At 68.1% G+C, this 57,671-nt stretch carries 48 protein-coding genes, 2 tRNA genes and 1 pseudogene (1 of these 51 running past the window's edge); 32 read left to right on the forward strand and 19 right to left on the reverse strand.

Annotated elements, in window-relative coordinates; translation table 11 throughout:
• From hemE to hemL, 8 genes are all read left to right on the forward strand, one after another.
• Positions 1-962 (forward strand): uroporphyrinogen decarboxylase (gene hemE, locus ACT3S2_RS07325; RefSeq protein WP_444561460.1); only part of this gene is annotated, 962 nt, incomplete at its 5' end.
• Positions 963-1,046: 84 nt separating this feature from the next.
• Positions 1,047-2,525, forward strand: a complete 1,479-nt coding sequence (hemG, locus tag ACT3S2_RS07330) for a protoporphyrinogen oxidase (protein WP_444555722.1) — start codon at positions 1,047-1,049, stop codon at positions 2,523-2,525.
• Between the two features lie 64 nt (positions 2,526-2,589).
• Positions 2,590-3,294 carry a hydrogen peroxide-dependent heme synthase gene (gene hemQ, locus ACT3S2_RS07335; protein WP_444555723.1) on the forward strand — a complete coding sequence of 235 codons (705 nt, stop codon included), beginning with the start codon at positions 2,590-2,592 and terminating at the stop codon, positions 3,292-3,294.
• On the forward strand, positions 3,291-4,508 hold the full coding sequence (locus ACT3S2_RS07340; protein ID WP_444555724.1) for a ferrochelatase: 1,218 nt from the start codon (positions 3,291-3,293) through the stop codon (positions 4,506-4,508). Before hemQ ends, ACT3S2_RS07340 begins: the two co-directional genes overlap by 4 nt.
• The gene (hemC, locus tag ACT3S2_RS07345; protein WP_444561461.1) at positions 4,505-5,509 is read left to right on the forward strand and encodes a hydroxymethylbilane synthase; all 1,005 of its coding nucleotides are present in this window, start codon (positions 4,505-4,507) and stop codon (positions 5,507-5,509) included. The genes ACT3S2_RS07340 and hemC overlap by 4 nt, the downstream gene beginning before the upstream one ends.
• The gene (locus ACT3S2_RS07350; protein ID WP_444555726.1) at positions 5,510-6,406 is read left to right on the forward strand and encodes a uroporphyrinogen-III synthase; all 897 of its coding nucleotides are present in this window, start codon (positions 5,510-5,512) and stop codon (positions 6,404-6,406) included.
• Positions 6,407-6,476: 70 nt separating this feature from the next.
• Positions 6,477-7,466, forward strand: coding sequence for a porphobilinogen synthase (gene hemB, locus ACT3S2_RS07355; protein ID WP_444555727.1), 990 nt, complete (start codon positions 6,477-6,479; stop codon positions 7,464-7,466).
• Complete coding sequence (gene hemL / locus ACT3S2_RS07360) at positions 7,463-8,776, forward strand: glutamate-1-semialdehyde 2,1-aminomutase (protein ID WP_444555728.1); 1,314 nt, start codon at positions 7,463-7,465, stop codon at positions 8,774-8,776. Before hemB ends, hemL begins: the two co-directional genes overlap by 4 nt.
• 99 nt (positions 8,777-8,875) lie before the next feature.
• Here the strand turns inward: hemL and ACT3S2_RS07365 are convergent, their stop codons facing one another.
• From ACT3S2_RS07365 to ACT3S2_RS07380, 4 genes and pseudogenes are all read right to left on the reverse strand, one after another.
• Entirely contained in the window at positions 8,876-9,535 is a 660-nt protein-coding gene (locus ACT3S2_RS07365; protein WP_444561462.1) for a methionine ABC transporter permease, read from the reverse strand.
• On the reverse strand, positions 9,532-10,626 hold the full coding sequence (locus tag ACT3S2_RS07370; protein ID WP_444561463.1) for a methionine ABC transporter ATP-binding protein: 1,095 nt from the start codon (positions 10,624-10,626) through the stop codon (positions 9,532-9,534). The genes ACT3S2_RS07365 and ACT3S2_RS07370 overlap by 4 nt, the downstream gene beginning before the upstream one ends.
• Before the next feature lie 115 nt (positions 10,627-10,741).
• Positions 10,742-11,650, reverse strand: coding sequence for a MetQ/NlpA family ABC transporter substrate-binding protein (locus ACT3S2_RS07375; protein WP_444554337.1), 909 nt, complete (start codon positions 11,648-11,650; stop codon positions 10,742-10,744).
• A 306-nt stretch (positions 11,651-11,956) separates the two neighbouring features.
• Positions 11,957-12,637: pseudogene (locus ACT3S2_RS07380) on the reverse strand (3'-5' exonuclease).
• 58 nt (positions 12,638-12,695) lie between these two features.
• On the opposite strand from ACT3S2_RS07380, the gene ACT3S2_RS07385 reads away from it, so the two are divergent.
• Genes ACT3S2_RS07385 through ACT3S2_RS07395 form a run of 3 tightly spaced genes read left to right on the forward strand, consistent with a single transcriptional unit; the run spans position 12,696 to position 19,752 of the window.
• Entirely contained in the window at positions 12,696-13,082 is a 387-nt protein-coding gene (locus tag ACT3S2_RS07385; RefSeq protein WP_444554339.1) for an MGMT family protein, read from the forward strand.
• 8 nt (positions 13,083-13,090) lie between these two features.
• A complete protein-coding gene (locus tag ACT3S2_RS07390; protein WP_444561464.1) occupies positions 13,091-16,324 on the forward strand; it encodes an ATP-dependent helicase in 3,234 nt (1,077 codons plus the stop codon).
• Complete coding sequence (locus tag ACT3S2_RS07395; RefSeq protein WP_444561465.1) at positions 16,321-19,752, forward strand: UvrD-helicase domain-containing protein; 3,432 nt, start codon at positions 16,321-16,323, stop codon at positions 19,750-19,752. The genes ACT3S2_RS07390 and ACT3S2_RS07395 overlap by 4 nt, the downstream gene beginning before the upstream one ends.
• 3 nt (positions 19,753-19,755) lie before the next feature.
• Here ACT3S2_RS07395 and ACT3S2_RS07400 read toward each other — a convergent pair whose 3' ends face one another.
• Complete coding sequence (locus tag ACT3S2_RS07400) at positions 19,756-21,222, reverse strand: phosphotransferase (protein ID WP_444561466.1); 1,467 nt, start codon at positions 21,220-21,222, stop codon at positions 19,756-19,758.
• Positions 21,223-21,431: 209 nt separating this feature from the next.
• On the opposite strand from ACT3S2_RS07400, the gene nudC reads away from it, so the two are divergent.
• Together nudC and ACT3S2_RS07410 are read left to right on the forward strand one after the other, a co-directional pair.
• Complete coding sequence (nudC, locus tag ACT3S2_RS07405) at positions 21,432-22,382, forward strand: NAD(+) diphosphatase (RefSeq protein WP_444561467.1); 951 nt, start codon at positions 21,432-21,434, stop codon at positions 22,380-22,382.
• Positions 22,383-22,386: 4 nt separating this feature from the next.
• Positions 22,387-24,507: an ATP-dependent DNA helicase UvrD2 gene (locus ACT3S2_RS07410; protein ID WP_444561468.1), complete on the forward strand. Its 2,121-nt coding sequence runs from the start codon at positions 22,387-22,389 to the stop codon at positions 24,505-24,507.
• A 9-nt stretch (positions 24,508-24,516) separates the two neighbouring features.
• Here ACT3S2_RS07410 and ACT3S2_RS07415 read toward each other — a convergent pair whose 3' ends face one another.
• Positions 24,517-25,452, reverse strand: a complete 936-nt coding sequence (locus ACT3S2_RS07415; RefSeq protein WP_444561469.1) for a hypothetical protein — start codon at positions 25,450-25,452, stop codon at positions 24,517-24,519.
• Between the two features lie 178 nt (positions 25,453-25,630).
• Between ACT3S2_RS07415 and ACT3S2_RS07420 the strand changes: the two genes are divergently transcribed.
• Positions 25,631-26,347 carry a M48 metallopeptidase family protein gene (locus ACT3S2_RS07420; protein ID WP_444561470.1) on the forward strand — a complete coding sequence of 239 codons (717 nt, stop codon included), beginning with the start codon at positions 25,631-25,633 and terminating at the stop codon, positions 26,345-26,347.
• Between the two features lie 91 nt (positions 26,348-26,438).
• Here the strand turns inward: ACT3S2_RS07420 and ACT3S2_RS07425 are convergent, their stop codons facing one another.
• A complete protein-coding gene (locus ACT3S2_RS07425; protein ID WP_444554347.1) occupies positions 26,439-27,926 on the reverse strand; it encodes a zinc-dependent metalloprotease in 1,488 nt (495 codons plus the stop codon).
• A 158-nt stretch (positions 27,927-28,084) separates the two neighbouring features.
• On the opposite strand from ACT3S2_RS07425, the gene ACT3S2_RS07430 reads away from it, so the two are divergent.
• From ACT3S2_RS07430 to ACT3S2_RS07455, 6 genes are all read left to right on the forward strand, one after another.
• Positions 28,085-29,203, forward strand: a complete 1,119-nt coding sequence (locus tag ACT3S2_RS07430) for a YlbL family protein (protein WP_444554348.1) — start codon at positions 28,085-28,087, stop codon at positions 29,201-29,203.
• A gap of 134 nt (positions 29,204-29,337) precedes the next feature.
• A complete protein-coding gene (locus tag ACT3S2_RS07435) occupies positions 29,338-32,397 on the forward strand; it encodes a UPF0182 family membrane protein (protein WP_444554349.1) in 3,060 nt (1,019 codons plus the stop codon).
• 147 nt (positions 32,398-32,544) lie between these two features.
• A tRNA-Met gene (locus ACT3S2_RS07440) sits at positions 32,545-32,618 on the forward strand.
• Between the two features lie 143 nt (positions 32,619-32,761).
• Positions 32,762-33,697, forward strand: a complete 936-nt coding sequence (locus tag ACT3S2_RS07445; RefSeq protein ID WP_444554350.1) for a cytochrome b/b6 domain-containing protein — start codon at positions 32,762-32,764, stop codon at positions 33,695-33,697.
• A 61-nt stretch (positions 33,698-33,758) separates the two neighbouring features.
• Positions 33,759-34,895, forward strand: a complete 1,137-nt coding sequence (locus ACT3S2_RS07450; RefSeq protein WP_444554351.1) for an acyl-CoA dehydrogenase family protein — start codon at positions 33,759-33,761, stop codon at positions 34,893-34,895.
• A gap of 59 nt (positions 34,896-34,954) precedes the next feature.
• Positions 34,955-35,028, forward strand: a tRNA-Met gene (locus ACT3S2_RS07455).
• Between the two features lie 122 nt (positions 35,029-35,150).
• Here the strand turns inward: ACT3S2_RS07455 and ACT3S2_RS07460 are convergent.
• Together ACT3S2_RS07460 and ACT3S2_RS07465 are read right to left on the reverse strand one after the other, a co-directional pair.
• Positions 35,151-35,885: a PspA/IM30 family protein gene (locus ACT3S2_RS07460; RefSeq protein ID WP_444554352.1), complete on the reverse strand. Its 735-nt coding sequence runs from the start codon at positions 35,883-35,885 to the stop codon at positions 35,151-35,153.
• A gap of 87 nt (positions 35,886-35,972) precedes the next feature.
• A complete protein-coding gene (locus ACT3S2_RS07465) occupies positions 35,973-38,036 on the reverse strand; it encodes a TPM domain-containing protein (protein ID WP_444561471.1) in 2,064 nt (687 codons plus the stop codon).
• Positions 38,037-38,301: 265 nt separating this feature from the next.
• Here ACT3S2_RS07465 and ACT3S2_RS07470 point away from each other — a divergent pair, with 265 nt between their 5' ends.
• The 4 genes from ACT3S2_RS07470 (at position 38,302) to ACT3S2_RS07485 (ending at position 42,546) form a co-directional block, all read left to right on the forward strand.
• The gene (locus tag ACT3S2_RS07470; protein ID WP_444561472.1) at positions 38,302-39,780 is read left to right on the forward strand and encodes a trypsin-like peptidase domain-containing protein; all 1,479 of its coding nucleotides are present in this window, start codon (positions 38,302-38,304) and stop codon (positions 39,778-39,780) included.
• Positions 39,781-40,012: 232 nt separating this feature from the next.
• A complete protein-coding gene (locus ACT3S2_RS07475; RefSeq protein WP_444561473.1) occupies positions 40,013-40,831 on the forward strand; it encodes an electron transfer flavoprotein subunit beta/FixA family protein in 819 nt (272 codons plus the stop codon).
• A 16-nt stretch (positions 40,832-40,847) separates the two neighbouring features.
• Complete coding sequence (locus ACT3S2_RS07480; protein ID WP_444561474.1) at positions 40,848-41,789, forward strand: electron transfer flavoprotein subunit alpha/FixB family protein; 942 nt, start codon at positions 40,848-40,850, stop codon at positions 41,787-41,789.
• Positions 41,790-41,796: 7 nt separating this feature from the next.
• Entirely contained in the window at positions 41,797-42,546 is a 750-nt protein-coding gene (locus tag ACT3S2_RS07485) for a PIG-L deacetylase family protein (RefSeq protein ID WP_444561475.1), read from the forward strand.
• Between the two features lie 38 nt (positions 42,547-42,584).
• Here the strand turns inward: ACT3S2_RS07485 and ACT3S2_RS07490 are convergent, their stop codons facing one another.
• The 5 genes from ACT3S2_RS07490 to folP all read right to left on the reverse strand — a co-directional run bounded on the left by ACT3S2_RS07490 (position 42,585) and on the right by folP (position 46,440).
• A complete protein-coding gene (locus ACT3S2_RS07490; RefSeq protein WP_444554358.1) occupies positions 42,585-43,136 on the reverse strand; it encodes an anti-sigma factor in 552 nt (183 codons plus the stop codon).
• A 92-nt stretch (positions 43,137-43,228) separates the two neighbouring features.
• Positions 43,229-43,690 carry a tRNA (cytidine(34)-2'-O)-methyltransferase gene (locus ACT3S2_RS07495; protein WP_444554359.1) on the reverse strand — a complete coding sequence of 154 codons (462 nt, stop codon included), beginning with the start codon at positions 43,688-43,690 and terminating at the stop codon, positions 43,229-43,231.
• Positions 43,691-43,730: 40 nt separating this feature from the next.
• Positions 43,731-44,654 carry a J domain-containing protein gene (locus ACT3S2_RS07500; protein WP_444561476.1) on the reverse strand — a complete coding sequence of 308 codons (924 nt, stop codon included), beginning with the start codon at positions 44,652-44,654 and terminating at the stop codon, positions 43,731-43,733.
• Positions 44,655-44,751: 97 nt separating this feature from the next.
• Positions 44,752-45,513 carry a dihydrofolate reductase family protein gene (locus tag ACT3S2_RS07505; RefSeq protein ID WP_444561477.1) on the reverse strand — a complete coding sequence of 254 codons (762 nt, stop codon included), beginning with the start codon at positions 45,511-45,513 and terminating at the stop codon, positions 44,752-44,754.
• A 9-nt stretch (positions 45,514-45,522) separates the two neighbouring features.
• On the reverse strand, positions 45,523-46,440 hold the full coding sequence (folP, locus tag ACT3S2_RS07510; RefSeq protein ID WP_444554426.1) for a dihydropteroate synthase: 918 nt from the start codon (positions 46,438-46,440) through the stop codon (positions 45,523-45,525).
• A gap of 73 nt (positions 46,441-46,513) precedes the next feature.
• On the opposite strand from folP, the gene ACT3S2_RS07515 reads away from it, so the two are divergent.
• From ACT3S2_RS07515 to mnmA, 3 genes are read left to right on the forward strand one after another with little or no spacing between them, the layout of a single operon-like run.
• Positions 46,514-47,368: a hypothetical protein gene (locus ACT3S2_RS07515; RefSeq protein WP_444561478.1), complete on the forward strand. Its 855-nt coding sequence runs from the start codon at positions 46,514-46,516 to the stop codon at positions 47,366-47,368.
• 30 nt (positions 47,369-47,398) lie between these two features.
• Positions 47,399-48,637: a cysteine desulfurase family protein gene (locus tag ACT3S2_RS07520; RefSeq protein WP_444561479.1), complete on the forward strand. Its 1,239-nt coding sequence runs from the start codon at positions 47,399-47,401 to the stop codon at positions 48,635-48,637.
• The gene (gene mnmA, locus ACT3S2_RS07525) at positions 48,634-49,785 is read left to right on the forward strand and encodes a tRNA 2-thiouridine(34) synthase MnmA (protein ID WP_444561480.1); all 1,152 of its coding nucleotides are present in this window, start codon (positions 48,634-48,636) and stop codon (positions 49,783-49,785) included. The genes ACT3S2_RS07520 and mnmA overlap by 4 nt, the downstream gene beginning before the upstream one ends.
• Positions 49,786-49,810: 25 nt before the next feature.
• Here mnmA and ACT3S2_RS07530 read toward each other — a convergent pair whose 3' ends face one another.
• Positions 49,811-50,176, reverse strand: coding sequence for a hypothetical protein (locus ACT3S2_RS07530; protein WP_444561481.1), 366 nt, complete (start codon positions 50,174-50,176; stop codon positions 49,811-49,813).
• 93 nt (positions 50,177-50,269) lie between these two features.
• Between ACT3S2_RS07530 and ACT3S2_RS07535 the strand changes: the two genes are divergently transcribed.
• From ACT3S2_RS07535 to ACT3S2_RS07550, 4 genes are read left to right on the forward strand one after another with little or no spacing between them, the layout of a single operon-like run.
• Complete coding sequence (locus ACT3S2_RS07535; RefSeq protein ID WP_444561482.1) at positions 50,270-51,193, forward strand: lysostaphin resistance A-like protein; 924 nt, start codon at positions 50,270-50,272, stop codon at positions 51,191-51,193.
• A gap of 41 nt (positions 51,194-51,234) precedes the next feature.
• The gene (locus ACT3S2_RS07540) at positions 51,235-51,627 is read left to right on the forward strand and encodes a chorismate mutase (protein WP_444554368.1); all 393 of its coding nucleotides are present in this window, start codon (positions 51,235-51,237) and stop codon (positions 51,625-51,627) included.
• Between the two features lie 29 nt (positions 51,628-51,656).
• On the forward strand, positions 51,657-52,658 hold the full coding sequence (locus ACT3S2_RS07545; protein ID WP_444561483.1) for a hypothetical protein: 1,002 nt from the start codon (positions 51,657-51,659) through the stop codon (positions 52,656-52,658).
• 33 nt (positions 52,659-52,691) lie between these two features.
• Positions 52,692-53,201: a GNAT family N-acetyltransferase gene (locus ACT3S2_RS07550; RefSeq protein ID WP_444561484.1), complete on the forward strand. Its 510-nt coding sequence runs from the start codon at positions 52,692-52,694 to the stop codon at positions 53,199-53,201.
• Here ACT3S2_RS07550 and ACT3S2_RS07555 read toward each other — a convergent pair.
• Positions 53,198-54,241 carry a hypothetical protein gene (locus ACT3S2_RS07555; protein ID WP_444561485.1) on the reverse strand — a complete coding sequence of 348 codons (1,044 nt, stop codon included), beginning with the start codon at positions 54,239-54,241 and terminating at the stop codon, positions 53,198-53,200. The two genes, ACT3S2_RS07550 and ACT3S2_RS07555, sit on opposite strands and share 4 nt — an antisense overlap.
• A gap of 70 nt (positions 54,242-54,311) precedes the next feature.
• Here ACT3S2_RS07555 and ACT3S2_RS07560 point away from each other — a divergent pair, with 70 nt between their 5' ends.
• Complete coding sequence (locus ACT3S2_RS07560; RefSeq protein WP_444554372.1) at positions 54,312-54,887, forward strand: dienelactone hydrolase family protein; 576 nt, start codon at positions 54,312-54,314, stop codon at positions 54,885-54,887.
• Between the two features lie 33 nt (positions 54,888-54,920).
• Here the strand turns inward: ACT3S2_RS07560 and ACT3S2_RS07565 are convergent, their stop codons facing one another.
• The 3 genes in view from ACT3S2_RS07565 to ACT3S2_RS07575 are tightly spaced (at most 8 nt apart) and all read right to left on the reverse strand, a layout consistent with a single transcriptional unit that may run on beyond the window.
• Positions 54,921-56,213: a DUF58 domain-containing protein gene (locus ACT3S2_RS07565; RefSeq protein WP_444554373.1), complete on the reverse strand. Its 1,293-nt coding sequence runs from the start codon at positions 56,211-56,213 to the stop codon at positions 54,921-54,923.
• An 8-nt stretch (positions 56,214-56,221) separates the two neighbouring features.
• Positions 56,222-57,238 carry an AAA family ATPase gene (locus ACT3S2_RS07570; RefSeq protein WP_444554374.1) on the reverse strand — a complete coding sequence of 339 codons (1,017 nt, stop codon included), beginning with the start codon at positions 57,236-57,238 and terminating at the stop codon, positions 56,222-56,224.
• Positions 57,190-57,671: the final stretch of a DUF4350 domain-containing protein gene (locus tag ACT3S2_RS07575; RefSeq protein ID WP_444561486.1), read on the reverse strand. It continues 709 nt past the right edge of the window; the window shows 482 of its 1,191 coding nt (coding positions 710-1,191); the start codon falls outside the window, past its right edge; its stop codon occupies positions 57,190-57,192. The genes ACT3S2_RS07570 and ACT3S2_RS07575 overlap by 49 nt, the downstream gene beginning before the upstream one ends.

The following is a 57,671-nucleotide window of genomic DNA, read 5'->3' on the forward strand; positions in this document are numbered from 1 at the left end:
GCCAGGCGGGACGCTCGCTTCCCGAGTACCGCAAGCTGCGCGAAGGCGGGAACATGCTCGACTCCTGCCTGGACCCCGCGATGGCTTCGGAAATCACCCTGCAGCCGGTGCGCCGCCACGGGGTGGACGCGGGGATCTTCTTCTCCGATATCGTCATCCCGCTCAAGCTCGCAGGAGTCGGCGTGGACATCGTCCCCGGGGTCGGCCCGGTCCTGGACGAACCGGTGCGCACCGCGGCCGACGTGGCCCGGTTGCCCCAACTGACCGATGCCTCGCTGGATCCCATCCGGGAGGCCGTGGCCCTGACCGTCGCCGAGCTGGGCAGCACCCCGCTGGTCGGCTTCGCCGGGGCCCCGTTCACCGTCGCCGCCTACATGGTCGAAGGCAAGCCCTCCCGCGACCACCTGGGCCCGCGCCGGATGATGCACAACGATCCGCAGACCTGGAACGCCCTGGCCGAATGGGCCGCGGAAGCCTCCGGCGCGTTCCTGCGCGCCCAGCTGGAGGCAGGTGCCAGTGCCGGGCAGCTCTTCGACTCCTGGGCCGGAAGCCTGTCGCTGGCCGACTACGAGAAGTTCGCGGCGCCGTCCTCCACGCTGGCCTTCTCCCGGGTCAAGGACCTGGGCGTGCCGCTGGTGCATTTCGGCACCGGGACCGGTGAACTCCTGACGGCCATGCGTGACTGTGGTGCCGACGTCGTCGGGGTGGATTACCGGCTGAGCCTGGCCGAAGCCAACCGCCGTCTCTCCGGGGGGAACGTGCTGCAGGGCAATATAGACCCGGCCCTGCTGACCGCCCCCTGGGAAGTGCTCGAAGCCCATGTCCGGGACGTCCTGGCCTCCGGCGAGGAGGCTCCCGGGCATGTCGTGAACCTCGGCCACGGGGTGCCCCCGGACACCGAGCCCGAGGTGCTGACCCGGATCGTGGAGCTCATCCACTCCATCCCGCCGACCGCCGGCTGACGCCGTGCACACCTGACGGTCAGGACACGGGGCGATAATGGTGGGGGACCCTGGGCGGGTCCCCACCGCGGAAAGGACGTAGGGATGACGCAGGCCGGGCAGCTAGCCGGTACTCCGGGCCACGCCTCGGCACCCCGCGCGATCGTGGTCGGGGGAGGGATCTCCGGGCTTGTGGCGGCCCGTGAACTGTCCTTGACCGGACACCAGGTCGACGTCTTCGAGGCCTCCCCCCGCTTCGGCGGGGCCGTGGCCAGCCACCAGGTGGCCGGGCTGGACCTGGATGCGGGGGCCGAATCCTTCGCGGTCCGCTCCACCGCGGTGGCCGATCTGGCCACAGAACTCGGACTGGGAGCATCGCTCCAGTCGCCGAACCCCGCGGGGTCCTGGCTCTACCACGCCGTCGACGGCGCCAAACGCGGCGGCCCCCGCGCCATGCCGATGCCGGCCACCGCCCTGCTCGGCATCCCGGCGGATCCCTGGGCCGAGGACGTCAAGACGGTGATCGGTGCCGCGGGGTGTGTCCGGGCCGCCACCGATCTGGCCATGCCGGTGACCCGCCGCCAGGCCAAGGAACCGATCAGCCTGGGCGAGCTCGTGGCGGCCCGGATGGGTCAAGCCGTCCTGGAGTCCCTGGTGACCCCCATCGTCGCGGGGGTGCACTCGGCCGATCCGACGACCCTCGACGTCGATACGGTCGCCCCCGGTCTACGCGCCGCCATGGCCGAGCACCATTCCCTGGCCCGGGGAGTGGCTGCGCTGCGCGCCTCCGCCCCGGCGGGATCCGCCGTCGGCGGCCTGGCCGGGGGCATGCACCGGCTGACGGGGGCCCTGCTGGCCGAACTCGATGCCGCAGGAGCCCGATTGCATCCCGGAACCCCGGTCGTCTCCATCGCCCGGGCCGAACCCTCGCACGATCCCTCCGAGGACGGCTGGGACGTCACCGTCGAAGGGCGCGAGACCCCTGAGTCCGCCGACCGGCTGGTCATCGCCACCCCCGGACCCGCAGCAGTGGACCTGTTGGCCGGGCTGTTGCCCGATGCCGCGGCCCTGCGCCCGAAGACAGGCCATGGCATCGCCCTGGTGACGTTGGTCGTGGACCAGCCCGAGCTCGATGCCGCCCCGCGGGGTACCGGGCTGCTCGTGGCCCCCGGAACCCCCGGGATCCGGGCCAAGGCACTGACCCATGCCACTGCCAAATGGGAGTGGCTCGCCGATGAGGCGGGACCGGGAACGCATGTGCTCCGGCTGTCCTACGGCCGGCTGTCCGATGCCCCCGGCACGATCCCCGCCGACGACGCCGTCCTGCGTGATATCGCCATCGCCGATGCCTCCGCCCTGTTGGGGGTCCCCGTCTCGGCAGCGGACGTGGTGGGGTGGGACGTGGTGCGTCATGACGCGGCCCTGCCGTTCGCCACCACCGGCCACCGGGACCGCGTCGAGGCCTTTCGCACCGCCCTGGCCGGTCATCCCGGCCTCGAGGTCGTCGGCGCCTGGCTGGCCGGCACCGGGCTGGCCTCCGTCGTCGCCGACACCAGGGCCCGGACCTCCATCACCGCCAGTTGACCCCGGCCGAGAGGCCGCCTAGACCCCATCGAAATATCCAGCAGCAGAAAGTTGAGGCCACACCGTGAGCCAAGCACCTTCCACCACCGAAACCGGCACCCCAGACGCCCCGGAGGAAGAGCTCTTCTATACCCTGTGGACCGTGTTCAAGCGCGATTCCGACCTAGACCGCAGTGAAGGCGTCGAGGCCTTCGACGCCCTCGTCGCCGAACTCGCCGCCGCCGGCGTCGTGCTGCGCGGCACCTACGACGTGTCGGGGATGCGCAACGACGCCGACATCATGGTGTGGTTGCACGGGTCCACCCCCGATGACCTGCAGGCGGCCGTGCGCAAGATCCGCCGCACCTACCTCTTCGCCGAAACCACCCTGGTCTTCTCCGCCATGGGCGTGCACCGCGACGCGGAATTCACCAAGAACCACTCCCCGTCCTTCGCCCTGGGCAAGGAGCCGCAGAAGTGGCTCTGCTTCTACCCCTTCGTCCGTTCCTACGAGTGGTACCTGCTCGAGGGCGAGGAACGCGGCAAGATGCTGCGCGACCACGGCATGCTGGGCCGGGACTTCCCGCAGGTCCAGGCCAACACCGTCGCCTCCTTCGCCCTGGGCGACTGGGAGTGGCTGCTGGGTCTGGAAGCCCCCGAACTGATCGACCTGGTCGATTTGATGCGCCACCTGCGCTACACCGAGGCCCGCAACCATGTCCGCGAGGAGATCCCCTTCTACACCGGCAAGCGCATCAGCTCCGCCGAGGTGGCCGAGGTCCTGCGATGAGCCGGCCGAACGAGCAGTCCTTCGACCCGCGTGAAGGCTACGACGCCGCGGGGCGGATGGCCCCCAAACCCTATGACGCCATCCTGCTGGCCTCCTTCGGCGGGCCCGAAGGCCAGGAGGACGTGATTCCGTTCCTGCGCAACGTCACCCGGGGCCGCGGGATCCCCGACGAGCGGCTCGAAGAGGTCGCCACCCACTACCGGGCCAACGGCGGCATCAGCCCGATCAACGCGCAGAACCGGGCGTTGAAGTCGGCGATGGAGGCCGAACTGGCCTCCCGTGGGATCGAGGTCCCCGTCTACTGGGGCAACCGCAACTGGGACCCCTACATCCCCGAAACGCTGAAGCAGCTCCACCAAGACGGACACCGCCGGGTGCTGATGTTCTCCACCAGCGCCTATTCCAGCTACTCCAGCTGCCGCCAATACCGTGAGGACCTGGGCGTGGCCTTACGCGAAACCGGGCTCGAGGGCATCCTCGAGGTCGATAAGGTCCGCCAGTACTTCGACCACCCGGGATTCGTGGACCCCTTCGCCGAGGGGCTCTCCGCCGGACTGGCCGACGTGCGCTCCCAGCTGGCCGAGGCGGGCACCCCCGACGCCCCGGTACGGGTCGTCTTCGTCACCCACTCCATCCCGCTCTCCGACGCCGAAGCGGCCGGCCCCCGCGATCTGGCCCCCACCCTGGACACGGACGTGTATTCGGCCCAGCACCTGGCCGTGGGCCAGGCCATCCTGGCCCAGGTCCCCGAGGCCGCAGGGCTGGAGCATTCACTGGTGTTCCAGTCCCGTTCGGGCTCCCCGGCCACCCCGTGGTTGGAACCGGATATCAACGACGCCCTGGCCGACTACCGCCAGGAAGGCACCGGCGGCGTGGTCGTGGTCCCGATCGGCTTCGTCTCTGACCACATGGAGGTCCTCTGGGACCTGGACACCGAGGCCAAGGACACCTGCGCGGAACTGGGCCTGGCGTTCAACCGGGTGGCCACCCCGGGCACGCACCAGAAGTTCGTGCGCGGCATCGTGGACATGGTCTCCGAACGCCTGGCGGGACCGGACGGCACGGCCTTGCTGCAGGGCCGGGAGAGCGAGGTGGCCCTCGGCCCCTGGTTCGACGTCTGCCGTCCCGACTGCTGCTCCAAGGTCATGCGGGACGGCACGATCAAACCGACCATTGCCGCGGTGGACTCCGAGGTGGGGGTGCCCGCATCGTGAGCGAGGAACTGAACGGACCGGGCCCGGCGTCGGAGCCGGGCTTCCGCGTCGGCACCCGGGGGTCGGCACTGGCGATGACCCAGACGAGGACCGTCGCCGACGCCCTGAGCGCGGCCTCCGGACAGGGCCATGAACTGATCCGGGTCAAAACCGAGGGCGACGTCACCTCCGGCCCCTTGTCCCAGCTGGGAGGCACCGGGGTCTTCGCCGCGGCGCTACGCATGTCCTTGCTCGAGGGCGGCTGCGATGTGGCCATCCATTCGCTCAAGGACCTGCCCACGGCCCAACCCGGGGACCTGGTCATCGCGGCCACCCCGACACGGGTCGACGTCCGGGACGCGTTATGTGCCCGGGACGGACTCCGGCTCGACCAGCTCCCGCACGGAGCCAAGGTCGGTACCGGATCCCCGCGTCGTGGCGCCCAGCTGAAGGTCGCCCGGCCCGACCTGCAGATCGTGGGCATCCGCGGCAACGTCGGCACCCGGCTGGGCCGGGTGGCCGGTTCGGCCACTCCCGAGGACGACGGCGGTGTCGGGCGTGGGGTCCAAGGCGACCTGGACGCCGTGGTCCTGGCTGCCGCGGGACTCGAACGGCTGGGCCTGGGCGAACACATCACCGAGTACCTGGATCCGGGGATCATGCTCCCGGCCCCCGGTCAGGGCTCCTTGGCCGTGGAGGTCCGCGCCGGGGGTACCGGCAACGCCGAGGTCGACGCGGCCCTGAAGGTCCTGGACGATCCCGAAACCCGGATGACCATCACCGCCGAACGGGCGCTGCTGGGTCGGCTCGAGGCCGGTTGCTCGGCCCCGGTCGGCGCCCTGGCCCGCATCGTCGACGGCGAGCTGACACTGGATGGTGTCGCGTGTGCCCCCGATGGCAGTGAATGGATCCGTCGCAGCGCCACCACCGGGCGCCTCGACCTCGAGGGGGCGCGCACCCTGGGGATCCGGCTGGCCGAGGAACTGCTCGACGCCGGAGCCGCCCGGATGGCAGGCCTCTAGGTGCCCGAACTCCAGCGGCTGGCCGGACGGTCCGCGCTGCTGTTGCGCAGCGCGGACCGGGCCGCGGCCACCGTGGCCGAACTGGCCTCCCGCGGCGCGGCCACCGTGCTGTGCCCGCTGATCGACTTCGAACTGCCGCAGGACACCACCGGGGTCGACGACGGGCTCTTACGCCTGGCCGAGGGGGGATTCGACTGGCTCCTGCTCACCTCCCGCACCACGGTGCTGGCCTTGCAGCAACGCTGTGCCGCCCTGGGCCTGGGCGGAACCGGGATCCCCGTACCGGAACGGACCCGGATCGCCGTCGTCGGCGAGGCCACGGCCCGTGCCGCCGGTGCGGCGGGACTGACCGTGGACTTCGCGCCCGCCGGCGACCATTCGGCGCGTGGCATGCTGGCCGAATGGCCGGCGCCCGCCCGCCCGGGGCCCGCAAGCGATGTCTTCATGCCGCAAGCAGATATCGCCTCCACCACCCTGGCCGACGGCATGCGCGAATGGGGTGCCGACGCCCTGGTCGTCACCGCCTACCGCACCGTCGACGCCCCGGCCGAGGCGTCCCGTCGGCTGCACGCCGCAGACGCCGAACCGGTACCCGCCCCGCTGGTGGAACCGGCGGCCTTGACCCGGAGCGGGGGCGCCCCCGCCGCAGTGGACGCCGTCCTGTTCACCTCCCCGAGCATCGTCAGACGCTATCTGGGATTGGTCGGCACCCCACCGGATCGGGTGGTCGCCATCGCGATCGGGGACTCCACCGCCGAGGAGCTGCGTCGCAACGGCTGGGAGCCGGCGGCCATCGCCGCCACCCCCACCCCGGTTGGACTGGCCGACGCCTGGGAATCCGCCGTGCATGACCCGTCGCCCCCGGGGAGCCCCGCCGGCACGCCCGGCTCCGACTGACCCCCCCGAACCCCACCCGCAGACCACGAACGCCCCACACGCCATCCGGGGCAGAAAGCTGAAGGCCACAATGTCTTTCCCCGCCCACCGGCCCCGCCGGCTACGGACCACCCCCGCCATGCGCCGGCTCGTCGCAGAAGTCGACCTGGCCCCCCGCCACCTGATCCTTCCCACGTTCATCCGGGAGGACCTCACCGAACCACAGCCGATCAGCTCCATGCCCGGGGTCGTGCAGCACACCACCGATTCGCTCAAACGCGCCGCCGTCGAAGCCGTCGAACTGGGGCTGGGCGGGTTCATGATGTTCGGGGTCCCCGCCCGACGCGATGCCTCCGGAAGCGCGGGGATCGACCCCGACGGGGTCCTGAACCGCGCCATCGCCGACGTGCGGGCCGAGGTCGGCGACGACATCGTGATCATGTCCGATCTCTGCCTGGACGAATTCACCGACCACGGGCACTGCGGGGTCCTGGACTCCGAGGGTCGCGTGGACAACGACGCCACCCTGGCGATCTACGCGCAGATGGCCGTCGCCCAAGCCGAGGCCGGGGCCCATATGGTCGCCCCCTCGGGAATGATGGACGGCCAGGTCGCCGTCATCCGGCAGGCCCTGGACGGGGCCGGGTTGGCCGACACCTCGGTGCTGGCCTACGCGGCGAAATACGCCTCGGCGTTCTACGGGCCCTTCCGGGAGGCCGTGGATTCGCAGTTGAGCGGGGACCGGCGTACCTACCAGATGGATGCCTCCAACCGTCGGGAAGCCATCCACGAGGTCGAACTGGACCTTCAGGAGGGCGCGGATCTGGTCATGGTCAAACCGGCCATGAGCTACCTCGATGTCCTCGCCGACGTCGCCGCCATGTCGCCGGTCCCGGTCTCGGCCTACCAGATCTCCGGCGAGTACGCGATGATCGAAGCCGCCGCCGCCAACGGCTGGATCGACCGTCGCGCCGCCGTCACCGAATCCGTCCTGTCGATCCGCCGTGCCGGCGCCGACACCGTCTTGACCTATTGGGCCGCCGAACTCGCCGGCTGGCTGAAGGAAGGAAACCACGCATGAGCACCTCACAGGAACTCTTCGACACCGCCCGGGGTCTGATGCCCGGGGGAGTGAACTCCCCGGTCCGGGCCTTCGGCTCGGTCGGCGGCGTGCCCCCGTTCATCGTGGCCGCCGACGGCGCCCACCTCACCGATGCCGACGGGAACGACTACGTGGACCTGGTCTGCTCCTGGGGCCCGGCCCTGCTGGGCCACAGGCATCCCGCCGTCCAGGAAGCCGTGCACGCCGCGGTGGATCGTGGCCTGTCCTTCGGGGCCTCGACCCCCGACGAGGCAGGACTGGCCCGGCTCGTCAGCGATCGGGTTCCCGCCGTCGAACGCCTGCGCATGGTCTCCACCGGCACCGAGGCGACGATGACGGCCGTCCGGCTGGCCCGCGGCTACACCGGCCGCGATCTGATCGTGAAGTTCGCCGGTTGCTACCACGGGCACCTGGATGGACTGCTGGCCGCAGCCGGCTCCGGTCTGGCCACCCTGGCGCTACCCGGTTCCGCCGGGGTCACCGCGGCGACCGCTGCCGAGACCCTGGTGCTGCCCTATAACGACGTCGCCGCCGTCGAGGCGGCCTTCGTCAAGCACGGGGAACGCATCGCCGCCGTGATCACCGAGGCGGCGCCGGCCAACATGGGGGTGGTGACCCCCTCCGAGGGCTTCAACGCCGCCCTGTCGCGGATCACCGCCGCCCACGGATCCCTGCTGATCCTGGACGAGGTCCTCACCGGGTTCCGTACCGGACCCGGCGGCTATTGGGGCCTGACCGGGGCCGGAGAAGGCTGGACCCCGGATCTGTTCACGTTCGGCAAGGTCATCGGCGGTGGACTGCCGACCGCCGCCCTGGGCGGCCGGGCCGAGGTCATGGACCACCTGTCCCCGCTGGGCCCGGTCTACCAGGCGGGAACCCTCTCCGGGAACCCGGTGGCGATGGCCGCCGGCATCGCGACGCTGACCCATGCCACCGCCGAGGTCTACGCCCACGTGGACGCCCGCAGCATCGAACTGCAGGCCGCGGTGCGGCAGGCGTTCGACGGCGCCGGGCTGGACCATTCCATCCAAACCGCCGGGAACCTCTTCTCCGTGGCCTTCGGGACCTCCGAGCACGGGGTGCACGATTACGAGCAGGCGCAGGGCCAGCAGGCCTTCCGCTACGCCCCGTTCTTCCACTCCATGCTGGACTCCGGGGTCTACCTGCCCCCGAGCGTCTTCGAGGCCTGGTTCCTCTCGGCGGCGCATGACGACGCGGCCATGGAACGCATCATCGGTGCCTTGCCGGCCGCCGCCCGGGCCGCCGCGGCAGCGGTGCCGCAGGCATAGAGGCACGCCGGTCCACCCCGGTGGAGACCGCACACACAGGCGGCGTTGGACTCCCCCGAGGAGGGAGTCGAACGCCGCCTGTGTGTGCGCCGGGAGTGCTCAGCGGTGCAGCATGCGCTTGGCCAGGGCATTGCCCAACAGCTGGGCCAGTTGGACGATCACGACGATGACGCCCACGGCCAGCAGGGTGACCGCATAGTTGAACTGCTGGTAGCCGTAGGTGATGGCCAGGTCGCCCAGGCCACCGCCGCCGATGTATCCGGCCACGGCGGACATGTCCACGACCCCGATGAAGATGAACGTATAGCCCAGCACCAGCGGCGCGATCGATTCGCGCAGGACGACGTCGAAGAGCACCCTGCTACGGCTGGAACCCATGGCCCGGGCCGCCTCGACGACTCCGGGATCGACCCCGACGAGGTTCTGTTCCACGATGCGCCCCAGGACCACGGCGGTCATCAGGGTCATGGGGAAGATCGCCGCATTGGTGCCGATGGAGGTGCCGATGACCTGTAGGGTCCACGGACCGACCAGGGAGATGAAGATGGTGAACGGGATCGGCCGGACCAGGTTGATCACGAAGTTCAGCACGTTGAACACCACGGTGTTGGCCAGGATGTTCCCCGGCCGGGTGGCGTAGAGCAGGATGCCGATCAGCAGCCCCAGGATCCCGCCGAGGACCATGGTGATGATGACCATGTAGAGGGTCTGTTCGATGGATGAGACCAATAGCGGTCCGAGGGTGCCCCATTCGATCATTGCTTCGCTCCTTCGGCCTCGGGGCCGGCCGGGGTCGACACGGGCCATTGCTGGACGGTGGTGATCTTCGACAGGCCTTCGACGACGGCATCGACATCGGCCTCGGGTCCTTCCAGGACGTACGTCAGGGACCCGAAGGGGCGTTGGGCGATTTCGGTGACGGAACCGTAGACCACCGAATCATGGACCGCCGGATAGGAGGCCAGGAGCGAGGAGATCTCCCGTTGGTTGGTTCCGGCCCCGGCCCCGGGGGCCTCGGAGATCGTGATGCTGACCAGGCGTCCCGGATGCAGCACCTGCAGGCGGGCCACGGTTTCCGGGCTGGGCCGGTCGGCGATGGTGCTGCTGATGAACTTCTGCGTGGCCGGGTTCTCCGGGAAGGCGAAGACGTCGTAGACGGGGCCGTGTTCGAGCAGGGCGCCTTGTTCCATGACGGCCACGTGGTCGCAGATCGAGCGGACGACGTGCATTTCATGGGTGATGACCACGATGGTGGTGCCGAACTCCTCGTTGACCCGTTTGAGCAGGGCCAACACCTCGGTGGTTGTTTCGGGGTCCAGCGCACTGGTGGCCTCGTCGGCCAGCAGGAGCTCCGGGTTGGTGGCCAGGGCCCGGGCAATGCCCACGCGCTGCTTCTGACCGCCGGAGAGCTGGCTGGGGAACTGCCTGGCCTTCTCGGAGATCCCGACGAATTCCAATAATTCGGCGACCCGGGCCACGCGTTGCTCCTTCGGCCAGCCGGCGACGATGAGCGGGTACTCGACGTTCTTGGCCACCGAGCGCGAGGTGAAGAGGTTGAACTGCTGGAAGATCATGCCGATGCCGCCGCGCAACCCCCGCAGATCCTTCTCGTTCATGCCGGTGAGTTCTCGTCCGTTGACGTCCAGGCTGCCTCCGGTGGGCAGCTCCAGGGCGTTGATCAGACGGACCAGGGTGCTTTTTCCCGCCCCGGAGTAGCCGATGACCCCGGTGATGGAGCCCTGCTGGATATCGAAGGTGATGTCTCGGAGCGCGTGGACGGGGGTACCCTTGGCGGCGCCGCGGCCCGGGTAGGCCTTGGAGACCTGGCGGAAACTGACGATGGATGGCATCGCAGGTCCTTTCTCGCGGAGGATGATGGCGGGGCCCTCGAAGCCATGCCGGCTGCGGCCCCGGGGTGTCCGGTGCCGCAGCCGTGCTGACTCGGTTCGAAGGGGGGCCGGGGGACTACTGGGAATCGGCCTTCATGTTCTCCTCGATGGTCGCCAGGGCGGACTGCAGGTCCTCACCGCTGTTCTCCCTGAATACGCCACCGGTGCCCAGATCCTTCTTGATCGCCTCGACGACCTCGGGGTCGTGGTAGAGCTTGGCGACCTCGAGCAGCGTGGGGTTCGTCTTGTCGGCATCGCGGGCGACGAACGCATTGATGTACGGCTTCGTCGAGTCCGCCTCCGGATCGTCCTGGGCGATGATGTCGTCATCGCTGAGGTCCGCTGCCGCAGCGTAGTTGTTGTTCACGACGGCACCGGCCAACGAGTCCAGGTTCTGTGCGGTCATCTTGGCATCGACGGTGACCACCTTGACCTTGGAGGCTGCCGTGTCCACATCGGTCGGGGTCGACGTGGAATCGGCGCCGCCCTCGACCTCCACGAGTCCCGCGGCCTCCAACACGATCAGCGAACGGGCCAGGTTCACCGGGTCGTTCGGAATGGCGATCTCCGATCCCTTCGGGATCTCCTCGGTGGAGGAGTACTGCGTGGAGTACAACGGCAGCGGGTAGACGGCAGTGCCCCCGATGGGCTGCAGATCCTTGTCGTTCTTCGTGTTGTAGGTGGCCAGGTACTGCAGATGCTGGAACTCGTTGAGATCCAGTTGTTTCTGGTCCAAGGCCGGGTTGGGCTGGTTGTAGTCGGAGAAGTTCTTGAACTCGACGTCCACGCCAGTCTCTTCCTTCACGACCTTCTTGTAGACCTGCCAGTAGGGCTCGGCGCCGTCGGCCACACCGATGGTCACCGTCGTGATGTCATCCGGCAGACTGGACGATGCTTCGGAGGTTCCGCCGCAGGCGCTCAACCCGAGGGCGGTCACCGCCGCGAGGGCTGCAAATTTCGCAAGGGGCAACTGGAATTTAGGCATACAGGGGTTCTTTCCGGCTGGAAGTGAACGGTGTCCCGAAATGGACACCAACAATCGAATGAATCCATTTGATCAACCCCTGCGTGCTTCACGAAATCGAATTCACATATCGAAATATTGGGTCCTGGCGAAGAAACTTCACGAGAATGCGGTTTTGGTCCGAGCCCATGCGATATGAACCCGACGCGCTCTAAGAACGGCCCCATCCGTCCGGCGACGCCCACTTCCGGAAAATTAAGTGATATGTCCCACTATGGGATCGTGCGCCGGCCCCGCTGGTCCGGCCACCGACCCCCTGACTGGGGGTCAGCGGACCGGCCAGGTGCCGTCCACGACCGCCGTCGGATCCTTGCGGCGGAAGAATTCCTGCAGGCTCGCGGCCTGCTCGGCAGCCCATCAGATCTGCAACCGGTGCAGCTCGGCGGGATCCACGGACAGGACCCGTGCGTACTTCGCGACCTGGGCATCGGCCACCCCAACGGTCGCCGCCGCGTCGGCGGCCGAGGAGTGGGCGTTGTTCAACGGGATGCCATAGTGCTCGCACATCGCCGTGAGCGTGCGCTTGCCCCGACGGTACTTATCGACATGCTTGTCGATGATGAACGGATCGATCACCGGGGCCGGCTCCAGGGCGGGAACCCCCTGGCGTTCCGATTCCCGGGCCAGGACGGTGAAGTCATATCCGGCATTGAAGGCCAGCACCGGCATGGTCTGGAACAAGTCGCGCAGATGAGCGGAAATCTCGGCGATGGCAGTGGCGGGATCCTGCCCGGAGGCAACGGCCTGCTCCGTGCTCACCCCGTGCACTGCGGCGGCCTCCTCGGGGATCGGCACTCCGGGGTTCACGAGCCACTCCCGGTGGTTGATGATCTCCTGCCGGCCATTGACGATCACGACGGAGGCGGTCACGATGCGTGCCTCCTGCGGATCCTTGCCGGTGGTCTCGAGGTCGAATGCTGCGCGGGGGAGCTCATGCCAGTTATCCATGTCCCCACGGTATCGTCAGCTGCCGACGATATGGCGCCGGCCCGCCTAAACTGGAACCATGTCAGCCGAATATGCCCGGGCCGTCCATCGGCTGGCCTGTCACATCCCTGCGGGGGCCGTGCTGACCTACGGGGACATTGCCGAGCTGCTCGGCGCCGGTGGCCCCCGTCAGGTCGGCGCCGCGATGGCCCGGTCCGACGGCGCCCTGCCCTGGTGGCGGGTGCTGCGCGCCGACGGAACCCTGCCGGCCGATCTGCAGGCCAGGGCCATCCCGCACTGGATCGACGAATCGATCCCGCTTCGCCACGGACGGGTCCGCGTCCCGGTGGCCCGCTGGCAACCCGACGAGGAGGCCTTCGCGCTCCTCGACGAAGTCGCCGCGGTCCTGGCGTCGGCGACCGTCGTGGAGGAGGCCGCGCCAAAGCGACGGGGGCGCATGCTCTGATGGAGTCCATGGAAACCGTCGAGGACACCGCAGAAAGTTCCCGGCAACGCCTCCGTGAGCTGGTCCCCGGCCACGGCCCGGTGCTTGTCCTGGGAGCACCGGGGACCGGGAAGAGCACGGCGTTGCTCGACGTCGTCGTGCGCAGGCTCGCCGCCGGGCACCGGCCCGAACACCTCCTGGCCATCGCCCCGTCCCGGTCCGCGGCAGCCGATCTGCGCGATCGGCTCTCGGCAGCGACGGATACGACGTTTTCCGAACCTGCGGTACGCACCTGGGCGGCCTACGCCTTCGATCTCATCCGCAGGGCCCGGCTGCTGGGGTACCTGCCCGCCGTCGAGCGCCCCCCACGGCTGCTCTCCGGCCCCGAACAGGACACCCTGATCGCCCAGTTGCTGGCGGGGCATGCCGACGGCATCACCGCGGGCCCCGCCTGGCCGGAGTCGCTGGGCGAAGCCATCGGGACCCGCGGATTCCGCAAGGAGATCCGTGAACTCTTCGACCGGCTGGCCGAATACGGGGTGGAGGCCGGGGACCTGGAGGAACTGGGGGAACGCTGCCTGCGGCCCGAATGGACCGCCTCCGCCGCGCTCTACCAGGAATACCGTGACCTGCTCGACCTCGGCTCCAGCGAGGCCTTCGACCCGGCAGGGCTGATCACCGCCGCCGCCGACCTGCTCGAGGACCATGAGGAACTCCTCGAGGAGGAATGCCAGCGCCTGTCCTTGATCGTGGTGGACGACCTGCAGGAGGCCAACCCCGCCCAGCACCGGCTGCTGCGGTTGCTGGCCGCCGGGCGTGACCTGCTGGCCTTCGCCGCCCCGGATAATGCCGTCCTGGGGTTCCGGGGCGCGCGTCCCGACTTGCTGGGCCGGTTCGAAGGCGATTACGGAACCGATAGGAACCCCGCCGAGCGGATCGAACTGGGGACCTCATGGAGGATGAACCCGGCGATCGCCGAGGCCTGGACGCGGGTGGCCGGACGCATCCCGGTCACCACGGGCCACTCGGGGCGCCGACTCGTGGAGCGCCCGCAGGCGCCGACCGGAGACGACGAGCGGGAAGCGGTGGAAGTCCATCTGGTCGAATCACCCGTCCACGAGCTACGGCTGGTGACCCAGCGGCTCCTGGAAGAACACCTGATGCGCGGCCGGTCCCTGGACTCGATGGCCGTCATCGTCCGCAATGGTGGTCTGGTCGCCGAGGTTTCCCGTCATCTGGCGAGCCAGGGCATTGCCGTGGACGTCCCGCAGGCGGAGGTGCCGTTGCGGGAGGAACCGGCGGTGCGCCCGTTGCTGACCCTCCTGCGCGTGGCCTTGGACACGGCGGGGGGTCCCGACGGGAGCGAAGGAACCGGGGAGCCGGCCCCGGAACCGGCGGCATACCTTCCGGATGCCGGGGTCGTCGAGGCCCTGCTCTCCTCGCGCTACGGGGCCTCCACCGCCTTGGACATCCGTCGGCTCCGACAAGTCCTGCGCCGCCGCGAACGCGTGGCCGGAGGACGACGCTCCAGCACCGAACTACTGCGCGGGATCTTCACCGATCCGCAGGCCCTCGGCGGCCTGGGCCGGGAAGGTCGCGGCGCCGAACGACTGGGACGGATGCTCACCGCGCTGGTCGCCGAACTCGCGGTACCCACCGCCAACGCCGAGACCGCCCTCTGGGCCCTGTGGTCGGCCTCCGGAATGGAAAACACCTGGCGTCAGGCCGCCCTGGATGGCGGGGCCGCGGGGGCCCGGGCCGATCATGATCTCGACGCGTTGATGGCGCTGTTCCAGGCCGCGGAACGTTTCGTGGACCAGCTTCCCGGCTCGACGGTTGGCCAGTTCGCCGATCACGTGCTCAGCCAGGAACTGCCGATGGACACCCTGGCCTCCCGCGGGGGCAACGGCGCCTCCGTCGCGGTGACCACCCCCGCCGGTGCGGTCGGCCACGAATGGGATCTGGTACTGGTGCCCGGACTTCAGGAGGGGATCTGGCCCAATACGCGCCTTCGGGGGGAACTGCTGGGCAGCAGCGCCCTGGCCGATGTCATCGAACACGGACCGGCCATCCTGCGCCAGCGTGACCCTGCCACCCGATTGAAGGCCACCCGGGCCGACGAACTGCGCACCTTCGCCAGTGCGCTATCCCGCGCCCGGGACGGATTGGTGTGCCTCGGGGTCGCTTCCGAGGACCAGCAACCCTCCCAGTTCCTGGATCTGGTCCTGCCCTGGACCTCCCAGGAAACCCCGCGACCGATCACCGCGGTGCCGCGTGAACGCACGTTGGCCTCCCTGGTCGCCTTGTTGCGCCAGCGTCTGGAAGCCGGCAGCACCGCCACGGACCCGGGACCGGCAGCCATCGACGCGGCAGCCGTCCTGGCCCGATTGGCGGATCAGCCCGAACACGTCCGCGGAGCAGCCCCCGCCCAGTGGTGGGGGCTCAAGCCGGCGAGCACCGACGCCCCGGTGAACCCCGAGGGCGAGCCGGTCCGGGTCTCACCCTCGCGGGTCCAGGCTGCCTTGGAATCCCCGCTCGACTGGTTCGTCCAGGCCGCGGGCGGGGAACCGGCGACGGATCTGGCCCGCAGTCTGGGGACCCTGGTGCATGCGATCGCCGAGGACCTGCCGGCCGCCACCGGGAACGAATACCTGGAGGAACTGGATCGCCGCTGGCCGGATCTGGATCTGCCCTCGAACTGGGAAACCGCGAAGGACCACGAGCGGGCCGAAACGATGCTGCGCAAACTCGCCCAATACGCGATCCTCATGCGGAGCCATGACCGCACGCTGCTGGCCAGGGAGCAGTCCTTCGACGTCGAAATCGCCGATGCAGAGATCACCGTCCGGCTGCGCGGGGTCATCGATCGGCTGGAGGTCGACGCGGACGGCCGCGCCTACGTGATCGACCTCAAAACCGGGAAATCCGCGCCGACGAAGGCCGACGTCGAACGCAACCCCCAACTGGGCAGCTACCAGGCCGCCGTGTTGGCCGGGGGGTTGGGCGCGGAGCTGCCCCAGCAGCCCGGCGGCGCCGCCCTGGTCCAGTTGGGTACCACGACCAAGAGCCCGGGGGAGCAAGCCCAGGACCCCGTCGGCGCCGAGGACTGGGCCACCCCACTGGTACTGAGCGCCGCCCGGTTGATGGCCGGCAACGAATTCCACACCCGGCACGACCCCTCCAAGGCGGGGCGCAGCGGCAGCGGCTGCCGGCTGCCGGCCGTGTGTCCCTTATGTGATGAAGGACGGCAGGTCACCGAATGAACCACGAGCACGACCTGGCACTCCCGCAGCAGGAATCCGCTGCCGGCCGCCGCTACACCCCGGAGGAGCTGGCCGAACTGCTGGGCCAGCACCAGCCGACCGCCGAACAGGCGGCCATCATCTCCTCCGAACTGGCTCCGATGCTTGTGATCGCCGGCGCCGGATCCGGAAAAACGGCGACCATGGCCGACCGGGTGGTCTGGCTCGTGGCCAATGGGCTGGTCAGGCCGGATGAGATCCTCGGGGTCACCTTCACCCGCAAGGCCGCAGGGGAACTGGCCCAACGCATCCGGGCGCAGTTGGCCCGTCTGGCCGAGAGCGGGATCGTCCCGCCGGGAGATGACGATGCCCCGCTGGAACCGGAGGTCTCGACCTACCATTCCTACGCCAACGCCCTGGTGCAGGATCATGGCCTGCGCATCGGGGTCGAATCGGACACCGCGCTGCTGGGCAGCGCCCAGGCCTGGCAATTGTCCCTGAAGGTCGTCCAGGAGTACGACGGCGACCACGAACACCTGCGCGTGGCGAAGTCCACCCTGGTCGATGCGGTCGTGCAGTTCGCCGGGGAATGTGCCGAACATCTGGTGGATCCCCTCCAAGCCCGCGACCATGTACTCGCCGAAGTCGACCATCTGTCCGCGCTTCCCTACCGCGTCGGCAAGGAAGCCAAGCCCTCCCAACCCGCCCTCAAGCTCCTGGACAAGCTCAGGACCCGGGCCACGGTGGCGGATCTTGCCGTGCGGTATGCCCGGGCGAAGGCCGAACGCAATGTCCTGGACTATGGGGACCTGGTGGCCCTGGCCGCCCGTATAGCCAGAACCGTACCCACGGCGGGGGAGGTTGAACGAGACCGGTTCAAGGTCGTGCTCCTGGACGAGTTCCAGGACACGTCCCACGCCCAGATGGTGCTGTTCTCACAACTGTTCACCGGAGGCCATGCGGTCACGGCCGTCGGGGACCCCAACCAGTCGATCTATGGTTTCCGGGGGGCCTCGGCCGGCCAACTCTTCCGCTTCCCCCAGGAGTTCCCGGCCACCGGTCCCGACGGCAGGCCCACCCCCTCGGCGGTGGCGTTCCTGACCACCGCCTGGCGCAACTCGGTGAACGTCCTCGAAGCCGCCAACGCCGTATCGGCCCCGCTGAACCGTGAAGACCCGAACCGGGCCTCGGGTTCCATCGCCGTCCCCGCGCTGGTCCACAGCCCCTTCGCCGGAACCGGCCGGGTCGAACTCGCCCGCTTTGCCACGAGTGCCGAGGAGGCAACTGCTCTCGCAGGCCGCCTCCTGAGCGAACGCGGGGCGTTCACCTCGGCGTTCGGGCGCCATCCGACCATGGCCGTCCTGTGCCGGACCCGGGCCGCCCTGGCGGGCATCGCCGAGGCCCTGACCCAGCGCGACATCCCCTACGAGATCGTCGGGTTGGGCGGGCTGCTGGCCATGCCGGAAATCGTCGATCTCGTCTCGACGCTGCGGGTCCTGGTGGACCCGCTGCGCTCCGATGCCCTGTTGCGGTTGCTCGCCGGTGCCCGCTGGAGGCTGGGCCCCGCCGACCTGATGGCCTTTGCCGATTGGTCCCGGTTCCTGGCCCGACGCCGTGAAGCAGCCATCCGCGAGGCCCGCGACATCGATACCACCACCGCGGACAGTGCCGCGGTGGACAGCCAAACCGAAGCCCGCAGCGAGCTGGCCGAGGAAGCCAGTCTCGTCGAAGCGCTCGATCGGCTCCCCCCACCGGAGTGGACGTCCTCGGCCGGACGGAGCCTGACCTCCACCGCCCTGGACCGGCTGCACACACTCCAAGCCGAGATCCGCTATCTGCGCAGCTTCGCCGACGACGATCTGCCGTCCCTGCTGCATGAGGTCGAACGCACCTTGTTGCTCGACATCGAGGTCGCCGCCAAACCCGGCGTCGGTATCCATACGGCACGACGCCACCTCGACGCGTTCGCCGAGGTCGCCGCCGGATATTCCGATACTGACCTGGGAGCCGATCTGAGCGGATTCCTGGTCTGGCTGGATGCTGCCGCAGCCAAGGAAGGCGGTCTGGAGATCGTCCAGCAGGAAGCCAGTAGCGAAGCCGTGCAACTATTGACCATCCACGCTTCCAAGGGATTGGAATGGGATGTCGTGGCGATCCCGGGAATGAACGAGGGCATCTTCCCCTCCTCGACCGACTCCCGATGGACCAAGGAAGACGGCTCCCTGCCCTGGCCGCTGCGCGGTGACCGGCACGACCTGCCCCAATGGGATACCGATCAGCCCAGCCTCTTCGAAGCCGTCGTCGCCGAAGCGATATTCCGTGATGACGTCCTGGCCCACGGGGAAAACGAGGAACGACGGCTGGCCTACGTCGCACTGACCCGGGCCAAGGACCTGCTGCTGTGTTCGAGTACGGTCTGGACCGGATCGCGGTCCAAACCGACCGGGCCCTCCGTGTTCCTGAACGAGCTGCTCCCGTTGGCCCAGGCCCCCACGCCGCGGGCCACCGTCCCCGTCTGGTGCGAGGACGACCAAGCACCCGGGCAGAACCCCTTCCGGGAGGATCCGCTCGAATCCAGCTGGCCCTACGACCCGCTCGAAGGCCCCGTCGTCTTCCGGGCCGGGGTGGCCCAGCCCAAGCCGCGGGGACGGCGCGGCCCACTCGAGGCCGCCGCGGCCCTGGTGCACGAGCAGCTCGAACTACGGGCCGTCCCCGGAGCCGACGACGAGACCCCGGTGACCACCGAAGACGGGGCAGCGTGGAACCACGAGGCCTCGTTGTTGTTGGCGGCCCGCCGGGAACGGGAGGCCTCGCGGGAAACCGCGGCGGTGCCCGAGCATGTGCGCGCCTCGCTTTTCGTCGATCTGGCCACCGATGCCGGACAGGTCCTGGGCCAGATGCGTCGACCGGTCCCGCGACGCCCCGGTGTTGCCGCCCGGAAGGGCACCGCGTTCCACGCCTGGATCGAGGACCACTACGGCTCCACCGGGATGCTTGACCTGGGGGAGTTCCCCGGGGCGGCCGATGCCTATGTGGAGGACATGTACGGGCTGGAGGAGATGAAAACCGAATTCCTGGCCTCGGAATGGGCGACCCGGCAGCCGGCCTACGTCGAGGTCCCGTTGGAGACCCGCGTCGGACCGGTCAGCGTACGCGGTCGGATCGACGCGGTGTTCAAGGAGCTCGACGCCGACGGCAGAACGGTATGGACACTCGTGGATTGGAAGACCGGGCGGGTACCCACCGGGCGGGATCTGGAGATCAAATCCCTGCAGTTGGCGGTCTACCGCCTGGGCTGGTCGCGCCTGCACGACGTCCCGTTGGAGGACGTCGAGGCAGCGTTCTACTACGTCGGCCAGGGGCGGACGATCCGGCCCGCCCGGTTGGCGGATGCGGAGGAGCTCGAAGAACTGATCACGACCTCGATGGCCGACCTCGACCCGAGCTGAGGATTACTTCGAATCCGTGGAAGGGCCGGACTTCTCCGAGGACTCGATGACGATCATCGGCATCGCATCGGTCTCCAGCCCGGAGGCAACGGTGTCGGACGGCGGAGTTTGCTGGGCATCGCTGCCGGCATCCGTTGGTGCGGGGGAGTCCTCGTCGTCGATATCGGCATCGCGCAGGAAGGCCGGCTCCTCCTCATCCTGGACGGGCGCAGCGTCATCCTCTGCGGCGCCGGAGGGATCCGCAACGGGATCACCGGAGTCCGTGTTGGAGACCTCGGCGGGATCGCTGGTGGAGGGGGCGTCGGAGTCTTCGTCCGTGGGCAGGCCCTCGGGGGAGGCGGGGGCGACCCGTGGTTTCGGCGGCACATTCGGAGGCGCAGGGACTCCCGGGGGCCCTTCGTCGGCGGGAGTTGACGGGAGATCGGTGGCCTCCTGGTCCTGAAGGGCAGCGTCGAGGTCCGGGGCATCAGTCCCGTTCGATTCGTCGTCGTCCTCGGGAATCGGCTGCCCGTTGATATCCATGCGGGGCGGGTCCACGATGCTGATCGGCTGGCCGCCGTACTCGGAGATGTCTTCGTCGAGATCGCGCAGCATCTGTTCGCCTTCGGCAATGCGTTCGGCATCGTTGGTCGCCAGTCCGCGGGAAAGCCATTGGGCCAACGCGAATTCGGCCGCCAGAGCGGCACGGCGCATGATGTGCGGGTCGGCCAGTTCGCCGCGTGCGGCGGTGTAGGCCTCGACGACGGTGTCGGTGAAGGACTGTTCGTGGGCGGCTGCGAGCCAGGCGAAGTCATCGGCCGGGTCCCCGATGCGCACATCGGTCCAGCCGATCACGGCGGCCACCTTGCCGTGTTCGATCAGCAGGTTGTCCTCGTGGACATCCCCGTGGACCACGCGCGGGTTGAAGCGCCACAACGCCACATCCTCCAAGGCGTGCTCCCAACGGCGGAGCAGCCGCGGGGGGATTCGCCCCGTCATGGCGGCCTGATCGAGCTCGTTGAGCTTGCGTTGACGGAATTCCTCGGCGGTATAGACCGGTAGGTCGGCCCGATCGACCAGTTCCTCGGGCAACGCGTGGATGGCGGCGATGATGCGGCCGATATCCGCTGCGGTGGAGCCACCGGCGGCCACCAGTTCGTCGAGGTCCATCACTTGGCCGGGCAGGTGGTTGTAGACGAAGGTGCGCAGGCTTCCCTGACGCACGGTCCCGGCCACGGAGGGCAGCCTGAAGGGCAACGAGGCGCGGATGCCGGGGGTGAAGGAACGCAGTGCGGTGAGCTCGGTCTCCAACCGCATGCTGGATTCCTGGTGACGGGGTGAACGCACCCTCCAGCGGTTCTTCTGCGCGTCGATGACCAGCGCCGAATCGAAGTCATCGGGATCATCCGCGATGCCGGCGACGCGGGCAGGAGTCAACCCCGGCACCGCTGCGGTCGCGATGGCGGCCAGTTCCATGGGAGAACGTTTCACGTACACAACCGTATGCCGCGAAGTGCCCCGCGGCCACGCCTCGTCGACGGCGAGTCGCCTGAATGACGGCCACTACACAGTTATTACACAACCAATGGGTGCGCTCGTGATCCAGCACACCCCGTGGTCCGCTTCCGGCAGGGCAGCGGCGTCCACAGCGGTGACCTGCGGATATGCGGGCCGGGGGCCAACCTCAGTACGGTAGGACCATGACTTCTTCCCACGATCCCGTTGCCGAGGCCGCTCCCGATCTCCCGCTCCTGGGGCGACTTCCATTGGCCCGGACCGAAGTGGACCGGGGGTGTGAACGCCGGCAGGAAGAAGGCTGGCTCGATTCCTTGCTGGAGGACGGAGGGACCAAGGCCCTCCTCCTGGTCAACGGCCGGACCCCGGTCCGCGACGGTGAATTGGCCCTCGTGGGAACCGAGGGCCTGCCGGAGGACTGCCGTTGGGTGTACCTGGGGCGTTCGGACGGGCGGGAGATCGTGCTGGCCGACCTCGACAAGGCCCCAGCGCAGGCTCCCGTCGATGCCGACTGGTTGGGGCTGCGCGATGTCGCCGCCGGACTGGGTGCCCGCGATGCCGGGCTGTTCGTCGAGGCGGTGGCCATCGCCAACTGGCATGCCAGCCACACCCATTGCCCGCGCTGCGGAACACCGACCGACGTCGTGCACAGCGGCTGGGTCAGGATCTGCCCGCAGGATGGTTCACAACATTTTCCCCGGACCGATCCGGCGGTCATCGTCGCCATCACCGACGCCGAGGACCGGCTCCTGCTGGGGGCGAACGCCCAATGGGGCGGCCGGCGGTATTCGACCCTGGCTGGATTCGTGGAACCGGGGGAGTCCCTGGAGGAAGCCGTGGAACGCGAGATCGGGGAGGAGGCCGACGTCCGGGTCCACTCGATCCGGTACGCCGGTTCACAACCCTGGCCGTTCCCGTGCTCACTCATGCTCGGATTCACGGCGAGGGCCGAGACCGCGACGGTCGCCCCCGACGGCGAAGAGATCATCGACCTGCGCTGGTTCACCCGGGAGGAACTGGCCAGGGAGGTCACCGACGGCACCATCGGCGTCCCTTCGGGCGTCTCGATCTCCAGTGCCCTCATCGAACATTGGTACGGTGGGCCGCTGCCCGAACCGCGCCGGATGGAGAACTAAACGCATGACCACATTGGAAGAGCGCATCCTTGGCGGCCTTGACGAGGAGCAGCGCAGCGTGGCGACCACGCTCAACGGGCCGCTCTGCGTCCTGGCCGGGGCCGGAACCGGCAAGACCCGTGCCATCACCCACCGCATCGCCTACGGCGTGCACACCTCGGTGTACAAGCCCAACCAGGTCCTGGCCGTGACCTTCACCTCCAGGGCCGCCAGCGAGATGCGCACCCGGCTGCGTGACCTCGAAGCCGGCGGCGTCCAGGCCCGGACCTTCCACGCCGCGGCCTTGCGCCAACTGCAATACTTCTGGCCGCAGGCCATCGGCGGGCAGCTGCCGTCGATCGTGGGGCATAAGGCCCAGCTCGTGGCTGAAGCAGCCCGCCGGCTACGCATCTCCACCGACCGGGCCTCCATCCGCGACATGGCCGCCGAAATCGAATGGGCCAAGGTCTCGATGCACACCCCCGAGGGGTACGTCGCGGCGGCCTCGGGACGGGCCGAGGCCGCCGGCTTGGACCCGCGTACCGTGGCCCGGCTCTTCCAGTCCTATGAGGACGTGAAATCCGATCGCCATGTGATCGACTTCGAGGACGTGCTGCTGTTGACCGTGGGGATCCTGGACGAGGACCCCCGGGTGGCTGCCTCGGTGCGGGAGCAGTACCGGCATTTCGTCGTCGACGAGTACCAGGACGTCTCACCGCTGCAACAGCGGTTGCTCAAGCTCTGGCTCGGTGGGCGGGACGAACTGTGCGTGGTCGGCGATGCCAGCCAGACCATCTACTCCTTCACCGGGGCCACCCCCTCCCATCTGCTCGACTTCACCCTCGAGTATCCGCAGGCCCCGGTGGTCCGCCTGGTCCGCGACTACCGCTCCACCCCCCAGGTCGTGAACCTGGCCAACAGTCTGCTGGCCTCCCGCCGCCTCGAACATGGGGTCGCCGGCCGCGACGTGCAGTGGGCGACGCCGCTGGAACTGCTCGCCCAACGAGAGCCGGGCCCCGAACCGGCGTTCACCGAATGCAGCGACGACGAGGCGGAGGCCGCCCATGTGGCCCGCACCATCGGCACATTGATCCAGGACGGCGTGGAACCGGCGCAGATCGCCGTGCTGTTCCGGACGAATGGACAGTCCGAGGCCTACGAACAAGCCCTCTCGGGGGCGGGGATCGGCTACCAGCTGCGGGGCGGGGAGCGTTTCTTCCAACGTAGGGAGGTCCGTGACGCGGTACTGGCCCTGCGTGCCGCCTCGCGTCAGCCGGCGGACGACGCCGTACCCCAGCTCTGCCGTGATGTGCTGGCTTCGCTGGGTTATTCCCCGCAGGCTCCCACCAGTGGCGGGGCAGTGCGTGAACGCTGGGAATCGCTCTCCGCGCTGGTCGCGCTCGCCGACGAGCTCTCCGCAGCCCGGGCCGACCGCGAAACACCATTCACCTTGTTGGAGTTCGTGGCCGAACTTGATGAACGGGCGACCACCCAACACGCGCCGACTGTCCAGGGGGTCACCCTGGCGTCGTTGCACTCGGCCAAGGGGCTGGAGTGGGATGCCGTGTTCCTGGTCGGGCTCAGCGAGGGGCTGATGCCGATCTCCTTCGCCGAGGACCAGGGCGACTATGACGAGGAGCGCCGGTTGCTCTATGTGGGCATCACCCGGGCCAGGAAGCAGTTGTCGCTGACCTGGTCCACGGCGCGGACCCCGGGAGGGCGGGCCAGTCGACGGCCCTCGCGTTTTTTGGACGGGCTGCGTCCGGCCTCCTCCTCCCGGGCCGCGGCCCGGCCCGCGGGCGGCGGTTCTAAACGACGCAAGGCGGCCACCCCGCCGACCTGCCGGGTCTGTGGAACCTTGTTGGGCAGCCCTGCCGAGCGCAAACTCGGTCGGTGCCTCGACTGCCCCTCGAGCTACGACGAGGCGGTGTACGAGGCCCTGCGCGAATGGAGGTTGAAGACCTCCAAGGAGGCCGAGGTGCCCGCCTTCGTCGTGTTCACCGACGCAACGCTGATGGCCATTGCCGAAGCCATGCCCTCCGATCCCTCGGCACTGTCCAAGGTATCCGGGGTCGGGTCGGCCAAGCTGGAACGCTACGGCCAGGACGTCCTGGACATCCTGGGCACGGGGTCCGCCCCGGCCTGAGACCACCGGTCAGGCGGCGGGAACCATGCAGGTGCAGTCGGAACGCGGCTGGACCGGGACCCGCTGCACGCCACCGGTCGCCAGATCGATGGTCAGCATGGCGTCGGCGGTGGAGGGGACATTGACCCCGTCCAGCAACATCAGGATCTGTACGGCAGCCAGCCCGGCGGCGGTGCAGGAGAGCGCCAACTCGGCGGTCGAACTCCCCGGTCGGGGCGTCCCTGCGGCCCGGGGGCCCGCCATCGGGGCCCCGACAGGTGGTTGGGCGCAATCCAGACAGGTCGTCAGCCCGGGGATGACCAGCGGTCCGACGCGTGCCCAGGCCGGACCGAACACCACCGGCAGGTGGGGCATGCGGGTCCCCGCCAGATGGGCGGCCCATGATTCGGGCAGGGCGTCGCAAGCGGTCACCACCGTGATCCGGGCTCCCACCCCGGAGGAATCGGGGCCCGGAGCCCATCCGGAGAGCCGGGTACGGGGCCATTGCTGGCCCAGCCGGTGGGCCAGGGCGACGGTGCGCGATTTACCCAGATCGGCCATCCGCAACGGACCGATGCCGATGTCACCGGCGAGGACCGGATGCTCGTCGTTCAGGTAGAGCCCACCGATCCCGCTGGCTGCCAGCAACGAGGCGATGGTCTGACCGCAGCGGCCCAGGCCGTGGATCCGGGCGGCGGAGCGGGACCGTTGCCGGACCAGTTCCCCGGCCGGTGCCGTATAGGCCACCGAATATGCATTGACGTCAGGGACCAGACTGGCCCCCAGGGCGCCGGGCAGCCGGTAGGAATCCTCCAGGACCGGAGCCAGCAAGTCGAGGAGTTCGCGGCGCCGGCGCGGGCCCGGATCGGGGCTGAGCGAGCCGTGCGGCGGTGGCTCGACGGTACTTCCGTCCTCGGTGGCCAGCCAGTGGATGTACTGCTGGTCGACGGGGGTCAGCCCGGTCATCCACAGTCCGTCGCCTGGGGCTCCAATCCGAAGTGAGGTCTCGGTTACGCTGACGATCTGAAGTCCGGGGATGATGCGCATGTTCGCCTCCAGCGATTCTGCCGGAAGGGTTCCGGTGGGGATATCCTGACAGGTCCGGTGCGCTGGAATCCGGGTTTCCACAGCTTCTGGTGGGCGAGTGGCCACCGCGGCATACGACGACGAGAAACGAGGAACCACCATGGTCCAGCGACCGACCGAACGCGAACTGGTCACCGCCGACGGGGTGAATGTGCGCGTGCTGCGTTCGGCCCGGCGGCGCCGCACGGTCTCCGGTGTCTGGAAGGACGGGGCCGCGGTGATTTCCATCCCGGCCACCCTGAGCCTGCGGCAGGAAAACGACTGGGTCGACCGGATGGTCCCTGACATCCTGGCCCGGCGGGCGAAGGCCCTGGGGAAGTTCGGCGAAAACGCGGATACGGAACTGATGCAGCGGGCCCAGCGCCTGAACCGGAAGTACCTGCAGTCACGGGCCGAACCGTTGTCGGTGAAATGGGTGACCAACCAGAACACCAGATGGGGGTCGACCTCCACCGGCTCGGGGGCGATACGGCTGAACCATCGGTTGCAGCAGATGCCGTCCTGGGTGCAGGACTACATCCTCGTCCATGAACTCGCCCATCTCATCGCCGAGGACGGTCACGGCCCCCAGTTCAAGGCCCTCGAAGCCCGCTTCGAACGGCTTGACGAGGCCAAGGCCTACCTCTGGGGCGTCAGTTTCGGCATGGCGCAGGAGCAGGAAACGGAGGGGACCCATCGGGGGCCTCCCCGGGCCGGTAGCGGCCCCGGAGATCGTGAAGGAGCCGACGGGGCCGGAGGGTGGGATGAGGAGCCGTCCGATGATTGGACCGACTGAAACGGCCGGTGGCGTCCGCAGGGACGACACCGGCCGTTTCAGTCCTCACACCCGGCTGGGTGTGAGGCGGGGGGATAGCACGGGCTGAAGGTCAGCGGGGCGTCTCGGGGCCCTGCCCGGGGTCCGACCCATCCTCGGGGGAGTCGGGGTCCCCGTCGTCGGAGGAATGATCTTCATCGGAGGCCCCGGGCGTCTGCTCGGGTTCGTCGTAGCCGCCGTCGAGCAACCGGTTCAGGGCCTCATCCATCTCGCCAGCCGAGGCTTCAGCCAGGGCCCGCCGCGAGGAGAATCCCTCGGGATCGTCGAGATCCTCGGCGGCCGGCATCAGATCCGGATGCTGCCAGACGGCGTCCCGACCTTCCATTCCACGCTCATCCTTGAGGATCGACCACAGCGTGGCGGCATCGCGCAGCCGACGTGGACGCAATTCGAGGCCAACCAGGGAGGCGAAGGCCTGCTCGGCGGGCCCGCCGGTGGCCCGGCGCCGCCGGACCGTCTCACGCAGGGCGGGTGCGGAGGGCAGATTGGCTGCCGCCTCGGCCACGACCTCATCGACCCAGCCTTCGATCAAGGCCAATGCCGTTTCGAGCTTGGCCAGTGCCGCCTCCTGGGCCCCGGTGCGCTGGGGCATGAAGAGCCCCTCCGTCACGGCCCCTTGGATGGATTCGGGATTGGACGGGTCGATGTCGCGGATGGCTTCCTCGACCCTGGACATGTCGATGTGGATTCCGCGGGCGTAATCCTCGATGGCTCCTAGCACATGGGCCTGCAACCAGGGGACCCGCTGGAAGAGTCGGGCGTGGGCTGATTCGCGCAACGCGGCAAAGAGCATGACCTCTTGTTCGGGGATGTCCAGACCCTCGCCGAAGGCCGCCACGTTGGTGGGCACCAGGGCCGGCGCATCCGTGGTGAGCGGAATCCCGATATCAGTGGATCCGAGCACGTCCTTGGCCAGGCCGCCGACGGCCGTACCCAGCTGCATGCCGAACATGGCGCCGCCGAGGTTCTGGAACATGCCCTGGGCGGAGCCGAGCATGGACTTCATTTCCTCGGGGACCTGATCGCGCATGGCGGTACTGATCGCCTGCGAAACGCTGATCGCCACGGGTTCGGTGAGTTTCTTCCACCGTGGCAGGGTCTTCTCGACCCACTGGGCCCGCGAATAGGAGGAGAAACCCGAGGCCGAGGCCTCGAAGGTGGTGGCCTGATCGAGCCACAGATCGGCCAGTCGACCCGCTTCGGTGATGGCTGCGGCCCGCGCCGTGGTCACGCTGGGGTCGTCCCCGGAGGCTGCCTGGCGGGCGGTGTCCTGGGCCAGCTTCCAATTCACGGGGCTTCCGTCGCCGGAGGACATGGCACCCATCATGGCCTGCATCTGGGCCATCATCGCCTGCATGGCGGCCGGATCCGAGGGCATGCCCATGGCACCGAACTGCTTCTGCAGATCGGCGGGGTCCATGCCCGGAGGAAGCTGGCCACCGAAAAGGTTGGAGAGCATCTCCGAAAAGGGGTCGTTGCTGCCGGAATCATCCGGGTCGTCAGAGCCGTCTGGGCGGTTGTTCGGGGGGTTCTCAGCCATGCACCCACGGTACCCCCGGACCGTGGACGGCCACGAGGGATGAAACGGCAGGTTCGCTGTCGGCACAGCGAAAACAAGGACTTACCTTGTAGCCTTGGGGGGATCTAATGCGCACCGGCCTGCGGGTCGGCGAAAAGCCGGAAGGAAAGACAACCACGGTGACCCAGCCGCAGGACCCCCAGGAGCGCGCCACCCACGAGCCGGCGCCGGAAAACGAACCGCCCCCCGTCCGCCCGCGCCGGAGCCAGCGGCGGCTGATCACGGCGACCTGCCTGGCCGTCGTGCTCGCGTTCGTGGCGCTGGCCCTGCCCACTCCCTATGTCGTGGAGGCCCCGGGTCCGGCCGTCAACACGTTGGGCAAGGAACACGGCAAACAACTCATCGAGGTCTCCGGACACAAGACCTACCCCACTAGTGGTTCCCTGGACCTGACGACCGTCTACGTCCTGGGCGGGGCGCAGGGGAAGACCTCCTTCTTCAGGGTGCTCCAGGCCTGGGCGGATCCGAGCGAGGACGTCTATCCGGAGGAAGCGCTGTACCCGCGCACCGCCACCAGCGAGCAGATCAGTGACAACAACGCCGCCGAGATGGACGATTCCCAGCAGAGCTCGGTAGCCGCGGCCCTGGGGGACCTGGGGATCGACTACGAACAGGAACTCACGGTGGCCGGGCTGGCCAACACCACGAATAAGGGCCTGCTGCAGACCGACGACGTCCTGCGGCGGATCGACGGCCGCCCCATCACCGATCTGGACATGCTCCGGTCCGCGCTGCAGGATTCCTCCGAGGGGAAACCCCGGTTGGAGATCGAACGGGCCGGCCAGGAAAAAAAGCTCACCGCGAAGACCACGGTCTCCGACGACGGGAAACACCAACTCGGCGTCTACCTGGGCACCCGGTACACCTTCCCCTTTGATGTGAAGTTCACCCTGTCCGATATCGGCGGGCCCAGCGCCGGGATGATGTTCGCCCTGGGAATCATCGATACGCTCACCCCCGAGGATCTCACCGGAGGCAACAACATCGCCGGAACGGGGACCATCGACGCAGACGGGAAGGTGGGCCGCATCGGAGGCATCGCCCAGAAGCTGGTAGGTGCCAGGGGCGGAGGCGCGGATTACTTCCTGGCCCCCGCCGGCAACTGTGGCGATATCGACGGACGCGTGCCGGACGGGCTGACCGTCGTCAAGGTCTCCACCCTCGAACAGGCGCGCCAGTCGGTGGAATCCATCGCCTCTGGAGCCGACCCGGAGACCCTGTCGACCTGTGGTTCGTGAATGTTTCTGCTGTGAAACCCACGCAACACCCCCCGGGGGGTTAGCGAGTTGACCTGACTCAAGGCAGAATGGGCGAGTGTGCTCCTGCCTACTGTGGGTGCGCGGTAGCTCGTACCAACGATGAGGTTCAATAAGTGAGTTTTGGTCCTGACAACCCGTTCGGCCGACGACCCCAGGGTTCCGGCGATGACGAAGGCGGCGGCCAGCAACGCCCCGCGCCCACCAATAAGAAGCCATCGCCGCTGGTGCCCACCATCGTGGCCATCGGCATCCTGGTGGCCGCGTTCATCTTCTTCGCGAATATCTACGCCGACGTCCTCTGGTACAACCAGGTCGGCTACGGGCAGGTGTTCTGGACCGAACTGCTCACCAAGGTGGCCATTTTCGTGGTGGCCTTCCTGATCATGGCCGCAGCCATCCGGGCCAGTCTGCAGATCGCTTTCAAAACCCGTCCGGTGTACGCCCCTGACATGCAGATGCAGGACAACATCTCCCGCTACCAGGCCCAGCTGGAGCCGATCCGCCGCCTGCTGATGTGGGGGATCCCGCTGGTGATCGGCGCCTTCGCCGCCACCGCCCTGGCCTCCCAGTGGCAGACCGTGTTGTTGTACATCAACCGGGTTCCCTACGGGGAAGTGGACCCCCAGTTCAACCTGGACCTCTCCTTCTACATGAACTCGCTGCCCTTCTACGGGCTGCTCGTCGGCTTCCTGATCAGCGTCGTGTTGATCGCCGGCATTGCCGGGCTGCTGACCCACTACCTCTATGGGGGCATCCGCATCCAGGAACGCGGTGGAGTCACCATCTCCCGCTCGGCCCGGCTGCATGTCTCCATCGCCGCCGCCTTGTTCCTGCTGCTCCAGGGCGCCAACTTCTGGCTTGACCGCTACTCCACGCTGGAGGACCAGGGCGGACGCGTCGCCGGCGCGCTGTACACCGATGTGCATGCCGTCATCCCCACCAAGACGATCCTGGTCGTCGCCGCGGTCCTGGTGGCCGTGTTGTTCGTGGTCGGCGCCATCATGGGCCGGTGGAAGCTGCCGCTGATCGGCACGGCCATGCTCGTGGTGACCGCCCTGGTCGCCGGCGGGGTCTACCCGATGCTGGTGCAGCAATTCCAGGTCGTCCCCTCCGAGAAGACGCTCGAACAGCCCTACATCAAGAAGAACATCGAGATGACCCGTCAGGCCTACGGCCTCTCCGACGTGGAGTCGAGCAACTACGATGCCACCATCGACACGGCCAAGAACGCCCTGTCCAAGGACAAGGCCACCACGACGAACATCCGCCTGCTGGACCCCGATCTGGTCTCCGATGCCTTTGCCCAGCTCCAGCAGTTCCGTACGTACTACAAATTCGCCCCGACCCTGAACGTCGACCGCTATGAGGTGGACGGCAAGACGGAGGATACGGTCATCGCCGTCCGCGAGGTCAACGTCGATCCGACCGACAGCTGGGTCAACCAGCACGTGACCTACACCCACGGCTACGGTGCCGTGGCCGCCTACGGCGCCAAGGTCGCGGCCGGTGGGCGCCCCGACTTCATGCTCTCCGGGATCCCGACCACCGGCGTGCTGGCCGACGATTCCACCTACGAGCCCCGGATCTACTTCGGTGAATTCTCTCCGGAATACTCGGTGGTCGGTGGCCCCGACGACTGGACCGCCCGCGAACTGGACCACCCCTCGGACCAGTCCGGAGAGGGCGACGCCAAGACCACGTTCGAAGGAGACGGCGGGCCCATCGTGGGCAATTTGTTCAACCGACTGGTCTACTCGCTGAAGTTCAGCTCCACGGACCTGCTGCTTTCGGACGCCATCAACAACGAATCGCAGATCCTCTACGACCGGTCCCCGAAGGACCGGGTGCAGAAGGTCGCCCCGTATCTGACGACCGACTCGAATACCTACCCGGCCATCGTCGACGGCCGCGTGAAGTGGATCGTGGACGCCTATACGACCAACAGTTCCTTCCCGTACTCCACCGAGCAGCAGCTCGACACCGCCGTGCGCGATTCGCTGACCGGTGAGAACCGGACCGCGACGCTCTCGGGCAAGGTGAACTACATCCGCAACTCCGTCAAGGCCACCGTCGATGCCTATGACGGTTCGGTCGACCTGTATGCCTGGGAGCCCGACGAGCCGCTGCTGAAGGCCTGGCAGAAGGTCTTCCCCACCACGGTGAAGCCGATTTCGGAGATCTCCGGGGACCTGATGAGCCACGTGAGGTACCCGGAGGACCTGTTCAAGGTCCAGCGGACCCTGCTCGGCGACTACCACGTGACCGATCCCGACGACTTCTACGAGTCCAACGACGCCTGGTCGGTCCCCAACGACCCGACCACACCGGACAACCCGGTACCGCAGCCGCCGTACTACCTCTCGCTGCGCATGCCGGACCAGAAGAAGGAGACGTTCTCCCTCACCAGCACGTTCATCCCCAAGACCAGCGCCGGAAGCCAGCAGCGCAACGTGCTCTATGGCTTCCTCTCGGCCGAGGCCGACGCCGGGGACAAGAAGGGGAAGAAGTCCGATGGCTACGGCACGCTGCGGTTGCTCGAACTGCCGCGTTCCACCGTGGTCCCCGGGCCGGGCCAGGCACAGCAGAACTTCGACTCCAACACCACGGTGTCGACCCAGTTGAACCTGCTGCGTTCCGGTGCCTCGAAGGTCATCAACGGCAACCTGCTCTCGCTGCCGGTCGGCGGTGGCGTGCTGTACGTGCAGCCGGTATACGTCCAGTCCACCGGCGAGACGTCCTACCCGACGTTGCGCAAGGTGCTGACCTCCTTCGGCGACAAGGTCGGCTTCGCCGATACCTTGTCCGAATCCCTGGACCAGCTTTTCGAAGGTTCCTCGGGTGCCGAGACGAGTGAGGGCGACGGGAGCAAGAAGCACGACGACGACGAGGGCGGAGCAGGTGCTGAAGAGGCTCCGGCGAACGAGCAGCAGCAGCTCAAGGAAGCGCTGGCGGACGCCAACTCGGCCATCAAGGCTGGCCAGAAGGCCCTGTCCGATGGTGACTTCGCCACGTACGGCAACGAGCAGAAGAAGCTCGGCGACGCACTGGACAAGGCACTGGAGCTCGAAGGGAAGATCTCCGGTGAGCCGGTCGAAACCGATAAGGAGAAGTCCTCGGACAACCCGATCCCGGGTCAGGACGGGTCGGCTCCGGCCAAGGATTCGAAGGGCTAGCCGCACAGGGCGGGCCTCGGTGGGCCGGTAGTCCGGCCATCGATGACCCGTCCCCGTCGAAGGCGGTGGTGCCACGTAGTGATCTGCGTGACACCACCGCCTTTCGATTTGAGGTTGGGGCCCGAAGATGGGATGCTTTAAGCACGCCGCGGGGTGGAGCAGTTCGGTAGCTCGCCGGGCTCATAACCCGGAGGTCGCAAGTTCAAATCTTGCCCCCGCAACGGAGAAAAGGTCCCGGTCGATGGAAACATCGGCCGGGACCTTTTGTGTGCCCGGAAACTCGAAAAAAGCTTTGACCTCCTACTAAATGGTTGCAAGACCTAGTATCATCGAGTCCAGCAAACCGCGCCGAGAGGAACAATTGGTGAATCAGCAAACCCGCACACCATCTGCTGTGACCGGAAGCCGTTGGGGACGCTTCGGCATCTATGCAGGAGGTGCCGTCGTCATCCTGGCGCTGGTCGTCCTGGGTGCCAGGTGGTTGACCGGCACCGCACCGGTCTCGGAATTCATGACCACCTACCCCGGGCAGGTTCCGCTGCCCGCCGTGGCCCCGGTAGGGCTGCCGGCATGGTTGGGGTGGCAGCACTTCCTCAACGCCTTCTTCATCGTCCTGCTGGTGCTCACCGGGTGGAGGGTGCGGACCACGCAACGGCCCGCAGCCCACTGGGTGCGCAACAACAAGGGGCTGATCAAGACCAAGAAGGCGCCCAAGCGCATCAGCCTTGACCTCTGGATGCACCTGAGCCTCGACGTGTTGTGGGTCCTGAACGGGACCATCTTCATCGTCCTGCTCTTCTCCACCGGCCAATGGCGGCGCATCGTCCCGACCAGTTGGGACATCATCCCCAATGCCGTTTCGGCCGGCCTGCAATACGTGTCGCTGAACTGGCCGCTGGATGACGGCTGGGTGAACTACAACAGCCTGCAACTGCTGACCTACTTCCTGACCGTCTTCGTGGCGGCCCCGTTGGCCATCATCACCGGTCTGCGGATGTCCTCGATATGGCCGACGAAGGCGAAGAGGCTCAACCGCCTCTACCCGATCGAAGCGGCCCGCGCGTTGCACTTCCCAGTCATGCTCTACTTCGTGCTCTTCGTGGTCGTGCACGTGACCCTGGTGCTCAGCACCGGGGCCTTGCGCAACCTGAACCACATGTTCGCCGCGCGGGACGACGGAGGCTGGCTCGGATTCATCTTCTTCGCCATCTCATTGGTCGTCATCGTCGGTGCGGCATTGCTGGCACGACCCATCTTCGTCGGCCCGATTGCCTCACTGATGGGCAAAGTGAGCCGCTGACCACCCGTCCGGTCGAAAGTGCCGGACGTCCCCATCTGGCCCCCGGGCCGAAAGGACACACATGTTCGAGCTCAACGACGAGCAACAGGCCATGGTCGACATGGTGCGCGATTTCGCGACGGAGCAGATCGCCCCGTTCGCCGACACCTGGGACCAGGAACACCATTTCCCGGTCGACGTGCTGCGTCAGGCCGGAGACCTGGGCATGGGGGCCATCTATGCCGACGAAGAGTACGGCGGCTCGGGACTGACCCGCAGTGATGCGGTGCTGATCTTCGAGGAACTGGCCCGGGCCTGCCCGACGATCTCCGCCTACATCTCCATCCACAACATGGTGGCGTGGATGATCGACCGGTTCGGCACCGCCGAGCAGCGGGCCGCGTGGATCCCCGGGATGGCGACCATGGAGGAGCTGGGCAGCTACTGCCTCACCGAGCCCGGAGCGGGCTCCGACGCCGCGGCCCTGACCACCCGGGCCGTGCGTGAGGGGGACGAGTACGTCCTGAACGGAGTCAAGCAGTTCATTTCCGGTGCCGGGGCCTCGACCTACTACCTGGTGATGGCCCGCACTGCGGATACCGGTAGCCGGGGGATCTCGGCGATCGTGGTCCCCGCAGGGACCGAAGGGCTGGGGTTCGGCGGCCTGGAGAAGAAGATGGGCTGGAATGCCCAACCCACCCGCCAGGTCATCTTCAACAACGTCCGGGTCCCGGTGGCCAATCGCCTCGGCGAGGAGGGCGACGGATTCGGCATTGCGATGAAGGGCCTGAACGGGGGCCGGCTGAACATCGGCGCCTGCTCCTTGGGCGGGGGACAGGCCGCGTTGGAGAAGTCCGTCGCCTACCTCAAGGAACGGCAGGCCTTCGGCGGACCGCTGATCAAACAGCAGGCGCTGCTATTCGAACTGGCCGACATGGAAACGAAGATCTTCACGGCCAGGACCCTGTTGTGGCGGGCCGCGGCGGCCCTGGATGAAGGTGCCGACGACGCGCTGAAACTCTGTGCCATGGCCAAGCGCGTGGCCACCGATGCCGGTTTCGAAACCGCTAACGCCGCCATCCAGCTCCATGGCGGATACGGATACCTGAGTGAATATGGTTTGGAGAAAATCGCCCGTGACTTGCGGGTTCACCAGATCCTCGAGGGGAGTAACGAGATCATGCGCCTGATCATCGGCCGGATGATCGCCCAGGAATAGGGGATCGGACACCTCGATTTTGGGCGGTATCCACTTTCGTGTAGAGTCATATCTCGCAGCGCGGGGTGGAGCAGTTCGGTAGCTCGCCGGGCTCATAACCCGGAGGTCGCAAGTTCAAATCTTGCCCCCGCAACGAGATGAAGAACCCCGATTCGGCATGACGCCGGATCGGGGTTCTTTTCGTGTCCCCGGTCGTCCGTGACCGACCGGTCACGGACCACCGGGTGGAGCGGGAGGTGCCGGGCTTCGTGGTCCCTAGCCCAGCTCGGGCGTCGGGCTGCCTCCGGCCTTCAGGGCCGCCAGGCGGGCCTCCACCTCGGTCTGCTCGCCGAGGTCCTCGAGGGACTCGAACTGGGCGTCGAGGCTGGAGGCCGAAAGCTCTGCGGCGCCCTGGACGCGGGCTTCCTCGCGCCTGACCTTCTCCTCGAAACGCGAGACCTCGCTGTTGGGGTCCATGATGTCGATGCTCTTCAGGGCATCCTGGACCTGGGACTGCGCCTGCGTGGACTTGGCCCGTGCGACGAGCGAATCCCGTTTGGCCACCAATTCCTGACGTTTGGTGTTCATGGCGTTCAAGCCGCTTTTGAGCTTCTCGACGATCTCCTCCTGCGAGGCGATAGTCGGCTCGACGGATTTGGCTTCGTCCTCGGACTGCATCTGACGCTGGATGGCGACCTTGGCCAGATTGTCGAACTTCTTGGCGTTCTCGTCCTTGCCGGCGGCCCGGAACTCATCGGCCTTCCGCGATGCGGCGAGGGCCTTGTTGCCCCAGTCGCGGGCATTCTCCTGGTCTTCCTGATGGTCCTGTTGGAGCATGCGCAGGTTGCCGATGGTCTGCGCGACCGCCGTTTCCGCCTCGGCGATGTTGTTGGTGTAGTCGCGCACCATCTGGTCCAACATCTTCTGCGGGTCCTCGGCCGAATCGATCATGGAGTTGATGTTGGCCTTGGCCAGTTGGGCGATGCGCCCAAAGATTGACTGCTTGATCACGATGTCACCTTCCACTGGGGTTTAACTGGTCTGGTCCTGCAACCGGCGGCCGAACCGCCGGAATCCTCTGGGAGCCCGGGCGGCGGCTCAGAAATTGCCGCCCCCGCCTCCACCGCCGAAGCCGCCTCCGCCGAAGCCGCCTCCACCTCCGCCGCCGCCGAAGCCACCGAATCCGCCGCCTCCGAACATGCCGTCGCCGCCTCTGCCGCGCCCGCCGCCCCCGCGGAGGATCGAATCGATGAGGATGCCGCCGAGGATGGCTCCGCCCATGCCGTTCCCGCGGCCGTAGCCGCCCCGGCCGCCGCCGAAACCGCCGCCGAAGCCATCGACGTCGGACTCGGCCTGCCGAGCCGCCTGATCCGCGAGCGAGGCGGCCTGCTGGGCGCTTTGCAGCGCCTTGACGGGGTCTTGTTCGGTGAGTTGGAGTGCTTCGTTGAAATACCGTTGGGCTTCGGCCAGCCGGGTCCTGGCCGTGGCGCCGACGCCACCGCGACGGGCCCGGATGAAGTCGTCGGTGCCGTCGATCTTTCCCCGGGCGGTCTGCAGGGCGGACTGCAATGAAGCCGCAGCCCGTCGGGTTTGTTCCCGGCGGTCCCGGATCGCACCCAGCGGGCCGTCGAGGCCTTCCCGGGCGCGGGCCAGTCGGGACAGCAGGTCGCCGGGATCCACGCGTCCCTGGTGACGGGCTTCCTCGATCCGGCCGATGGTTTCCTTCAGGACGGCAGCAGGCGCCGCCAGCTCCTGGTGCTGGCCCGCATCGACCAGCGATTGGGCCTGCGTGAGGTCCTGGTGCGCCTCGGCCAGTTGGGATTCCACGTCCTCGCTCGCCTGGCCCAGGCTGGTCCCGGTCTTGCCGATGGCTGCGATGAGCACCCGGGTCTGGTCCACGGCTTCCTCCCCGGCGCGGATCGCGACGGCTGCCTCGGCCTCGGAGGAGTCTGAGGAGGACTCGGCAGCGGTCTTCAGGGAGTCCTCGATGAAATCAATGAGTTCGTCGGCCTGTTCGACGTTGTCCCTGACCTGGAGCAGCGCCGAATCCGCATACCGCTGGGCCAACCCCGTCAACGAGGACTTCGCCGTCTGCAGATCCGTGCGCAGCACCTCCAGGTGGCTCCTCAGGGACGCGGTGGCCTGGGGTAGCTTGCGTTCGAGCTCACGCAGGGAGGCAAAGTCCTCACGGTGCTCCTCGAGCGAGTCGTTGACCGCTTCGCACCGGTGGATGATGGTGCCCAGCCACTGACGCTGATCGGCTTCGGAATCGGGGATGGAATCGTCGAGCTGCTGCTGGAGTTTGAAGGATTCGCCCAGATGTTCCTTGGCTTTGGCCAGATCCGCCGCGAATGGCTTGATGGCTTCCTCGCCGAACTCGGCCAGGGCGAAATTCAATTCCTGCTCGCTGGAACGGATGGCGTCGTCCGCGGCGATCAGGAGTGGGCCGGCCTGGTGCCGGAGCTCCTCGATGCTCAACGACGCCAGCGGGTCCTGTGGTGCCGTGTCTGCCGAGCGGGGGCGACGGGATTCCCGGAGGGATTTCTTCCGGCGTCCCAGGACCCAGAGGGTTCCGCCGCCGACCACGATGACCCCGCCGATGATCCACGGCGCGGCCGAGCCGCCGGAGGACGCGGAGGCGCCGTTCCCGGACGCACCCTGGAGTTCGCCGGAGGCGGCGGCTTCGATGCCGGTGACGGCATTCTCGGCCGCGGAGGCCCAGTCGTCGGCCGTGAGCGTGTTCGAGCGCAGGTCCGGGGTGATGTACTCGGTCACGATGTCCGCATCATGGGCGGCGATTTCTCCGTTGTCGCTGGACTTCAAGCGAAGCTGCCGCGCGTCGGTGGCAATGGCCAGCACGCTGTCCGTGGTGCCCAGGCCCTTCTTCCGGGCCACGTCCTGGACCCAGGCATCCATGTCCGAAGGGTCGGAGAACTCGTCGACGTAGATGACGTAGAGGTTCAGCCCCTCGCTGTCCTGCAACTGGGTGACCGCCTGGTCGACCCGGGATGCTTCCGAACCCAGGACCCCGGCGTCGTCCACCACGTATTGGCCCGGGGGGATCGTCACCGGCGGTTCGGCGGACGCTGGTCCCGCCAAGAGCAGCATGGACAGCAACGCGAATCCGGCGGCCGCCGGAACGCGTCTGGAAATGGATCGCATGGATCACCCTTCGACGTCGGTGACGGCTGGCCAGCACCGCTGGGGGCACACGCCGGAAGGCTGCTCCCGGCGCACGATGGCCTTCGACCGTCGTCTTTGAGTCTATTGGTATGATTTGGGGCCGTCCACAGCGACGCGGCGGCGATGGCCGGCTCACGGGAACCCGTCCGTGTTCTCACAGGTTTCGCTCAGGTAAAGCTTCTCCAGGACACAGCGCACGTTGTCATAGTTGGAGTCAAGGAACTCCCAGAAAGGACACCACGTCATGAGCGAGGAACGGAACACCTTCTCCCAAGGATCGACAGGCGAACCGGAGGATGGATCCGGGACGTCCACTGGCGGCCCCGTGGTCCCGCCTCGCCCGCAGACCCCGCCCCAGGCCCCGGCGGAACCGACCACGGAACAGTACCGCTCCGTCACCGGTGAACCCCGGACCGGGACCTTCCCGGCCGGCGGCAGCCCCGGGGCGACGCCCCCTCCGACCGGTGGCGGCCACTTCCCTCCGGGAGCGGCCTTCTCCCCGGCCCCGCGCCGCCAACCCAAGCGTTTCGGGACCGCCACGCTGATTTCCGGCATGGTCATCGCCGCCCTCATCGGCGGGGGCAGTGCGGTGGGCGCCAACTATCTGATGGACGGCTCCGAGCAGCCCACGGCCAGTTCCTCGCAGAAGAGCGATGCCGTGGTCATCAACAACCCGGAGAACGTCACGGCAGTCAGCGCCGCGGCCGCCAAGGCCTCGCCCAGCGTCGTGACCATCGAAGTCGATGGTCAGAAGCAGGGAGGCTCCGGTTCGGGCATCATCCTCGATACCGACGGCCACATCCTGACCAATACGCATGTGGTCACCCTCGGGGGGACCGTCTCGGATCCGAAGATCACCGTGCGCACCAGTGACGGACAGGTCCACCAGGCCACCGTCGTCGGTACCGATCCCATGTCGGATCTCGCGGTGATCAAGATCGAGGCCGATGGCCTGCAGCCGGCCAAGCTCGGGGACTCCTCGAAGCTGAACGTCGGTGATTCGGCGATCGCCATCGGTGCCCCTCTGGGCTTGAGCGGTACCGTCACCGACGGGATCATCTCCACACTGAACCGCACGATCAGCGTCGCCTCCTCGGCGGTGCCCGATAGTTCGGCACAGAAGGACTCCTCCGATGAAGGCAACCAGTTCAACTTTGAATTCCCCGGGGAGAAGCAACAGCAGCAAAGCGCGGGCAGCGGGTCGATCTACGTCAATGTCATCCAGACCGATGCCGCCATCAACCACGGCAATTCAGGCGGGGCCCTGGTGAACACCAAAGGTGAAATCGTCGGCGTGAACGTCGCGATCGCCTCAGCCGGCGGTTCCGGGAGCACCGGGGGCGATGACAGCGGTTCGATCGGTGTCGGATTCGCCATCCCGATGGACTACGCCCACCGGATCGCCAACGACATCATCGAGGACGGCAGCGCCACCCATGGTCTGCTCGGGGTCACGGTCAAGGCCAAGCAGGCCGACTCGGGAACCCAGTTCAGTGTCGGGGCCGAAGTCCAGGAGGTCACCTCGGGCTCGCCCGCCGACAAGGCAGGGATGAAATCCGGGGACGTCATCACCAAGGTCGGAGAACGCCAGATTTCCGATAGCCAGTCGTTGACGGCAGCCATCCGTGAATACGCCAAGGGCAGCGAGGCGAAGATCACCTTCGCCCGTGGCGACGGCGAGAAGACGGTCGAGGCCACCGTGGGCGCCCTGCCCGCCGACTAGCCGGAAACCACGCCGAACCAACTGCCGCTTGGGGCCCCGACAAGGGCCGCAGGCGGCAGTTGTCGATGGGGGCCGGTTACGCTGGTCTCCGGACCGCGGTGTCACCTGCTGGCGGCACGGTCCCTGTGACGTTAGTCTTTGTTAATACCCATTAACTGGAATTCGCGGGTTGTTCCCGTGAAATCGACGGTACCGGTCGCCTACGGCCGGACGAGTCAAGTGAAAGGCAATCATGAGCGTGACAAGCGGGGCACCCCTGAAGGTGCTCGTCCTGGTCAAGCACGTCCCGGACGCGCAGTTCGACCGCCACCTGACCGGTTCCGACCATGTCATCGACCGGTCCGAGAGCATCCTGTCCGAATTGGATGAATATGCGGTCGAAGCGGCATTGCAGTTGGTGGAGGCGCGCGGAGGAGCCAAGGCCGGCCATACCGTCACCGCGCTGACGATGGGGCCGGAGCGTGCCTCGGCCGCGGTGAAGAAGTCCCTGCAGATGGGTGCCACGGACGGGGTGCACATCAACGATCCGGCCCTGGCCGGCTCTGATGCCGCAGCCACCTCGCTGGTCCTGGCCTCGGCCGTGAACCATCTGGGCGGATTCGATGTCATCATCACCGGCATGGCCTCCACCGACGGCGAGACCTCCCTGGTCCCGGCGCAGCTGGCCGAACGCCTTTCGCTGCCGCAGCTGACGATGGTCTCCTCGCTGGAACTGGGGGAGGACGGCGTGCTCACGGCCCGGCGCGATTCGGACACGACCTCCAAGACCCTGCAGGCCGCGACCCCGGCCCTGGTGTCGGTCACCGACCAGGGGGAGGAAGCGCGCTACCCGAACTTCAAGGGCATCATGGGCGCCAAGAAGAAGAAGACCGTCGCACTGTCCCTGTCGGATCTCGGGCTGGAGGCCTCGCAGGTCGGCGCCGCCGGATCGTGGACCAGGATCGAGGACGCGAGCCCGCGTCCGCCGCGGGAAGCCGGAACGGTTGTCACCGACTCCGGCAACGCCGGTGTGGAACTGGTCGACTTCCTGGCAGACAAGAAACTTCTTTAGGAGCTGAGGCGAACAGATGGCTAATATTCTGGTTTTCATCGACACCCCCACGGCACAGCCGGGCAAGGCCCAGCGCGAACTGCTCACCCTGGGCCACCGGCTCGGCGAGCCCGTGGTCGCCCTCGGCTCACCGGCTGCAGACGAAACCGTCGCCGCCTACGCAAACCTGGGGGCCACGGCCCTCTACGCCCCGGCGGGGGCGCTGGCCGGCACCCTGATCGCCGGGGAAGCAGCTTTCGTGGCCGAGGCGGCCCGCGCCTGCTCGGCCGGAGCCGTGCTCCTGCCCAACTCGGCGGATGGCAAGGAAATCGCCGCCCGGGTGGGCATCAAGCTCTCCGCCGGTGTCATCACCGATGCGGTGGATGTCACCGCCGACCTGACGGTGACCAAATCGGTGCTGGCCGGCGGGTACACCGTCAACGCCCGGGCCGTCCAGGGCACCCCGGTCATCACGGTCAAACCCAATAGCGTCGAGCCGACCGACGCAGCAGCGACGAGCCCGGAGGTCACGACCCTGGAGGTCGCCGATGCCGGCCCCGCCGCACGGGTCACCGAAACCGTCGAGAAGGCGGTCTCGGCCCGGCCGGAACTCCAGGATGCCCGCATCGTGGTTTCCGGTGGACGAGGCCTGGACGGGGACTTCACCCCGGTCGAACAGTTGGCCGATGCCCTCGGCGCCGCAGTCGGTGCCTCCCGCGCGGCCACGGATGCCGGATGGATCGAGCACTCCTACCAGGTCGGTCAGACCGGTAAGACGATCTCCCCGCAGCTCTACATCTGTGCCGGGATCTCCGGTGCCATCCAGCACAAGGCAGGGATGCAGACCTCGCAGGTCATCGTGGCGATCAACAGCGACGAGGACGCCCCGATCTTCGAGATCGCGGACTTCGGCATCGTGGGCGATGCCCGTAGCGTCCTGCCGCAGGCCGCCGCCGAGATCCAGCGTCGGAAGGGCTGAAGGAACCGTGTTCGACCCGCGACGTGAGACCGTCCGCCGGGTCTTATGCTTCGGCGCGCATCCGGATGACCTCGATTTCGGGGCGTCCGGATCCGTCGCGGCCTGGACCACCTCCGGCGTCGAGGTCCACTATTGCATCATGACCGACGGCGACGCCGGAGGCTTCGATCCTGCCCACCGCGCGGAAATCGTCTCCATGCGCCATGCCGAGCAACGCGCAGCGGCGCGCAGCGTCGGCGTCTATGACGTGCACTTTCTGGGCGAATCCGATGGGTTCCTCGAACCCTCGTTCGCAGTACAGCGCAAGATCGTGGAGATCACGCGGAAGGTACGCCCCGATATCGTGCTGGCCCAACATCCCGAACGGGATTTCACGCGCCTGCAGCGTTCCCACCCCGACCACCTGGCCTGCGGGGAAGCGGTGACCCGTGCCGTGTACCCGGCGGTGGAGAACCCCTATGCCTTCCCGGAACTGCAGGACGCCGGGCTTCAGGCTTTCAAACTGCGATGGCTGTGGCTCTACGGGGGACCCGAAGCCCGGGAAAACCATGTAGTGGACATCACCGACACCTTCGAAACGAAGCTCCAGGCCTTGCGGGCCCATTTGAGCCAGCATCCCGACGTGTCGAAGATGGAGCGGTTCGTACGGGCCAACGGGGAGTCGTTGGCCGAACGCCACGGGCTCGAGCAAGGACGGATCGCCGAGGGGTTCCACGTCGTGGAGGTCAACGCGGCCGATACCATCGCCGGATTCTGAGCCCCGCGGCCTCCTGAAGAGGCCGCGGGCCCGCCGGATCAGTGCGGCAGGTCGATCTCGAGGACCTTGGTATCGCTGGGCTCGTTGGAACCATCGACCGGTTCCGTGGTGACCAGGACGGATTCGATGTCATCGAGGGATTTGAAACCCACCGTGTCCTTGGTGTCCTTGGGGTCCAGGACCTCCACGGAACTGACCGTTCCGCCGCCGACGGACTCGACCCACACCTGGTAGGTCTGCTGGTCGGGGGCTCCGGGCAGGTCGCTCAGTTCCAACGAACCGGCATCAAGGGACTCCGAAAGGCGCAGCACGGCCTGACCTCCACCGGTGACCCCGGCCGACGTCTCGGTGACATCCGGGGCATCGGCGACCTCGCCGGCGACGTTGCGTGGCATCAGGGCAAGCACCAGGGCGGTGATGCCGATGACGACCACCAGCGCGGCGCCGACCACGAGCATCCATTTCTTCACCGGGGCCGACCGGCGTCGTACCGTTTCCTGCGAGGCATCGTCGACCAGGCCCAGACCCAGATCATCCGTGGCGTCTTCGGGCGTCCCGTAACGGAAATCCTCGGGCTCTTCGTGGTGCATGATCCTCATCCCTGGATGGTCTGGCGTTTTCTCCCCTCCCAGCTTAGGGCAGGTGGGGTCGGGGACCGATAGGGCGAGGCCGGCAGGGCGCGTCAGGCCCCGGCGAAGCCTTGTTGGCGCCACGCCTCGTAGACGACGATCGATGCCGAGTTGGCCAGGTTCAGCGAACGCCTCGAAGCCAGCATGGGCAGGCGGACCCGGGCCTCGAGGCGGGGATCGGTCTTGATCTCCGGGGAGAGCCCCACCGATTCGCGGCCGAACATCAACACGTCGGAGGGCCGGTACCCGATATCGGTGTACGTCGTTTCCCCTTCGGCCGTGAAGGCGAAGATCCGGCCGGGAGCCAACGCCTGCCAGGCGGAGTCGAGATCGGGGTGGATATGGACGTCGGCGAGATCGTGGTAGTCCAGGCCCGCCCGACGGAGCTTGGCATCGGAGAGATCGAAGCCCAAGGGCTCGACCAGATGCAGTTCGGCGCCGGTGACGGCGGCCAATCGGATGGCATTGCCGGTATTGCCGGGGATCTCGGGGGTCACGAAGAGTATGCGGAACACCGTTAGATCCTATGCCTGGTCGGGGGTCCCTGCGTGCAGGTCAGTACATTCCGCCGATCAACCGGGACAGGAGCGGGACATCGACGACATTCGGGCTGGGGCCGGTGCCCAGGAACATCTTCAATTCACGCACCAGGTTCGCGGCGTTGACCACATGGGTCAGCGAGGCGGAGGCCGGGTCGGCGCCGCGGGCATAGTCGATGACCGGTTCGTGGAGGTTGTCATCGGGGGAATGGACCACCGTCCAGCCGGTGACGTTCAACTCCGGGAAGGCCTCCTGCATCCCGCGGACCAGGGAGGCCATCCGCGGGGGATCGATGGCCTTGCCCCCCTGGTGCAACGTCGTTCCGTCCCAGCGGTAGACCCCGCGGGGCAACACCATGGAATTGACCAGCGCCAACCGGTATCCGCACAGCACGACATGGTCGATGAATCCACGGCCCGCCGGTGAATGCAGGCCGTTGACCAGCCGGGCCGCAGGAACGTGGGGCAGGATCCGGCCCGAGAGCAACCTGACGGTCCCGGCCTCGCGGGCCAACCGTGATTGCGGGGTGAACAGACCGCGCTTCCGGGGAGCCCCATGGATCTGCCGGGAGGCGACGGTCTCGGTGAGCACCGGGGTCGGGGTGCTGGAGAACGCCGGGACATAGCGCACGGAGTCGGTGGCGGTCGGTCGACGCCCACCGGCCGGCTCGGTCCTGGGGGTGCTCCGTGCGGCCGCCCGGGCGTCGGAGGCCGGGGCCTGGTAGGCGGAGGAGGTGCCGTAGCTGCGGTCATAGGCGGCCCGCGAGACCGGGTCCCGCAAGGTCTGGTAGGCCAGCGAGACGACCCGGAACGCCGCCGCGTCTCCGCCCTGGTCGGGGTGGGTGGTGCGGGCCGCCCGACGGTAGGCGGTCTTCACTTCGGCCAATGAGGCATCACGGGTGATGCCCAGGACCTCGTAATGGGTTCTTGCCGGGGACACGCCTGACCTTTCCGTGGGCGCCGAAGGGCTGCCTGATGGGTGTATCTGTTGTGCCGAACGAACGGCACCGGGAGCTGGTTCCGGATGAACCAGCGTGTTACTCGGAGTCGTGGGCCGGGGCCCTGCGGTATTCGGTGAACAACGCGCCGGCTTCCTCGAGCAGCAGGGCCAGCCTGACCGGCTGGTTCCCGGAGGTGGGCCCGGTGGCGATGCGCTGGCCTTCCCCGCCGGCCAGCACCGGGGAGACGGTCAGGCAGAGGCTATCCACCGCGTCGGCCCGCTGGAACGAGGCGAACAGGGTCGGCCCGCCCTCGGCATGGACCATCCGGTGCCCGCGCCCGCCCAACCCGGCCAGGACCTGCCGCGGGTCGACGTCGTCCGCTCCTGCGGTGATGACCTCCGCCACCCGGGAGATCGCCTCCCGGCGGGCCGGATCCGCGGGACCGGTCGTGAAGACGAGCACGGGGACCGGGGCGGAGGTGAAGAAATCGGATTCCGGATCCAGGGCCAGGGATCCGGAGACGACGGCGATGGCCGGATGGGAGGGCAGGCCGCGGTCGCGACGCCAGGCCTGGGCCTCGGCGTCGAGGAGCTTACCGGCGTAGCCCTCGGCACGAATCGTTCCGGCACCGACCAGGATCACGTCGGCATGGCGGCGCTGCAGGGCGAAGAGGCGCTGGTCGGCGTCGGTTCCCAGCCCGCCGGAGGTGCCGCCGGTGGTGGCCGCCCCGTCGGCGGAAGCCACGAAGTTGAAGCGCACCAGGGCGCGGTCCTGCGGAGCATAGAGCTCCAGGAGCTGCTCATCGGTCAGATCGGGGGATCCGTCATCGCGGCGCGGTGGAATCAGTTGCTGGACCATGGGACCAATCTATCGTCCCGGCAGCCGGGCCGGCTCGTTGACGTCGGACATGTTGTGCCGCAAATAGGCGGGTTCACGCCATCCGGCCGTGGACTCGAAGAGCCGTGCGGCCGAGACGGCTTCGGGGATGTTGTGCATGCGCAGGATCCGGGCCCCGTTCATCAGGCAGATCACCGCGGCGGACAACGACCCGCTGAGCCGTTCGGATTTGGGTTGGTCCAACGTCTCGCCGATGAAGTCCTTATTGGACACCGCGGCCAGCACCGGAAGACCCAGTGCGGCGATCTCATCCAGCCTCCGGGTCACCTCCAGGGTGTGCCGGGTGTTCTTATTCAGGTCGTGTCCGGGATCGATGATGAGCTTGCCCTCGTCGATCCCCAGGCTCCGGGCCAGTTCGACCTTGCGTTGCAGGAAGCCGGCGACGTCCTGGACCACATCCGCATAATCGGGGCGCGGGTAGACGGTGCGGGGTTTGGCCAGCGAATGCGTGATCACCAGATGCACCCCGGCATCGGCCACCACCCGGGCCAGATCCGGGTTGGAGATCCCGGTGGTGTCGTTGATGACGTCGGCGCCGGCGGCAATGGCCGCCTCGGCGACCTGCGGCTGGAAGGTGTCGGCGGAGATGATGGCATCGGTCTGCTCGCGGATGGAGCGGATCACCGGGACCACCCGGTCGGCTTCCTCCTGCCACCGGAGTTCAGGACCCGGTGCGAACGGCACCCCGCCGATGTCCAGCCACGCGGCGCCGGCCTGGACGGCAGCCAGCGAGGCATCGAGCGCGGCGTCCAGGGCAAAGGTCGCCCCGCCGTCGTAGAAGCTGTCGGGGGTGCGGTTGATGATCGCCATCACCGCGACCTGCTGCGAAAAATCGATGCGGCGATGCGCGAAGTCGTGGATCGGATGAACGAGTGGGGGGAGATACATGCTCACGGGGGGTCTGGCTCCTCGGGACGGGTCCCTTCAGTTCTACCAGCCCGGCGGCTTGTAGGGTGGAGGCATGGCCATGACGTTCGCCGGGGCAGGGCCCGGACAGTGGATCGCCCAAACACTCGAAAGGGTCCTGGCGACCCGACCGCCGGCCACCACGGCGGCCGCGCAGATCCCCGCGGGGTTCGACGCCTATGCCCGCATCTTCCATCCGGCCTCCGACGAGGACGGAAACCCCGTGCGCTGGGCGGATATCGCCCTCGAACGCGGGACCGTGCTGCATGCCGGGGCCCAGTTCTCCGCCGTCTCGGGCATCGACGACACCGGGATGGCATGGACCGAGGACGCCTGGGATGGTGAAGCGCCCGCCGGTGACGGCCTGCCGGCCACCGATCTGGCCGCCGTGGCGGAGATCATCTCCCGGCATGCGGGGCCCGAGGTGTATCTGGGGTTGTGGGACGGGTATGCCTTCATCCGGGGAGGCGACGCCGTCGAGGTCCTGGCAGCCGACGAAGCAGCCGCCGACCCCGCCACGGCCCAACGCGAGGCCCTGCTGCGGGAAGAACTCAAACGACCCGCCTTCTCCGCCCGGGTACTCGAGGGCCCGAAGCTCGAGATCGGCCCCGAAGGCTACCGTTCCTACTACCTCTTCTCCGGCAGCCTGGAGGATCTGGCCTCGCCGCTCTGGAAGGCGGGGACCGGTTTTTCCGAACGCCAAGCACCGGACCTGGCCTGGGGCGCCGACCGTTCCTGGATGTTCTCCACCGAACTGTTCGAGGACTCGACCATCATCGGGGGAGGGGCCGAGCTGATCGATGAGCTCTGCCGGGACCGGCGTCTCGAAGCCCGCGCCATCACCCTGGACACCGATCTGGGGGCCGATGGTGACCGGATCAACCCCGTTCCGGAGCTCGACGGGTACTGACATCGGCGGCTCCGGCGGTAGAATCGTGACGTGTCCGCCACCCAGCCCGTGTATTTCGATCACGCGGCGACCACGCCCATGTCGGCGTCCGCGCTCGCCGTGCTGACCCAGGAATTGAGCCGTACAGGGAACCCGTCGTCCCTGCACGGTGCAGGTCGTCGTGCCCATACCGTCGTGGAGGAAGCCCGCGAGAAGTTGGCCGCGGCCGCCGGGGCGCACTCCTCCGAGGTCATCTTCACCTCCGGCGGGACCGAATCGGACAACCTGGCGATCAAGGGCCTCTACTGGGCGCGCAATGGCGCCGACCCGGCCCGCCGCCGGATCCTGTGCAGCACCGTGGAACACCATGCCGTGCTGGATGCCGTCGAATGGCTGGCCGCCCATGAAGGGGCCGAAATCAGCTGGATCGACGTGGACTCCACCGGACGCATCCTCCTGGACCAGCTCGCCGCCGAAATCGCCAGGGATCCCGTATCGATCGCGTTGGTGACCCTGATGTGGGCCAATAACGAGGTCGGTACCGTCCAACCGGTCGCCGAGGCGGCCACGCTGGCGGCGGCCCACTCCATCCCCCTGCATTCCGACGCGGTCCAGGCGTTCACCGCCCTCGAGGTCGACTTCCGTGCGTCGGGCCTGGCCACGATGGCCATCAGCGCCCATAAGATCGGCGGGCCCGTCGGCATCGGGGCCCTGCTGGTGCGCCGGGACATCGTCCTGACCGCCGTCCAGCACGGTGGTGGCCACGAACGGGCCCTCCGCTCGGGAACCCTGAACACCGCAGCCGCTGCCTCCTTCGCCGCGGCCGCCGGTGAGGCAGTGGCCGGCCTGGCCGCCGAATCCGAGCGTCTGGCCGGGCTGCGCGATCGGCTGATCGCCGGCGTCCGCCATGCGGTTCCCGATGCCGAACTCTGCGGGCCGGCCGCCGATGGAGCCTCGGGGGAACGGCTGCCGGGCAACGCCCACTTCACCTTTCCAGGCTGCGAGGGGGACTCCTTGCTCTTCGTGCTGGACATGCTCGGGGTGCAATCCTCCACCGGGTCCGCCTGCACGGCAGGGGTGCCACGACCCAGCCACGTGTTGTTGGCCATGGGACGCACCGAGGAGGCGGCCCGCGGGGCCCAGCGGTTCACGATCGGGCACACCACCACCGAAGCCGACGTCCAGGCCCTGGTGGAGGCCTTGCCCGAAGCCCACCAACGGGCGAAACAGGCAGGTATGGCCGCCAGGAAAAGCAGCATCCAAACAGCAGGAACAGGATTAAGAGTATGAAGGTATTGGCAGCAATGAGCGGCGGGGTCGACTCCGCGGTGGCGGCAGCGCGCGCCGTGGATGCCGGGCACGACGTCGTCGGGGTGCATTTGGCGCTTTCGCGGATGCCGGGGACCCTGCGCACCGGGAGCCGGGGCTGCTGCACGGTGGAGGATTCCAACGACGCCTGGCGGGCCTGCGACAAACTGGGCATCCCGTACTACGTCTGGGACTTTTCCGAGCGTTTCAAGGAAGACGTCGTCGATGACTTCATCGCCGAATACGCCGCAGGACGCACCCCGAACCCCTGCATGCGCTGCAATGAGCGCATCAAGTTCGCGGCCCTGCTTGAAAAGGCGCTCGCCCTCGGCTTCGACGCCGTATGCACCGGCCACTACGCCAAGGTCATCACCGATGCCGAGGGGAACCCGGAACTGCACCGTGCCGCCGATTGGGCGAAGGACCAGTCCTATGTGCTCGGGGTGCTGACCCACGAGCAGCTGGGCCATTCGCTGTTCCCCTTGGCCGAAACCCCGTCCAAGGCCGAGGTGCGGGCCGAAGCCGAAAGCCGTGGTTTGTCGGTCGCGAAGAAGCCGGACAGCCACGACATCTGCTTCATTCCCGATGGGGACACCCGAGGCTGGCTCGAGGAGCGCATCGAACTGAGCGAAGGGGAGATCCTGGACCACGAAGGCAACTCCGTGGGTAGCCACCCCGGCGCCAACGCCTTCACCGTCGGGCAGCGCAAGGGGCTGAAGATCGGCCGTCCCGCCTCCGACGGCAAACCACGCTTCGTGTTGGAGATCCGGCCCAAGGACAACCAGGTCGTGGTCGGACCCAAGGAACTGCTCTCGGTCGATCGGTTGCGGGGCATCAAGGTCAGCTGGGCCGGCTTGCCGCTGAAGGAAGCGATGGCCGGCGAACGGTTCGACTGCATGGTCCAGGTCCGCGCCCACGCCGATCCGGTGGAGGCGGTGGGCTGGCTGGAAGAGGTCGCCGCGGAAGACGGTGGGACCAACCGCGAACTCGTGGTCGACGTCGACGATCCGCTCCAGGGGGTCTCCCCGGGACAGACGATGGTGATCTACCAGGGCACCCGGGTGCTGGGGCAGGCCACCATCGACACCGCCCGGAGCCTGTCCTGGGATCCGGCCAGCGTTTCCTCCTAGGAGACCGGCAGGTGGAGGCCGGATCCTAGTGGGCGGCCTCGTCGACGACACCGGTCAGCGGTCCGGCGACCTGCTCGTACTCACAGCGCACCCGTCCGGCCGGAACCGCCGGTAGCTCGCGGGGGGAATGGGTATCGCAGAAGACGAAATCGAAGTCCGGCCACCACTTCTTCGGCCGGGCGGCCTCGGAGCGGCCGCAGACCGTGCAGGTCAGATGGACCCAGACCGGTCGTTTGCCCTGCCGGTTCTGCATCGACTGGACCAGCCATGGTGGGGGATCGGCCTGCAGCTCGGCGAGTTCGGATTCCTCCAGCCGGCTGGGGATCCCGTGTCGGGTGGCCATCTCGAGGGGGATGTCCAGGGCAATCGCGGCGTCTCGTCTACTCATCATGGCCCCTCCACTGTAGGCCATCCGCCCCGGCCGTCCCGTCGCGGGACTACGCTGGAATGGACCTTTCCTCCCCGACCCCCGAGGTGCTCGCGCATGCGATCCGTCCGCCTGAAACCGATCGTCCTCTATATCGTGATCGCCTACGTGCTGGCCTGGCTGGTGGCACTGCCGCTGTGGCTCGGCGGCCAGGGCCTGGGCGATCCGTTGTTCACGGTCTATGCGCTGGTCATGATGCTCACCCCGACGGCGGCGGCCCTGCTGGTCACCCGCTTCGCCGAACCGAAGGCGCAGCGTCCCGGAGGGCCGGGGATCGCCCGCAGCCTGGGCCTCTGGCCGCTGAAGCCCGTGGGCCCCTTCCTCGCCTTCCTGGCCGCCGGCTGGCTGCTACCGATGCTCCTGGTGGTCGGTGGGCTGCTCCTGGGAGCCCTCCTGGGACTCTATCCGGCCGATGTCACCCACCTGCCGGTACTCCGTGGCCTCATGGCCCAGCAGGCCCCTCAGGCCGCCCGGGAGATCATGTCCATGCCCACCGCAGTACTGCTGGGCACGCAACTAGTGAGCATCCTGGTCGGGTCGATCATCAACATGGTTCCGGCGCTGGCCGAGGAGATCGGCTGGCGGGGGTGGCTGGTGCCCCGGCTGGAACCCTGGGGAAAAACTGCCACCGTCCTCATCTCGGGGATCATCTGGGGACTATGGCACGCCCCGCTGATCCTGTTGGGGTACAACTACCCGGGGGTCCCCGGAGGATTGAGCCTGCTGGCGATGACCGGGATGACGATCAGCTTCGGCGCCGTATTCGCCTGGTTGCGGATGGCCTCCGGGAGCGTCTGGCCGGCCGCCCTGGCCCACGGGTCCTTCAACGCCGCGGCGGGGTTGTATGTGGTGTTCGCGGCCACCTCGGATCTGGACCTGCTCGTCGTGGCGCCGCTGGGTTGGACCGGGTGGATCCTTCCACTGGTCCTGGCGGTCCTGCTGCTGTGGAAACTGCCGGTCAAGCGGGCACGCACCACGTAACACCGTCGGGCCCCGGGCCACTCCCAACTAGGATGGGACCCATGAGCAACGAGCCGCACGCCCAGCCCGCCCCGGGCGAGGACTACGACCCCACCGCCTCCTCCCTGTCCGGGAGCGTGGACCCCGAAATCATGCAGGAACTGTTGTCGGTGCGCGGCAGCATCGACAATATCGACGCCACCCTGATCTATCTGCTGGCCGAGCGGTTCAAGGCCACGCAGAAGGTCGGCCATCTCAAGGCCGAACACCAGCTGCCCCCGGCGGATCCGAACCGCGAAGTCGCCCAGATCGCCCGACTGCGCCGGCTGGCCGGCGAGGCACATCTGGACCCGGCCTTCGCCGAGAAGTTCCTGAACTTCGTGATCGACGAGGTCATCCGCCATCATCAGGCCATTTCGGCCTCCCGCGCCCCCGAGGGAGGCGAGGACCGCTGAGCAGCGTCCGCGTCACCGGTCAGGGGCCGTTGCCCGGCACCGACCCGCTCGAATCGACCCGCATCATCCGCGGTGAGCTGGGCGAGCCCCATCTGCCGCATCTGGTCCAGCTGCCCGATCGGGGCGTCGGCTCCGATGCCGTGGGCCGTACGGCCGCCCTGCTCACCGAACTCTATGTCGAGGTCCGACCCCACGGTTGGCGTCTGACCGACCGCCCCGGGCTGGATCACCGCCGCGCCGTTTCCGCCTTGGGCACCGACCTGGGGGTGATGGCCGACGTCGTCGGGGCCGCCGGAACCGACCCCGGGGCCCTGAAGCTCCAGCTGAGGGGGCCGCTGTCCCTGGCGGCAGGGATCTCGTTGCACCAGGGGGAGAAGATCCTCTCCGATGCCGGGGCCCGCCGGGATCTGGCCGATTCCCTGGCCGAGGGGGCCGCGAGGCATCTGCAGGACGTCCGTCGGGTCACCGGGGCGTCCGCGCTGACCGTGGTCGTGGAGGAACCCGGCGCCGCCGCGGTCCTGGGCGGTGCGGTCCCCACCGCCAGCGGATACCGCAGCCTGCGGGCCGTGGACCGGCAGGAAGCAGGCAGGCACTGGAAGGTCCTGGTCGAGGCACTCCACCAGGCCGGGGCGGAAACCGTGATCCTGGCCCCGGGGACCGGATTCCCCGGGGGAGGCCCCTCCTGGCCCGAACTGATCACCGAGGCCCTGGCCGTGGGGTTCGACACCATCTGCCTTCACGGGCGGGCCGATATCGCCGCCTGGGAACGCTGCGCCGAACTCCTGGACCAGGGCGGACGGCTCTGGCTCGAAACCCTGGACCCGGGTCAGGAACTCCCCGGTGTCTCCGCCGCCGTGGAGACGGTCCACCGGCACTTCCGCAGGATGGGACTACCCGATGCCCTGCTCGGGGCCCTGACCCTCATGCCGGCCCCCGGACTGGAAGCAACGACCCCAGAGACCACCCGCCGCGTGCTGCGCCGGCTCACCCGGACGGCGGACGCCCTGGACCAGGTCCGGCTGGGCGGCTGAGACACCCCCCGTGGAGGAAGGCCTGGAGACCCGATGCTGAAGGACCTGCCCCTGCCCGCCACACTCACGGTGCGCGGCGGCCCGTTGACCCTGCGCCGGGCGCAGGAGGGGGATCTGCCGGGGCTGATGCGGTTGCTGGCCGATGATTCGATCAGCGCCTCCCGCGGTGATGGCCCCGGAAGCGATCCGGAACCCTATCGGCTCGCGCTGCAGGACCTGGTGGACGATCAGGGGAACGACCTGCTGCTCGTCGAGGACCCCGACGGCACCGCCATCGCGATGCTGCAGCTGACCCGGACCCCGGGGTTGAGCCGCCGGGGCAGCACCCGGCTGCTCGTGGAAGCGGTGCGCGTCGGAACCGGGCACCGGTCCGCCGGTCTCGGATCTGCGATGCTGCGCTGGGTCACCGGGATCGCCGCCCCGGCCCTGGGAGCCTCCCTGGTCCAGTTGACCTCGGATGCCTCCCGGGTCGAGGCCCACCGGTTCTACACGCGGCTGGGGTTCGTGGGCTCGCATATCGGGTTCAAGTACCAGTTGCCCTAGACCGCCCGGCGGGCTCCGAAGCGCAGGGCCAGCAGATCCAGCAGTTGGAGGGCACAGAGCTGCTGGTGGCTGCGCAGGGCGGGGCTGGTGGACAGTGGTTCCCGGCTGCCGGCTTCCGCATAGTAGATGAACAGGGCGGAGAACCAGGTGTCCAGATCCGCGTCAGCGGCCCCGGCCGTCAATTCCCAGGAGGAGACCTCCTCGAGGGAGAGGCCGCCGTCGAGCAGGGAAGGCCAGAGCACCGCCCAATCGGCCCAGCCGGGACCGGTGGCCAGGTAGTTCCAATCGCAGATCCAGGCGGTACCGGCCGGGAATCCACCGGACGCGGCCCGGGAGATGACCACGTTGTCGGCCCGCAAGTCGTTGTTCAGCGGCACGGGCCCGGACAGGGCGGTGTCGATGCGGGAGGCCGCCCGCAGGATGTCCCCGGCCAATTCGTCCCCCGCCGAACCGATGAACCACGGGGGCAGATGGTCGGGGCGCCGGCCGGACTCCAGGACCATCCGTCCGCCGTCGAGGTCCGCGAGGTGGGTGTCCCATTGGAGTTCGAGGCGTCCGGTGGCGGGCAGGCTTGCGGAGGCGTCGCCCAGGACCTGGTTGGTGAGCAGGCAACTGTTGTGGATGGCCCGGGCATCGGCCAGGGTCCATGGGGTGCCGGGCATCCACCCGTCCAGTGCCGTGGTGGCGAAGACCAGCCACCCGGCGAGGATGTCGTGCTCCAGCAGTGACGGGACCGGGGCGCCGGAGGGCAGGACCCCCAGCACTTCGACCTCCCGGGCATACGCGGGGGCGATGTGTGGATCATCCGCCGGGATGGCCTTGACGAAGAGCGGACGGGGCCCGCGAAGGACAGCGGCGAACCCGTGGGTGAAGCCACCCCCGGCGGGGTCCACGGCGTCGAGGCGTCCGCCGACCCAACGCGTCAACAGCTCCCTGACCTCCTCGGGGAGGTCCTGCCACCGGGCGCGCCGGGCCGTGGAAGTGTAGTCAAGGTCCGGGCGCCGGTCCGCCAGGGGGCCGGAGGCCTTGTCATTGGTCATCCAGTCCACCATTCTGGGATCGGGTCCACGGGCCCGCCGACAGAGCACGCACCACTGGAGAGGCACCACCATGGCCGACGTCGTCCTATTCCACCACGCACTGGGCCTGACCCCCGGGATCGAGGGGTTCGCCGAGCTCCTGAGGGCCGGAGGACATACGGTGCACACTCCCGACCTGTTCGATGCGCACTGCTTCGAGACCCTGGACGAGGGGGTGGCCCACGCCTCGAAGATCGGTTTCGGGGAGCTGGTGGGCCGCGGCACCCGGGCCGTGGAGGATCTGGGCCCGGAACTGGTCTACGCAGGATTCTCCCTGGGCGTGATGCCGGCCCAGAAGCTGGCGCAGACCCGTCCCGGGGCCGCCGGCGCCCTGTTCTTCTCCTCCTGCGTCCCGGTCACCGAATTCTCGCCCTCCTGGCCGGCCGGGGTCCCCGTGCAGATCCACGCCGCGGAAGAGGATCCCTATTTCATGGACGAAGGAGATGCCGACGCCGCCCGCGCCCTGGTCGCCGAGGCGCCGGCCGCCGAGTTGTTCCTCTACCCGGGGTCGGGCCACCTGTTCGCGGACTCCTCCACCGCCGAATACGACGCCGGGGCGACGGACACGATGCTGGCCAGGGTCCTGGCCTTCCTCGGCTCCCACTGACCCGGGGGACGGGGACGGGGACTCCAGGGTGTCCTAGAGCCGCCCGGTGGCCTTCAACCGGATGTAGGTGTCGGCCAGTAGCGGAGGCAGCTCCAACGGGGCGGCGTCGACGATCTCGGCGCCGACGGCCCGCAGTTGGGTCTTCAACGCCTCCCGCTGCTGCAACGTCCTGGCCGCGGCAGCCGCCCGGTACACGGCCGCGGCATCGGAGACATCGGCGGCCCGTTCGTCCAGCTCCGGGTCCCGCACCGCGGCGATGACCACCACATGCTGGGAGGTGAGCGCCGGCAGGATGGGCAGCAGCCCCTCTTCCACGGCGCCGGAGTCCAGGGCGGTGAGCAGCACCAGCAGGGAACGGTGCGTGGAGATGGCCCGCACCTGTGCCGGGAGGCCGGAGAAGTCCGCCTCGATGAGTTCGGGCTCCAACGGGGCCATCGCTTCGACCAGCTGGGTGAGCATGACGGCCTTGGACGCCGATTCGACCCGGGCCCGTGGCCTGCGGTCGTAGGCCAGGAAATCGACCCGGTCCCCGCCGCGTTCGGCCAGCACCGCCAACAGCAGGGAGGCTTCGATCCCGGTATCGAGCCGGGGTTCGTCGGCCACCCGGGCCGCCGAGGTGCGGGAGGTATCCAGGACGATGACCACCCGACGGTCGCGTTCGGGCCGCCAGGTCCGCACGACGACGTTCTGTCGGCGGGCGGTGGCCCGCCAGTCGATGGAGCGCACGTCGTCACCGCGGACGTAGTCTCGAAGTGAATCGAATTCGGTGCCCGCGCCCCTGACCTGGATCGCGGCCCGGCCGTCCAATTCGCGCAGACGCTGGAGCTTGGAGGGCAGATGGCGTTTGGCGTGGAAGGGGGGAAGCACCCGCAGGGTGCCTGCGCTGGCATGGGTGAGTTGACGGGCCGCCAGACCCATTGGACCCGAGGACCTCACGGTGGTGTGGTGCACCGATAGGTCCCCGCGCCGGACCGGTTGCAGGTTGATCGCGAAGACCCGGCGCTCGCCGGCGGGCAGGTCAATGGGAAAACGGGTGTTCCGGGCTCCCGTCGAGGGCTGCCAGCCGTCCCGGACGGAACCCCGCAACCTGCGGGTTCCTGGATTATGCAGATACAGCTGGGCCGTGGCCGGTTCCCCCAGGCGCACACTGCGCGGGATGGCCCGTTCGATGACCACCACCCGGGGGGAGGCGGCCAGGGCGACATCGAGTCCCGCCAGGGCGGACAGCACGCCCAGGGCGATGAGGATCGTGGGCACGCCGGGCCAGAGGACGACCGGCACGAGCCCGAGCAGGGCCAGCCAGACGAAACGGCGGTACAGGGCCATGCCGGGCCCTAGCGGGGGACCGGCACGGTGGCCAGGATGGACTGCAGGACGTCGTCGGCCCCGACCCCATCCATCTGTGCCTCGGGCCGCAGGGATACCCGGTGGCGCAGGCACGGCAGGGTGAGGACCTTGACGTCGTCGGGGGCCACGAAGTCGCGGCCGGAGAGCCACGCCCAGGCCCGGGAGGTGTTCAGCAAGGCGGTCGCCCCGCGGGGGGAGACGCCCAGCTGGAAGCTGGGGGCATTGCGGGTCGCCCGCGCGATGTCGACGATGTAGCCGATGACCTCCGGTGACACCGTCACCGCGGCCACCGCCCGGCGGGCTGCCGCCAGGTCATCGGCGCTGGCCACCGCCCGGACCCCCGCCGCTGCCAGGTCGCGGGGATCGAACCCTGCGCCGTGGCGGCGGATGATCTCGATCTCGTCCTCGCGTTCGGGAAGCTCCATGGTCAGTTTGAGCAGGAACCGGTCCAGCTGGGCTTCGGGCAGCGGGTAGGTGCCTTCGTATTCCACGGGGTTCTGCGTCGCGGCCACGATGAAGGGTTCGGGCAGCAGCCGGCTGATCCCGTCCACGCTGACCTGACGTTCCTCCATGGCCTCCAGGAGCGAGGCCTGCGTCTTGGGCGGGGTCCGGTTGATTTCGTCCGCCAGCATGATGTTGGTGAACACCGGGCCCTCACGGAAACTGAAATCGGCGGTGTTCGCGTCGTAGACCAACGAACCGGTCACGTCGCCGGGCATCAGGTCGGGGGTGAACTGGACCCGCTTGGTATCCAGGTCCAACGCCGCCGACAGGGTGCGCACCATCAGCGTCTTCGCGACCCCGGGCACGCCCTCGAGCAGCACGTGTCCCTGGGCCAGCAGGGCGATGAGGAGCCCGGTGACCGTGGCATCCTGCCCGACGACGGCCTTGGACACCTCATGGCGCACGTCCAATAGCGCCTGGCGGACCGTATCGGCCTCTTTGACTTGTTCGCTCACGGGATCCCGATCTCCTTTTCGACGGTATGCAATTCCTGGGCCCATTCGACCAGTCCGGCCTCGCCGGTGATCTTTTCGGGGAAATAGAGGCGGCGCAGGCGGGAACCGGGCAGGCCCGACTCCTTGGCCGCAGTGGCTACGATGTCATCGGCCCGGCTGCCGTGCCCGAGCCGGAGGCGGACGGCGAGGCGGTCCAATGACGCCGACCGCAGGGCGGCGACGGCCGCGTCGATGGCCTGGGCGTCCCGGTACAGGCGGGCCCGGCCCTCGGCGGTCTCCGAGGCGGGGACGACGACGGGAAGCGGTTCGCTCACCAACGGGCCGTCCCGGCGGGCCCGCCAGAGGATCGCGATGACCCCCAGGAGCAGCAGCCAGCCGGAGGCCGGGGAAACCCAATCCGGGAGCAGTTCGAAGGGGTTCGCCGCGGGGCCGGTGAACTCGTGGTCCGCCACGGTGGGCTGGTACCAGACGAGCGTTG

Source organism: Arthrobacter sp. AOP36-A1-22 (assembly GCF_052377615.1).
Classification (GTDB): Bacteria; Actinomycetota; Actinomycetes; order Actinomycetales; family Micrococcaceae; genus Arthrobacter_H.

Excerpts from the sequence above, each read along its gene's own strand:
- hemG (WP_444555722.1), top strand. The coding sequence starts at position 1,047 with ATGACGCAGGCCGGGCAGCTAGCCGGTACTCCGGGCCACGCCTCGGCA.
- ACT3S2_RS07340 (WP_444555724.1), top strand. The coding sequence starts at position 3,291 with ATGAGCCGGCCGAACGAGCAGTCCTTCGACCCGCGTGAAGGCTACGAC.
- hemB (WP_444555727.1), top strand. The coding sequence starts at position 6,477 with ATGTCTTTCCCCGCCCACCGGCCCCGCCGGCTACGGACCACCCCCGCC.
- hemL (WP_444555728.1), top strand. The coding sequence starts at position 7,463 with ATGAGCACCTCACAGGAACTCTTCGACACCGCCCGGGGTCTGATGCCC.
- ACT3S2_RS07365 (WP_444561462.1), bottom strand. The coding sequence starts at position 9,535 with ATGATCGAATGGGGCACCCTCGGACCGCTATTGGTCTCATCCATCGAA.
- ACT3S2_RS07370 (WP_444561463.1), bottom strand. The coding sequence starts at position 10,626 with ATGCCATCCATCGTCAGTTTCCGCCAGGTCTCCAAGGCCTACCCGGGC.
- ACT3S2_RS07375 (WP_444554337.1), bottom strand. The coding sequence starts at position 11,650 with ATGCCTAAATTCCAGTTGCCCCTTGCGAAATTTGCAGCCCTCGCGGCG.
- ACT3S2_RS07385 (WP_444554339.1), top strand. The coding sequence starts at position 12,696 with ATGTCAGCCGAATATGCCCGGGCCGTCCATCGGCTGGCCTGTCACATC.
- ACT3S2_RS07390 (WP_444561464.1), top strand. The coding sequence starts at position 13,091 with ATGGAAACCGTCGAGGACACCGCAGAAAGTTCCCGGCAACGCCTCCGT.
- ACT3S2_RS07395 (WP_444561465.1), top strand. The coding sequence starts at position 16,321 with ATGAACCACGAGCACGACCTGGCACTCCCGCAGCAGGAATCCGCTGCC.
- nudC (WP_444561467.1), top strand. The coding sequence starts at position 21,432 with ATGACTTCTTCCCACGATCCCGTTGCCGAGGCCGCTCCCGATCTCCCG.
- ACT3S2_RS07410 (WP_444561468.1), top strand. The coding sequence starts at position 22,387 with ATGACCACATTGGAAGAGCGCATCCTTGGCGGCCTTGACGAGGAGCAG.
- ACT3S2_RS07415 (WP_444561469.1), bottom strand. The coding sequence starts at position 25,452 with ATGACCGGGCTGACCCCCGTCGACCAGCAGTACATCCACTGGCTGGCC.
- ACT3S2_RS07425 (WP_444554347.1), bottom strand. The coding sequence starts at position 27,926 with ATGGCTGAGAACCCCCCGAACAACCGCCCAGACGGCTCTGACGACCCG.
- ACT3S2_RS07450 (WP_444554351.1), top strand. The coding sequence starts at position 33,759 with ATGTTCGAGCTCAACGACGAGCAACAGGCCATGGTCGACATGGTGCGC.
- ACT3S2_RS07465 (WP_444561471.1), bottom strand. The coding sequence starts at position 38,036 with ATGCGATCCATTTCCAGACGCGTTCCGGCGGCCGCCGGATTCGCGTTG.
- ACT3S2_RS07470 (WP_444561472.1), top strand. The coding sequence starts at position 38,302 with ATGAGCGAGGAACGGAACACCTTCTCCCAAGGATCGACAGGCGAACCG.
- ACT3S2_RS07475 (WP_444561473.1), top strand. The coding sequence starts at position 40,013 with ATGAGCGTGACAAGCGGGGCACCCCTGAAGGTGCTCGTCCTGGTCAAG.
- ACT3S2_RS07480 (WP_444561474.1), top strand. The coding sequence starts at position 40,848 with ATGGCTAATATTCTGGTTTTCATCGACACCCCCACGGCACAGCCGGGC.
- ACT3S2_RS07490 (WP_444554358.1), bottom strand. The coding sequence starts at position 43,136 with ATGCACCACGAAGAGCCCGAGGATTTCCGTTACGGGACGCCCGAAGAC.
- ACT3S2_RS07505 (WP_444561477.1), bottom strand. The coding sequence starts at position 45,513 with ATGGTCCAGCAACTGATTCCACCGCGCCGCGATGACGGATCCCCCGAT.
- folP (WP_444554426.1), bottom strand. The coding sequence starts at position 46,440 with ATGTATCTCCCCCCACTCGTTCATCCGATCCACGACTTCGCGCATCGC.
- ACT3S2_RS07515 (WP_444561478.1), top strand. The coding sequence starts at position 46,514 with ATGGCCATGACGTTCGCCGGGGCAGGGCCCGGACAGTGGATCGCCCAA.
- mnmA (WP_444561480.1), top strand. The coding sequence starts at position 48,634 with ATGAAGGTATTGGCAGCAATGAGCGGCGGGGTCGACTCCGCGGTGGCG.
- ACT3S2_RS07530 (WP_444561481.1), bottom strand. The coding sequence starts at position 50,176 with ATGATGAGTAGACGAGACGCCGCGATTGCCCTGGACATCCCCCTCGAG.
- ACT3S2_RS07535 (WP_444561482.1), top strand. The coding sequence starts at position 50,270 with ATGCGATCCGTCCGCCTGAAACCGATCGTCCTCTATATCGTGATCGCC.
- ACT3S2_RS07540 (WP_444554368.1), top strand. The coding sequence starts at position 51,235 with ATGAGCAACGAGCCGCACGCCCAGCCCGCCCCGGGCGAGGACTACGAC.
- ACT3S2_RS07550 (WP_444561484.1), top strand. The coding sequence starts at position 52,692 with ATGCTGAAGGACCTGCCCCTGCCCGCCACACTCACGGTGCGCGGCGGC.
- ACT3S2_RS07555 (WP_444561485.1), bottom strand. The coding sequence starts at position 54,241 with ATGACCAATGACAAGGCCTCCGGCCCCCTGGCGGACCGGCGCCCGGAC.
- ACT3S2_RS07560 (WP_444554372.1), top strand. The coding sequence starts at position 54,312 with ATGGCCGACGTCGTCCTATTCCACCACGCACTGGGCCTGACCCCCGGG.
- ACT3S2_RS07565 (WP_444554373.1), bottom strand. The coding sequence starts at position 56,213 with ATGGCCCTGTACCGCCGTTTCGTCTGGCTGGCCCTGCTCGGGCTCGTG.
- ACT3S2_RS07570 (WP_444554374.1), bottom strand. The coding sequence starts at position 57,238 with ATGGGCCCAGGAATTGCATACCGTCGAAAAGGAGATCGGGATCCCGTG.